This window comes from Actinoplanes sp. NPDC051411, assembly GCF_040682075.1.
GTDB lineage: Bacteria > Actinomycetota > Actinomycetes > Mycobacteriales > Micromonosporaceae > Actinoplanes.
Genome location: NZ_JBFBAD010000073.1, coordinates 1 through 52,200 on the forward strand (window position 1 = coordinate 1; position 52,200 = coordinate 52,200).

Sequence of the window (52,200 nt, forward strand, 5' to 3'; positions counted from 1 at the left end):
TCTGACGCCCGCGGGGTTTGCGGGTGGCGGAACCCAGGTGCCATGACACCGGGCCCAAAAGGCAATCGCCCGCGGAGCGAAGCGGAGCCGGCAAACACAGCCGGCCAGCACAGCCGGCCACAGCCGGCCACAGCCGGCCACAGCCGGCCAGCACAGTCAGCCAGTACAGCTGGCCGCCGCAGGAGGGCGCCGTGGCCGCGGCGCCTTCCTGCGACGGCGTCTCGAGGAGGGTCTGAAGGCTCCCGTCGCCGCGAATGGGAGCGCTCCCATAATTGACTCAAAGATCGGTCACTGTCAACACGAAGTTTCCAGGGCTTGACAGGGATATGACGGGGGCCGGACGCTCTTGGGAGCGCTCCCATGTTTACGTGCGTCAATGGAAGGTGCCGGAATGAGAAGGTCGAGCATCGGCGCGACGGTCGCCGCTGCGCTTCTGGGAGCGACGACAGCCCTTGTCGTGGCCCAGCCGAACGTGGCCACGGCGGCCGCGGCCGAGCCCTACACCTGGAAAAACGTTCGTATCGACGGCGGCGGATTCGTCCCCTCGATCGTCTTCAACCCGGGCGAGAAGAACCTCATCTACGCCCGCACCGACATCGGCGGGGCCTACCGGTGGAACGAATCGGCCCAGAGCTGGACCCCGCTGCTCGACTGGGTGGGCCAGGACAACTGGGGCTACAACGGCGTGCTGAGCATCGCCCCCGACCCGGTGCAGACCAACCGGGTCTACGCGGCCGTCGGCATGTACACCAACGACTGGGACCCCAACAACGGCGCGATCCTGCGCTCGTCCGACAAGGGCAGCACCTGGCAGATCACCAAGCTGCCGTTCAAGAACGGCGGCAACATGCCCGGCCGGGGCATGGGCGAGCGGCTCGCGGTCGACCCGCACGACGACAGCCACGTCTACTTCGCCGCCGAGGGCGGCAACGGCCTGTGGCGCAGCACCGACTACGGCGCGACCTGGGCGAAGGTCACCAACTTCCCGAACGCCGGCAACTACGTGCAGGACCCGGCCGACACCAACCACTACCTGGACCAGAACCAGGGCCTGACCTGGGTCACGTTCGGCGCGGCCAACCAGATCTACGTGGGCGTCGCCGACAAGGACAACCCGGTCTACCGGTCGCTCGACAACGGAACGACATGGCAGCGCATCGCGAACGAGCCGACCGGATTCCTCGCCCACAAGGGCGTCATCCAGGGCAATTACCTGTACATCGCGACCAGCGACACCGGTGGACCGTACGACGGCGGCGCCGGACAGGTACAAAGACTTGACCTCACCACCGGCGTCTGGACCGACATCTCGCCGACCAAGGCCGCCGACTCGCCCTACTACGGCTACTCCGGGTTGACCGTCGACACGCTGCACCCGGGCACGCTGATGGTCGCCACCCAGATCTCCTGGTGGCCCGACGCGATCTTCTTCCGGAGCACCGACTACGGCGCGACCTGGACCCGCATCTGGGACTTCACCAGCTATCCGAGCGTCTCCAAGCGCTACACCATGGACATCTCGGCCGACCCGTGGCTCGACTTCAACACCAACCCGCAGCCCCCGGAGTCGACCCCGAAGCTCGGCTGGATGAACGAGTCCCTCGCGATCGACCCGTTCAACTCCGACCGGATGCTCTACGGCACCGGAGCGACCCTCTACGGCACCACCCAGCTGACCAACTGGGACAAGAACACCACGTTCACGATCAAGCCGATGGCCAAGGGCATCGAGGAGACCGCGGTCCTCGACCTGGCCAGCCCGCCGAGCGGCGCGCCGCTGGTCAGCGCGCTCGGCGACATCAGCGGCTTCTACCACGCCAATCTGGACGCGGTGCAGCCCAGCTTCCACGACACCCCGAGCCTGACCAGCAACACCGGCCTCGACTTCGCCGAGCTGAGCCCGAGCTTCTTCGTGCGGGTCGGCAACGCGGACGCGGCCCCGCACATCGGCATCTCCAACGACGGCGGCAAGACCTGGTATCAGGGCCAGGAGCCGTCCGGGGTCACCGGCGGCGGCACGGTCGCGGTCGGCGCCGACGCCAACTCCGTCGTCTGGGCGCCGGCCGGCACCGGCGTCTACTACAGCACCACCCGGGGCAGCACCTGGTCGGCGTCGACCGGCCTCCCGGCCGGAGCGCTGGTCGAATCGGACCGGGTCAACCCCAAAACCTTCTATGCGTACGCGGCGGGCAAGTTCTACACCAGCACGGACGGCGGGGCCACCTTTGCCACTTCGGCGGCCGCCATGCCCGCGGACGGACGCGTACATCTGAAGGCCGTGCCCGGCGCGGCCGGAGAGGTCTGGCTGGCCGGAAGCACCGGTCTGCTCCGCTCGACCGACTCGGGGGCCACGTTCAGCAAGGTGTCGTCGGTGACCTCGGGCGTCAACGTCGCCTTCGGCAAGGCCGCCCCGGGCGCGAGCCACCCGGCCGTCTTCCTGGTCGGCACCGTCGGCGGGGTGACCGGCGTGTTCCGCTCCGACGACACCGGCACGTCGTGGGTGCGGATCAACGACGACGCCCACCAGTACGGCAACGCGGGCGACGCGCTGGCCGGTGACCCGCGGGTCTACGGCCGGGTCTATCTCGGCACCAACGGCCGCGGCATCCTCTACGCCGACCGCCAGGGCGGCGCCACGTTGACGCCCCCGACCGGTGACATGACCACGCATCCCACCACGCCGGCGACCACGCCTGCCACCACGCCTCCCACCACGCCCGCGACCCCGCCGACGACGAAGCCGACCACTGCGCCGCCCGGCGGCGGCTGCACGGCCACGTACGAGATCACCGGGTCGTGGGGCGGCGGCTTCCAGGGGTCGGTGACGGTCAAGAACACCGGCACGGTCGCCACCAGGTCGTGGACGGTCGGCTGGACCTTCACCGCCGGCCAGACCGTCACGCAGTCGTGGGGCGGCACCGCCACCCAGTCCGGCACCGCCGTGACGGTCAAGGACGCCGGCTACAACGCGGTCCTCGCGGCCGGCGCCACCACCACCTTCGGATTCCTCGGCAACCTGCCCTCGACCAGCAACCCCGCGCCGTCCCCGGTCACCTGCACACCCGCTACCTGACGCTCGCACGCGGATGAGCCGGAACCCGGGTGCGGGGACGCCCGGGCTCCGGCCCATCGGAAAGGAGGCCCTGGCCGGCGAGCTCCTGGCCGTCACTCGCGCGCCCACACCCGTACCGAGAAAGGCGCCGCCGTCCCCGGCGCCGAGCCGACCCTCCCTCCTTTGTTCCTGAAAGGCCGACGATGAGAATCCTGCGATACGCGGTGGCCGCGCTCCTGGCCGTCACGGCCGGGCTGCTGATCGCGCCCAATGCCGCCTCCGCGCACGGCGCCATGATGATGCCGGGCAGCCGGACCTACCTCTGCTACCTGGACGGGCACGATCCGGTGACCGGCCAGATCATCCCGCACAACGCCGCCTGCGCGGCCGCGGTCGCCAAGAGCGGCCCGACCTCGCTCTACAACTGGTTCGCCGTGCTCCGCTCGGACGGCGCCGGCCGGGTGAACGGCTTCCTGGCCGACGGCACGCTGTGCAGCGGCGGGACGGGCGGGCCGTACGACTTCACCGGCTACAACCTGGCCCGTAACGACTGGCCGGTCACCCACCTGACCTCCGGGTCGACGGTGGAGATCGACTACAACGACTGGGCGAAGCACCCGGGCACGTTCTCGCTCTACGTCACCAAGGACGGGTACGACCCGACCAAGCCGCTGGCCTGGAGCGACCTCGACCCGACGCCGTTCTCCCAGTCCACCAACCCGCCGGCCAACGGCGGGCCGGGCAGCGACACCGGGCACTACTACTGGACGGCCAAGCTGCCCTCCGGCAAGACCGGCCCGCATCTGATCTATTCGGTCTGGTCGCGCTCGGACAGCACGGAGACCTTCTACGGCTGCTCCGACGTCGTCTTCGACGGCGGCCACGGTGAGGTCACCGGCGTCGGCACCGGGGGGACCCAGACCCCGCCGCCCACCCAGCCGACGACTCCGCCGCCGACCGGGCCGACCACCGGGCCGACCACCGGTCCGACCACTCCGCCGCCCACCTCCAGCGGCTGCCTCGCCATGTATTCGATCGACAACACCTGGAGCGGCGGCTTCCAGGCGACGGTCATGGTGCACTCGACCGACACGGCGCTCAGCCACTGGACGGTCAACTGGACCTGGCCCGGCACGCAGACGCTGGCTCAGGCCTGGAACGGCACCGCGAGCAGCAGCGGCTCGCTGGTCACGGTCAAGAACGCCAGCTGGAACGGCACCGTTGCGGCCGGCGACTACACGACGTTCGGGATCCTCGGCAACGGCACCGCGCCGCCGAGCGTCAACAACCTCACCTGCAGTACTGCCTGATTTTCGTCGGGCTTTTCGAAACGGCGGCCCGTTCCGGTCACTCGAACCGGGACGGGTCGCCGGCGCCGACCCGCAACACCTCGGCTTCGCCGTCGGAAAGATCGATCACGGTGGTCGGCTCGGTTCCGCTCTCGCCGTCGATCACCGCATCGAGTACGTGGTCGAGCGTCTCCTTGATCTCCCAGCCCATGGTCATCGGCTCGTCCTCGCCCGGCAGCAGCAGGGTGCTCGACACCAGGGGCTCGCCCAGCTCGTCGAGCAGCGCCTGGGTCACGACGTGCTCGGGGATGCGCACCCCGACCGTACGTTTCCTGGGGTGCAGCAGGCGCCGGGGCACCTCCCGGGTGGCCGGCAGGATGAACGTGTAGGGCCCGGGGGTGGACGCCTTGACCGCCCGGAACGACGCGTTGTTGATCTGCACGAACTGGCCCATCTGGGCGAAGTCGCGGCACATCAGCGTGAAGTGGTGCCGGTCGTCGAGGTGGCGGATCTCGCGGATCCGGTCGAGACCGTCCTTGTTGCCGATCCGGCAGCCGAGCGCGAAACAGGAGTCGGTCGGGTAGGCGATCACGCCGTCGTCGCGCACGATGTCGATGACCTGCCGGATCGCGCGGGACTGGGGATTTTCCGGATGTACGTCGAAATACTTCGCCACTCGCATCAGCTTAGGTGCCACCGGATCACGACTGGCCGTGTCCCCGCCGTTTCCGGCCGGGAAGAGTCGTCCTCGTGCGAAACGTGGCTGTGCTGCTCCCGGCGACCGTGCGTTCGTTCGAGCTGGCCGTCTTCGCCGAGGTCTTCGGCCGACCGCCCACGATCGACTACGCGGTGGCCTCGGAGCACCCGGGCGTGCCCGTGCCGGCCCCCGGAGGCCTGGCCGTCACGCCCGCCGCGGGCCTGGAGCGCCTGGCCGTCGCCGACCTGATCGCCCTGGTGCCGCCAGCCGGCGCGGTCCGCGAGGTGAGCCCGGCCGTCAGCGAGGCACTGCACGCGGCGGTCGCCCGGGGCGCCCGGGTGGTCGCGGTCTGCTCGGCCGCCTTCACCCTCGCCGCGACGGGTCTGCTCGACGGCCGCACGATCGCCGTCCACTCCTCCTGTGCCGGCCGGTTGACCGACTGGTTTCCGGCGGTCCGGGCCGACACCTCGGTCCTCTACCGCGACGACGACCCGTTCTTCACCTCGGCGGGCTCCGGCGCCGCCCTCGACCTGTGCCTGCATGTGCTGGCCAAGGACCACGGCGCCGCGGCGGCGGCCGAGGTCGGCCGCGGCATGCTGGTCGCCCCGCATCGGATGCCCTGGTTGAGGACGCGCTCGGACGCCGGCATCGGCCGGCTCCTCGAGTGGGCGATCGGCAACCTGCACGAGGACCTGTCGATCGACGTGATGGCCCGGCAGGCCCTGCTCTCGCGCCGCTCGCTGGCCCGGCGCTTCCGCGAGGCGACCGGCACCACGCCGTACGCCTGGGTGCTCGAGCAGCGGGTGCGGCTCGCCCAGCAGCTGCTGGAACGCGACCCGGACCTGGGCGTCGAGGACGCGGCGGCCCGCGCCGGCTTCAGCTCGGCGGCGTTGCTCCGTCAGCACTTCCAGCGCCGGTTCGGCTGTTCCCCGACCGAATACCGCGCTCGGTTCGCGCCGTCATCGCGCTGACGACCGCGGCCATGTCGGCCTTGCCGAGCCCGAGCCCCTCGGTCTCGGCGAACAACTCCTGACAGACGTCGAGCAGGGGAGAAGCGATGCCCCGTTCGCGGGCCGCCGCCGTGATCAGCCGGTTGTTGTAGTGCACGTCGGCGATCGCCGCCTGAGCCGGGAAGTCCCGGTCGACGAGCATGTCCGCCTTGCCCCGCGAGACGAAGCTGGCCATCGGCCCGGCGTCGAGCACGTCGCGCAGCAGGGCCGGGTCGAGCCCGTACCCCTCGGCGAAGTGGAACGACTCGGCCAGCCCGGCGACCATGCTGATCAGGAACGTGTTGACGGCCAGCTTCATCAGCAGCGCGTTGGGCACCGGTCCGCAGTCCACGGCCTGGCGGACCATGGGGGCGATGAGTGTCCTTATGCGCGCGGCCTCCTCGCCGGCCACCATGGCGACCAGTTGCGCGTTCTCGGCCGGCACCCGGCTGCCCGAGACCGGCGCCTCGACGTAGCTGCCGCCGGCTTCCTTGACCGCCCGTTCGAGCCCGGCCGAGTATTCGGGCGAGGTCGTGCCCATGGGCACGATCGTGTGGCCGTTGACGAGGCGCTCGAACTCCGCGGTGCGGCGACCGAGCACCTCGTCGATGACGTCGCCGTTGGCCAGCATCATCAGGACGGTCCCGGCCTTGTCGAAGACCTCGGCCACGCTGCGGGCCTGTTCCGCCCCATCGAGTGGCACACCCGACCGCGTCCATGACACCAGGCTGACACCGGCCCTGAGTAGGTTCGTTGCCATCGGCCGACCCATGACTCCGAGCCCCAGAAACCCCACACTCATGACCGAAAGATTATGGCTCCGCCTTCGCCGGGGCCGCAGCAATCGTGCGCCGGATCCGCGCCAATCATTCCGGTTCCCCGTCCTCCGATTCCTGGCCGTCCTCCTCGTCCGACAAGGGGACATAGACCACGCTGAGCCGGCCGGTCCACCGAGCGTGGATCCGGCCGCCCGGGCCGGCGACCGTCACGCCGTGGGTGCGGTCGGGGTCGGTCGCGGCCGGCGGGGGGAACGCGCGGTGGAGCCACTCGACGAAGGTGCCGTCCACGTCTCTGGAGCCGAGCACCAGGCTGAGGGCGTCCATGATCCCGCCGACATAGTGCTCGGGCTCGTCGTCGGGCAGCAGCACCGACAGCGCCGTCTCCATCACCAGGCGGGCGTCCGACTCCTCGCTCGCGCCGTGGGGCACCTGCGTGAGGTCGCCGATCCGCCGCCAGAAGGGAATGAGCGCATAGACCAGCTCCCGGGCGTCGATCGCGGTCTGGGCGAAGGCCGACTTGCGCAGCGACCGGCCGGTGTCGCTCTCGGCCGGCATGACGGCGTCGCGGGCCGCGCGCTCGACCGGATCGGAGGGCTGCGGCCGGTCCTCGAACGGCCACGGGAGCGAGCGGATGACACTGACCGGCGAACCGTCCTCGACCCGGATCAGCAGGCGGGCCGGCCGGTCGTCGAGCTCCCACCCGACCCGGAAGGCCTTCCACATCCGCCGGCCGTCCTCGTAGTCGAGCTGGCCCATCCAGAGCAGAGCCTGTCGCCGCCAGTTCACGACGACCGGCTCGCCGACCAGCTCGACGACGTCGACCGGGCCGTCGGAGAGCAGCACGGCCAGGCTGACCAGGTTGGCCGAGAACGCCGCCTGCCGGGTGGCAAGCGTTCGGCGGACCGGCTCGTAATCGGCGAGCGACCAGGTCGGCTGGGGATAGCCGGCGTCCGGGAGGAGCTGGAGGACCAGGTCGCGGCAGGCCGCCCGCACCGCGGGGGGAAGCTGGGCGATCATCGCCTGGCCGAACTCCCAGAGCGGCGCCCGGCGGGTGATCGAGACGAACGAGGTCAGGGCGTGGAAATAGCCCGCGTCGAGCGCGCCCCGGGTGCGGCCCTTCCGGAACGCGTTCTCCTCGGCCAGCTCGACCAGGGCGGCGACGATCTGTCTCGCGCCCAGGAACTCGCCGAAGGTGGCGTGCAGAAACTCGTAGCTGCGCTCGACGACGCCGGTGCCGGTCGTCGCCTGGGAGTCGTGGACGAAGAAGAACCGGCCGACCAGCATCTGGGCCGGAGTGAGCGGGCGCCCGCCCGACGAGGCGGTGCGGTCCGGGGCGGTCAGCAGGAGCGGCAGGTCGGCGTCCAGCTCGGCGTCGGTGACGACGTCGCGGCCGCGGTTGTGCATGGCGATCGCCACCGCGGAGAGGCGCCGCCACTCCGACTCGACCGCGGCCGCCCGCTGCTCGGCCGACTGCCGGGTGTCGAACTTGGCGACCTGCCGCTCGAAGAAGTCGGCGAAGAGGCGCTCGTAGAGCTCGGTGCGGCCCAGCCCGCCGCCGAGCGACTGCAGGTGGTTGGCCTGGCCGTCGTAGAGCGCCAGCAGCAGCAGGAGCAGCGGCTGCTCGGCCAGCTCGCGGTGCGCCAGCACGGACTCGAGCGCGAGGGGGCGGAGGCCACGTTCGGTGAACCGCGCGGCGTTGCTCCGGTTCCAGATCGAGAGCCAGTGGCCGATCTGCTCGTCGGAGAACGGTTCGAGCCGGACGACCGCGGTGTTCCGGGGGAAGCGGGCCCGGTCGGCGACCACGGTCCGGCTGGTCACCAGCATCGCGAGCGGGCGGCCGAGTTCCTGTTCGCGCTCCTGGAACCGGCTGAGCTGCTCCAGATAGTCGGCCCAGTTCTGCCCGGTCGCCTGGAGCAACTCGTCGAAACCGTCCATCATCACCACCGGCAGCGCGGTCCCGGCCCGGCGGACCAGTTCCGGCCACGTGACCTGTTCGCCCAGTTCGGCATAGATCGCCTCCTCGATCTGGGACTGCACCGGGGCGTCCGAGCGCACGTTGCGGAGCTCGACGCGTACGGGAAGGAAGTCGGCCTCGGTGAGCCGGGCCGCCAGACGGCGGGTGAGCACCGATTTGCCCGATCCGGGCTGGCCCAGCACGACCAGCGGGCGATCGGTCGCCTCCGGGCTGGTCAGGTGGGCGAGGGCGAAGGCCTGGACGTCCGGCACGGCCGCCGTCGGATGGTCCTGCCACCAGCGCTCGGTGGACGGCACGTCGTCCGGCCCCGCCGTCGCGACCAGCCCGCTCGGCTCGATGTAGCCCTTGGCCAGGGTCGGCAGCACCAGCCCGGCCGGGGTGTCGGCCGCCTTGAGGATCGGCTGGTCGAGGCGAGCCCGATAGAGCTGGGTCAGCCCGGACCGTGCCGCGTCGGCCGCCGACCGCAGGCCCCGCACCGCGTCGAGGACATCGCCGACCAGCAGCCGGGTGGCCTCCGACGACGTCATGTCGGACCAGAGCCGGAACTCGGGGATCTCGGCCGCCAGCCTCCGGTAGGCCGCGGTGTAGTGCCGGACCGCCGCGCCGGCCAGGTCGGCGGCGTCCCGGTAGGCCTTGACCGCCCCGAACGCCCGCAGCCCGCCCAGAAACTCGAACGTCGCGTTGCCCAGCTCCAGATAGAAGTGGGTGAGCGGCTTGTGGAACTGCTCGAACGGCTGGCGCGGCGAGGGCGCCGGGGCGGGCCGCTCGATCAGCACCGTCACCATCTCGGCGAACGACGACACCGGCCAGGCGTGCGCGGTCACCGCGACCTGCTCGGCGGCGGTCATCCGGGCGTCCTCGAGGCTGAAGCCGCGCGCGCCCAGCCACTCGTCGAGGGCGTCGAAGAAGGCGACCAGCACGATCACGCTGTGCGCGGCCAGCAGCTTGTCGGTGCGGTCGAACCGGCCCAGCCCCTCGACCCGGTCGCGCCACAGCCGGACGGCGCCCTGGCCCCAGACGACCATCTGGTCGCGGAGGGCGAAGAGGTCGACGGCGCTCGCGGTGCCGGCCGCCAGGCCGGCGGCCCCCACGCCGGCGGCCTGTCCCAGAGCGCCCACGAGCGGCGAGTCACCGTCGAGCAGCTTCACGGCGTCGGCAAAGGACAGTCCCCGGGATCGCATGACCCATCGTTCTACACGATCAGGTCGCCCAGGCCGACCAGGTGGAGGAGGCGGCCCAGGTGGCGGGTGGGCTGAGCGAGGCGGAGTCGCCGGCCGCCCCGGTGCAGGCGCTCGGCGGCGGCCGCGAGGGCGCGCAGACCGGCCGCGTCGATGAAGGTGAGTTCGCTAAGGTCGACGACGAGGTCGCGATCGGTGTCGATCCCACGTTCGAGGGCCTGCTCGAAGGCAGCCATCGTCGCCAGGTCGACCTCGCCGCGCGGATGCAGTGTCGTCATACCGGAAGAGCGCGGAACGGCAGTGAACTGTTACACCTGAACTTTTCCCCTCCTGAAACGACTAACCAGTTATGCAGACGCAATCCGTGACCGAGGCCATCGAGGCCGACACCATGTACGAGTACGGCCGGTGCGCGCCCACGGACGTGCTGGGTGTCGGCCTGGCCCGGATCGGCGGCGGGGTCGCCGTGTCGATGCGTAACGACCCGACCCGCTACTGGAGCAAGGCGCTGGGCTTCACCGCGCCGGTCACGGCCGACCTGATCGACGAGGTGCTCGACTTCTATCGCAAGGAGGGCAACCCGCACGCCGTCCTGCAGATCGCACCCGACCGGCTGCCCGCCGACTGGGACGAGATCTGCGCGGCCCGCGGCATCCGGGCCGGGTCGGAGTGGGTCAAGCTGGCGGCCGCGGTCCGCGACCTGCCGGTCGCCGCCGACGGCCCGTTGCGGGTCGCCCGGGTCACCGAGCAGGACGCCGAGCAGTGGGCCAGGGTCGTGACCACCGCCTTCGGCATGACCCAGGCCGGCCTGCCGGAGATGCTGGCGGCCACCGTGGGCAACCCGCGCTTCCATCCGTACGCCGTCTGGGCCGGCGACAGCATCGTCGCCGGCGCCAACCTGTTCATCGCCGGCGCCGTCGCCTCGCTGAACGCGGCCGCGACGGCGCCCGAGTTCCGGGGGCGCGGCGCCCAGACCGCCCTGATCCACGCCCGGATCGAGGCGGCGCGGGCGGCCGGCTGCCGGCTCGTGGTCAGCGAGACCGGCAAGCCCGCCCCGGGCGAGGGCAACCGCTCGCTCAACAACATGCGGCGGGCCGGCCTCCAGCCGTGCTACCCGCGGCGCAACTGGATCTGGTCCGGTCAGGAACGGTAGCGCCCGTCGAACCGCTCGCCCCGGCCGGTCTCGGTGAAGCTGAGCCCGACCGGCGAGCCGTCCTCGACGATCCAGTGCAGGGCGTAGGTCGCGCGGTACGCGGGCGGCCAGAACGACGAGAACTTGCCGTCCTCGATCACCGACCACTCGCCCTCGCTGGGGCGGCCGCCCTCGACGTACGTCGTCCGGCCGTCGGCGGTGAAGACCTGGGTCGCGCCGTCGCCGAAGACCAGGGTTCCGGCCGTCAGCGCCGCCGGCATGTCGGCGGCGGCGACCGGTTCTCCGTCGTTGTGGGGCCGGGTCATCACGTGTCCTTCCGTAGTTTCGAATACTTCACCGTCTGCGTCCCCGACCCGGCCGATTCTTACGGCGGGTCACCTGACTCCTCCCATCAGCCGGCTCAGGGGGCGGCTGATGGCGAGGAGGATCAGGCCCAGCACGACGGCGATCGCGCCCAGAACGCCGAAGTAGGCGACCTCATGGTCCTCGCTGTAGTAGGTCGCCAGGGTGCCCGACATCGCCGTGCCCAGGGCGACCGAAAGGAAGAACAGGGCGACCATCTGGGTCTGGAAGGCCTGCGGCGCCAACTTGGTCGACAGCGACAGGCCGACCGGGGAGAGCAGCAGCTCGGCGATCGTGAAGACCAGGATGATGCCGGTCAGGCCGAGCAGCGGCACCCCGCCCGGGCCGGTCCCCGAAAACGGCAGGAACAGCAGGAACGCCACGCCCATCACGATCGTGCCGGCGGCGAACTTCACCGGGGTCGTGGGCTGCCGGGGGCCGAGCCGCGACCAGAGGGCGGCGAACACCCCGGACAGGATGATGATGAAGACCGGGTTGATCGACTGCACCCAGGAGACCGGCATCGTCCAGCCGAACAGGTCACGGTCGAGCCGCTTGTCCGAATAGACCGTGACAACGGTGAATTGCTGCTGGTAGAGCGACCAGAAGGCGGCGCTGGCGATGAACATCGGGATGAACGCGTAGACCCGCTTGCGCTCCACCGCGTCGATCCGCCGCGAAGTCAGGATGACCGCGAAATAGGCGACAGCGGCGACGATGCTGAGAACGACCACGATCGTCGACAGGTGAGCGGCCGGGATCAGCCCGGCCAACGCCAGACCGGCGACGACGACCACGACCACGGCCGCGCCGAGCGCGACCGGAAGGCGCCGGTTCGGGGGCAGCGGATTCGCGACCTCCGTCGCCTTCCCGGAGAGGGCCCGCCGCCCGATCGAATACTGGACGAGACCGATCGCCATCCCGAGCGCGGCCAGCCCGAACCCCCAGTGGAACCCGGCATCCTTCTGCAACAGCCCGGTCAGCAGCGGCCCGACCAGCGCACCCAGGTTGATGCCGAGGTAGAAGAGCGAGAACCCGGCGTCCCGCCGGTCGTCACCCGGCTCGTAGAGCGTGCCCACGATCGCCGTCGCGGTCGCCTTCACCCCGCCGCTGCCCAGCGCGATCAGGATCAACCCGGTCGCCACGCCGCCCAGCCCGGGAATCAGCGCCAGACCCAGATGCCCGCACATGACCAGGATCGCGCTGCCGAACAGCACCCGCTCGGGCCCGAACAGCCGGTCGGCCAGCCACGCCCCGACCACGGTGGCCAGATAGACCGACCCGCCGTACGCCCCGACGATGCTGGTCGCGGTGTCCTGATCGATGCCGAGCCCGCCGCGCGACGTCTCGTAATACAGGTAGATCAGCAGAATGCCCTGCATGCCGTAGAAAGAAAACCGTTCCCACAGCTCCACGCCGAAGAGATTGGCCAGAACCCGGGGCTGCCCGAAGAATGTCCGCTCGCTCATGAAGCGTCACTACCCATTCACACCCGCCGCGCACCGGGCGATGCGCCGCCCCGGGCCGGCCACCGACTTCACGGCCCCCTTCGGCACGCCGGTTGCGGTCGGCGTGCCGCGTGGTCTCGGCTTCAGACGACGTGATGGTCGGGAACGCCCCCAGCTCGCCGCGCATCCGCTGGTCGCCCGGCCGACGCCAACGTCGTGGCCACCGCCCGCCGCACCACGACGACTACATCGTCGGGGCGCGCCCTGCGTCTTGGCCGCCGAGCGCCGTCACTTCGGCGGTGGCGCCGGGTGCTGTCGTTTCGGCGGGGACGCCGGGTGCTGTCGCTTCGGCGGTGGGGTCGGGTGCTGTCGCTTCGGCGGTGGCGCCGCGTGCTGCCGCCACCCGCAGCTGCAGCACCACGCCGTCGCCCCGCTTCGGCGGGGGCGCCGCCACGCGCCGCTACCTCGACGGCGCCACCGCCCCGGCTCCTGGAGCAGATCGGCCGCTGGGCCGACGCCGAGACCGGCCTGCGGCACCGGCTCGGCCCCCGGCCCCCGATGCCGGTCCCGGCCAGCGGCCGACCAGGACGACATCGTCACCGCGATCTCCCACGAGGGCCGAACGCCGCTGACCGCGGCGCGCGGCCACATCGACGTGATGGCCGAGACACTCGAGGCGATCGCGCCCGAGCTCGCGCGCTCGCGGTCGCGGAACCGAGGTCGGCGGCCGCGGTCGCCGCAACGCCGACTGGCTCTGCCGCACTCTCGACATGCTGCTGTGGGCGGCCGAGCAGCAGCGGCACCGGCCGACCGGCGAACGCGGGCTTCCCGATCCCGCCGGGCTGGTTGGCGCGGCCGCCGCGGGTGAGGATCGCCTACGCCTCGTCGCGCCGGCCGCCCGGTGCCGGCAACGGCCGACCCGCGCCTGCTCCTGATCGCGGATCTTCTTCTGGGGCCGCCGCGCCCGCCGAGTCGGCCGGCGTGACCCGCGGCGCTAGCGCTCGGTCAGCTCGCCCACCACATGCTCGGCGATCGCCAGTGACGAGGTGGCGGCGGGGGAGGGGGCGTTGCGGACCGCGGTCACCGGGCCGCGGTGGTGGATGCGGAAGTCGTCGACCAGGGAGCCGTCGGCGTCGACCGCCTGCGCCCGGACGCCCGCCCCGCCGCGTTCGACGTCGGCGACCTGGAGCTCGGGCACGTAGGACTGGGCGGCCGCGACGAACGCCCGCTTGGACGCGCTGCCGTAGAGCTCTTTGATGCCCGTACGCCAATGGCGGCGCGCCATGCGCCGGAAGCCGGACCACATCATGGTCTGCCAAAGGTCGCCGGCGGCGATGTTTCCCCAGGTGTAGCCCTCGCGGGCGAGCGCAAGCACCGCGTTGGGGCCGACCTCGACCGAACCGTCGACCCGGCGTGTCAGGTGCACGCCGAGGAACGGGTAGCGCGGGTCGGGAACCGGGTAGATCAGGCCGCGGACGAGGTCGGTGCGCTCCGGTTTGATCTTGTAGTATTCGCCGCGGAACGGCACGATCGCCGGGCCGGGGGTGTCGCCGGCCAGCTTGCTGACCCGGTCGGACTGCAGCCCGGCGCAGATGACGACCCGGTCGAAGCCGAATTCGCCGGCGGTGGTGGTCACCCGGGCGCCCTGGAGGCCGGTGACCTCGGCACCGAAGACGATCTCGCCGCCGGCCTGCCGGACGTCGTCGGCGTAGGCGTTGGCGACCGCCACGAAGTCGACGATCGCGGTGTGCGGCGAGTGCAGGGCCGCGACCCCGCGGGCGTGCGGCTCGATCTCGGTGATCTCGTCTTTCGGCACCCGGCGGAGGCCGGGGACCTCGTTGAGCCGGGAGCGCCGCTCGATCTCGTCGAGGCCGGGCACCTCGCTCTCGTCGCGGGCCACCACCAGCTTGCCGACCGCGTCGTAGGGCAGGCCGCGCTTGGCGCAGTATTCCTCGAGCAGCGTCATGCCGCGCCGGCACAGCCTCGCCTTGAGCGAGCCCGGCTGGTAATAGAGCCCGGCGTGCACGACGCCGCTGTTGTGCCCGGTCTGGTGGGCGGCGACGTGGTCCTCCTTGTCGAGGACCGTGACCGGATAGCCGAGTTCGGTCAGGCGGCGGGCGATCGCCAGACCGACGATCCCGGCCCCGACGACACCGAAGCGTGGCGGATTCGCAGACATCGGGACCAGACTAGTGATGCCTGGGTGCTCTTGGGGTAGGGAGAACGGTTGTGGAAACAGAGTTGTTCATCGGCGGTAAGTGGGTCCCCGCCTCTTCCGGTAAGCGTTTCGACGTGCTGGACCCGGCCACCGGCGACGTCATCGCGACGGTCGCCGACGGCGACGAATCGGACGCGATCGCCTCGGTGGACGCGGCGGCTGCGGCGGGTGCCGCCTGGGCGGCGACGGCTCCCCGCGTACGCGGTGAGGTACTCCGCAAAGCCTGGGAGCTGATGACCGAGCGGGCCGACGAGCTGGCCAAACTGGTCAGCCTGGAGAACGGCAAGGCGCTGGTCGACGCCAAGGGTGAGGTGGCGTACGCGGCGGAGTTCTTCCGTTGGTTCGCCGAGGAGGCCGTGCGGATCGACGGCCTGGTCAAGAACGCGCCGTCGGGGGCCAACCGCATCCTGGTCGTCCATCAGCCGGTCGGCGTCTGCGTGCTGGTCACGCCGTGGAACTTCCCGGCCGCGATGGCCACCCGCAAGATCGGCCCGGCGCTGGCCGCCGGCTGCACCGTGGTGCTCAAGCCGGCCAGCGACACCCCGCTGACCGCGCTCGCCATGGCCGGCATCCTGGCCGAGGCCGGCGTCCCCGAGGGCGTCGTCAACGTGCTGCCGTCGCGCAGCTCGGGCAAGGTCGTCTCGGCCATGCTGAAGGACCCCCGGGTCCGCAAGATCTCGTTCACCGGCTCGACCGAGGTGGGCCGCATCCTGCTCGCCCAGGCCGCCGAGAACGTCGTCAACACGTCGATGGAGCTGGGCGGCAACGCGCCGTTCCTGGTCTTCGCCGACGCCGACCTCGACGCCGCGATCGAGGGCGCCATGATCGCCAAGATGCGCAACGGCGGCGAGGCGTGCACCGCGGCCAACCGGTTCTACGTCGAGGAGCCGGTGGCCGCCGAATTCTCCCGTCGGCTCTCGGAACGGATGTCGGCCCTGGTCGTCGGCCCCGGCACCGAGGAGAAGACCCAGGTCGGGCCGCTGGTCAACGAGGAGACGGTCGCTAAGGTCGACGGCCTGGTGCGCGGCGCGCTCGACGAGGGCGCGTCGGCGACGATCGGCGGGTCGCGGCCGTCCGGCCAGGGCTTCTACTATCCGCCGACCGTCCTGACCGGGGTCGCGCCGGGCTCGGCCATCCTCCGCGAGGAGATCTTCGGCCCGGTCGCCCCGATCGTCACCTTCACCGACGAGGCGGACGCCGTGCGCATGGCCAACGACACCGAGTTCGGCCTGGTGGCCTACCTCTACACCGCCGACCTCGCCCGCGGCCTGCGGGTGGGCGAGGCGCTCGAGGCCGGCATGGTCGGCCTCAACCGGGGCCTGGTCAGCGACCCGGCGGCCCCGTTCGGCGGCGTCAAGCAGAGCGGCATCGGCCGCGAGGGCGGCCACGAGGGCCTGCTGGAATACCTGGAGTCGAAGTACATCGCAGTAAATTGGTAATAATCGGACAGGACGGCGGCGGCAGCCAGCCGCACCCGCAATCCACACGTTCCGCATCTGGGAGGCCCGGCCGACGGTCGGGCCTCTCTGGTCGGCCGTTACCGGCAGCTGATCCAGCAGGTGCGGCACGCGCTGCGGCTCGGGCTGCTCCCGGGGTGGCCCTGGCCGCGATGGCCCTGGCCGCGATGGCCCTGGCCGCGATGGCCCTGGCCGCGATGGCCCTGGCCGGGCCGACCACGCCGGTCACCCTGACCCGGGCGCGGCCCGGCGAGGCGGTCGATCACCTGATGACTCACAGCGGCGGCGACATGGAGGTCCACGGCGCGGACCCGGAGGCGCCGGGCTGGGTGATCCGCGACGACAGCCTGACTCCTTCGGGCAAGGTCTTCACCGGTCCGACCGACCGGAATGCCTGCGGCCCGAACGCCGACCGGACGGCTTGCCCCCGATGGCTTGATTCGCAGCATCTGACGCAGCGGCGATCGTACATTCCGGACAATCAGGTCTCGACCCTGCAATGGCGGGAATTGGAGGTATTAGCCGCTATATCTCTGGCGCTGGCGGCCTTTTGTGGCTGGTGGATCTGCCGGCGGGTGAATTAGCGGGCAGGCGGAAGCGGCGCGCGGTGGGCCGACCGGCCCCTGCGCGTTGCGTAGTCGGAGGATGCTTACGGACGGGAAATGAACTATTTTTCTTCCTCGTGCCGTACCCCTTGTCGGGTGCCTCGCGCTTTGGTCGATACTAGTGCGGCCTGTCGGCGCCCCCCACAGGTAGCGATCCACCCGGAAGGACTGCTCCCCAATGCGCAAGAGACTGTTGACCTTCGCGGCGGTCGGTCTGCTGGCGACGGCAACCATGACTGCGTGTGACAGTTCCGATGACCAGACCACCACCGCCGCCACGACCAGCAACACGACGGTCGGCAAAGGTGACGGCAAGGCCCGGGTCGGCGTCATCCTCCCCGACACGGTCAGTGCCCAGCGCTGGGGCTCCGCCGACCCGAAGTACCTGCAGGCTTCCTTCAAGGCCGCCAACGTCCCGGTCGAGATCGAGAACGCCCAGGGCAACCCGGCCGACTTCGTCAAGATCGCCCAAAACATGATCGACAGCGGCGTCAAGGTGCTGATCATCGCGAGCATCGACTCGGTCAGTGGCAAGGCGGCCCTCGACATCGCCCACGCCAAGAAGATCCCGACGATCGACTATGACCGGCTGACGCTCAACGGCGGCGCCGACTACTACGTCACCTTCGACGCCGGCCTGGTCGGCAACTACCAGGCGTACGCGCTGACCAAGTGCCTCCGGGACAAGGGTAAGAACAACGCGGTCATCGCCGAGGTCAACGGCTCGCCGACCGACAACAACGCCACGCTGTTCAAGGCCGGCTACGACGAGATCCTCAACAAGGCGTACGACGAGGGCACGCTGGTCAAGGGCCCGGACCAGTCGGTCACCGACTGGAAGCCCGAGATCGCCGCCACCGTCTTCGCCCAGATGCTGAGCCAGCGGCCCGACATCGGCGGCGTGCTGTCGGCCAACGACGGCATGGCCGGCGCGGTGATCAGCGTGCTGAAGAAGAAGGGCCTCGCCGGCAAGATCCCGGTCACCGGGCAGGACGCCTCGGTCGCCGGCCTGCAGGCGGTCCTCACCGGCGACCAGTGCATGACGGTCTACAAGCCGATCAAGCCGGAAGCCCAGGCCGCCGCCAACATGGCCGTCGACCTCTTCAAGGGTCAGAAGCCGCTCACCAAGGACAAGACCAAGGACCCGGAGTCGGGCGCCTACGTGCCGACCACGCTGGAGTCGCCGCAGTCGATCACGATCGACAACGTCGACGACGTGATCAAGGACGGCTTCGCCACCGTCAAGGAGATCTGCACCCCGGCCTACCAGGACGTCTGCCGCGAGCACAAACTGATCAAGTAACGGAACAGGTTTCTGGAGAGCGAGGGCCGGTGGAACCGGCCCTCGCTTTTGCGTGACCAGGCCGTGTCGGGTGTGGGACGTGGGACCGGATCCTTGTCAAAGCCCAGGTGTTCGACGACGGGCAGCCCGTCGAACGGATCATCAGCGTGGGCTCCAGCGGCGTGCGGGCCCACCAGCACGCCGCCGGAGCCGGCAAAAAGGGGGATCTGCCGGCGGTATCGCCGTGGCTGCGCAGGACGGTGAAGCGTTGGGCCGCTCCCGAAGCGGGCTGAGCACCACAATCCGTTTGGCGGTCGGCGGGCGCGGCCGGCCGCTCTCGGTGCTGCTTACCGCAGGCCGGGCCGGCGCCAACCCGCAGCTGTTTGCCCTGCTGGACGCGATCGCGCGGTCCGCGACGGCAGACCGGGCCGACCGCGGGAGAGGCCGGACATGCTGTTCGCCGCAAGGCCTACGCCCACGACTGGACCCGGCGCGGGCTACGCGAACGCGGGATCGCGCACACCAGCGCTGAACGAGCCGACCAGATTGGCCGCCGGGCGGCGAAAGGCGGCTCGGGCGGGCGACCGCCGGACTTCGACGGCGGGATCCACCGGCACACAAACGTCGTGGAACGCCGGTTCAAACGGCAGCCCTCTACCCGGCATCGCTACTGCTCATCGCCGCTCTGATCAAGGCTCCGATGATCGGCAGGTAACGGCCGGCGTTGTGCGGCGTGGCGGTGATCGATAGAAGGTGGAGGTCTGCGGTAGGCGGTTTACGACAGACTCGCCGACCGCCTCGAAGCCACCCGTCGCCATCATCAAGCAATGGCGCCCTGGGCCAGGAGCTCCTTCACCCGGGGGAGGACCTGCGTGGCGTACAGCTCGATGGTCGTCATCATGCGCTCGTGAGGCAGTGTGCCGGCCGAGTACTTGAGGTCGAAACGCTGGATGCCGAGCGCCTTCACGGTCGCGGCGATCTTCTGGGCGACGGTCTCCGGCGAGCCGGCGTGCCAGGCGCCGACCTTGATGTCGTTGACGAAGCGGTCGTGGGCGAGCGGCGGCCACCCCCGCTCCCGCCCGATGCGGTTGAGCATGTTGCGCGCGTGCGGCCAGAGCACGTCGATCGCCTCCTCGTCGGTCTCGGCGACGAAGCCCGGGCAGTGCACGGCGACCGGCAGATCTTCCGGCTGGTCGAACTCCTTGAGCGCGCGCCGGTAAAGGTCGACGTAGGGCGCGAACCGGGCCGGCTCGCCGCCGATGATCGCCAGGGTGAGCGGGAAGCCGTACTGCGCGGCCCGGACCACCGATTCGGGGCTGCCGCCGACGCCGATCCAGGTGCGGATGTGGCCGGACTCGGTCTTCGGATAGACCTGCTGGTCGGTCAGCGGCGGCCGGACCGTGCCCGACCACGTCACCGGGCCCTCGGTGAGCAGGTGCGACATGAGGTCGGCCTTCTCGCTGAACAGCTTGTCGTAGTCGGTGAGGTCGAAGCCGAACAGCGGGAACGACTCGGTGAACGAGCCCCGACCGAGGATGATCTCGGCCCGCCCGTTCGAGACCGCGTCGAGGGTGGCGAACCGCTCGAAGACGCGGACCGGGTCGTCCGAGCTGAGGACCGTGACCGCGGTGCCCAGCCGGATCCGCGAGGTGCGGGCGGCGATCGCGCCGAGCACGATCTCGGGCGACGAGACCGCGAAGTCGTCACGATGGTGCTCGCCGAGACCGAACGCGTCGACGCCGAGCCGGTCGGCCAGCACGGCCTGCTCCACGACGTTACGGATCACCTGGGCGTACGGAAGCTTTTTGCCGTCGGAACCGACGGTGACGTCGCCGAACGTATCGAGACCGAATTCCACAGAACCGATCCTAGGGGCCAATTCTACCGGCGGCCTTTCAGCCGCCGGCCGAGCTCCCGTGCGATCTCCTTCTGAGCGTCACGCTCGGCCATGACCTGGCGTTTGTCGTACGAGCGGAGGCCGCGCGCGAGGCCCAGCTCGACCTTGGCCCAGCCGTTGTTGAAATACATCGACAGTGGCACCAGGGTCAGGCCCTTGCCGTCGTCGAGCTGGTGCAGGATCTTGGCGATCTCCAGCCGGTGGAGCAGCAGCTTGCGGGTGCGCCGGGGCACGTGGTTGGTCCAGCTGCCGTAGCCGTACTCCGCGATGTGCAGACCGTAGAGCAGGATCTCGCCCTCGTGCTCCTGGGCGAACGCGTCGACCAGCGACGCCCGGCCCTCGCGCAGCGACTTCACCTCGGTGCCGGCCAGCACGAGGCCGGCCTCCCACGTCTTGAGGATCGCGTAGTCGTGCCGCGCCTTCTTGTTGGAGGCGATGAGTTTCCGGCCCTGTTCCTTCACCACGCTGAAGAACCCTAGGGCACCGGGCGGCGCATCGAGTAGGTGACGCTGCTCAGACGATGCGGTTCGTCCTTGACGTGGACGACGGCCCGGTCGTACGCCTGCCAGCCGGCGGCCCCGGCCCGGTTGAGGTGCTGCAGGTCGTCGAAACGCTCGTCGGTTCCCCAGCGCAGGATGCCGCCCGGGTGATGGAAGGTGGCGGTCCAGTCCATGAACCGGTCGGTGCCGAGTGTCCCCGCCGCGCGGTAGTCCAGCCGCGCGTACTCCCAGTTGGTCACCGTTCGATTATGCCGGGTCGATCTTCGCCTCGCTGTCCGAACCTCCGGTTCGCATTGTTCGCATGCCCGACACAACGGCGTGACACCGACCCTGAGATAACCCTGAGCTCGGGGTATTCAGGGTTGGGCAGCTTTGACGCTCCGGAATACGCTCCGCGCGAATGGACTGTCTCGGGGGGAGACCAAGATGGCTACGGGTGGGATGGCGCGGCTGGTCAGCGGCCGCCGGTCCAAATGGATAGTGCTGGCACTGTGGATCGTCGTGCTGGCGGTGGCGGCACCGATGGCCGGCAAGCTGAGCGGCGTCGAGAAGAACGACAACTCGGCCTGGCTGCCCGGCAACGCCGAGGCGACCAAGGTGTCCGAGCTGCAGAAGCAGTTCCAGCCGGACGACATCGCGCCGGCGCTCATCGTCTACGAGCGCGACGGCGGCATCACCGCGGCCGACCAGGCCAAGGCGGCCGCCGACGCCCAGGCGTTCGCCGGCGTCCCGGGCCTCGCCGGGCAGGTGTCCGGTCCGGCGCCGAGCAAGGACAAAGCGGCCCTGGAGACGCTCGTCCCGATCAAGGTGGACAGCGCCGGCTGGGACAAGATCGTCGACAGCACCGACGCGATCAAGAAGATCACCGGCACCGGCTCGGCCGGACTCAGGGTCTATCTGACTGGCCCGGCCGGCAGCGCCGCCGACTCGGCGAACGCGTTCGACGGCATCGACGGCACCCTGCTCTACACCACGCTCATCGTGGTGGCGCTGATCCTTCTGATCACCTATCGCAGCCCGATCCTCTGGCTGCTGCCCATCATGTCGGCCGGTGTCGCGCTGACCGGCGCGCAGTCCCTCATCTACCTGCTCGCCAAGCACGCCGGCCTGGTGGTCAACGCGCAGAGCGCGGGCATCCTGACCGTCCTCGTCTTCGGCGCCGGCACCGACTACGCGTTGCTGCTGGTCGCCCGCTACCGGGAAGAACTGCGCCGGCACGAGGACCGGCACGAGGCCATGCAGTTCGCCCTGCACCGGGCCGGGCCGGCGATCATCGCCTCGGCGGCGACGGTGGCCGTCGGCATGTCGATCCTGACCCTGGCCGAGGTCAACTCGACCAGCGGACTCGGCCCGGTCGCCGCGCTCGGCATCGTGGTCGGCCTGCTCGTCATGATGACCCTGCTGCCCGCCCTGCTGGTCATCTGCGGCCGCTGGCTCTTCTGGCCGGTGCGGCCGAAGTTCGGCACCCCCGAGCCGACCGCGACCGGCCTCTGGGCCCGGCTCGGCGGCCGGATCGCCCGGCGCCCGCGCACGGTCTGGGTCTCCACCGCGGTTGTCCTCGGCGCGATGGCGCTCGGGTTGCTCCAGCTCAACGCCAACGGCCTCAAGTCCGGCGACACCTTCACCACCAAGCAGCCGGCCGAGATCGGACTGGAGGCGATGGCCCGGCACTTCCCGGCCGGCCAGGGCCAGCCGGTCGCCGTCATCGCCGCCGCGGGCAGCGCCGACCAGGTGCGCCAGGCGCTGGCCGGCACCCCCGGCATCACCTCGGTCGCCGATCCGGTGGTCAGGAACGGGCTGGTCGAGCTGGACGGCACGCTCCAGGCGGCCCCCGACAGCGACGCCGCGCAGGCCGTGGTCAAACAGGTGCGTACGGCGGTGCACGCGATTCCCGGCGCCGACGCCCGGGTCGGCGGCATGACCGCGATGACGATCGACATCAACGACGCCAACCGGCACGACAACCAACTGGTCATCCCGTTGGTGCTGCTGGTCGTGCTGGTCATCCTCGGCCTGCTGCTGCGCTCCGTCGTGGCGCCGCTGCTGCTCATGGTCACGGTGGTGCTGTCGTTCGCGGCCGCCCTCGGGGTGAGCGCGCTGGTCTTCCGGCACCTGTTCCACTTCGGCGGCGAGGACACGTCGTTCCCGCTCTACGTCTTCGTCTTCCTGGTCGCACTCGGCATCGACTACAACATCTTCCTGATGACCCGGGTGCGCGAGGAGTCGCAGAAGCACGGCACCCGGCGGGGCGCGCTCACCGGCCTGGCGGCGACCGGCGGCGTGATCACCTCGGCCGGCATCGTGCTGGCGGGAACGTTCTCGGCGCTCGGCAGCCTGCCGCTGGTCGCGTTCGCCGAGATCGGCTTCGCGGTCGCGTTCGGCGTGCTGCTCGACACCCTGATCGTACGGTCGGTGCTGGTCACCGCCCTCACCCTGGACATCGGCCGGGCGATGTGGTGGCCGAGCAGGCTGGCCCGGGTGCGCGACGAGGAAGAGTCCGCGGAGGTGACCGCGCCGCCGGAAGCGGTGCCCGCCCGATGACTGGCGTTGTCAGCATCTGAACGCAAGCTGTCCTCTGGCCTGGCGCCCCCGCAGAGTCGGGGAAAGATTCCCCAACGGCGAGGGAGCCAGGCCATGAAGGCCGTACGCGTGCACTCCTACGGAAAACGCCCGTCCGTCGACGAGATCCCCGATCCCCGGCTGACCGGGCCGCTCGACGTCCTGGTGCAGGTCGGCGCGGCCGGGCTGTGCCGCACCGACCTGCACATCGTCGAGGGCCAGTGGGCCGACAAGTCCGGGGTGCAGCTCCCGTACGTGATCGGCCACGAGAACGCGGGCTGGGTCCGCGAGGTCGGCAGCGCGGTCACCAACGTGGCGCCGGGCGACGCGGTGATCCTGCACCCGCTGGTCACCTGCGGGCTCTGCCGGCCGTGCCGGGCCGGCGACGACGTGCACTGCGAGAACTCGAAGTTCCCCGGCATCGACACCGACGGCGGCATGGCCGAATACCTGGTCACCAACGCGCGCGCGGTGGTCAAGCTGGCCGACGGGCTGGAGCCGGCGGCGGTCGCGGCCCTCGCCGACGCGGGCTTGACCGCTTACCACGCCGTACGCAAAGCGGTGCCTCTGCTCTATCCGGGCACGACCTGTGTGGTGATCGGTGCGGGCGGCCTCGGCCACATCGGCGTGCAGTGCCTGCTCGCCATGACCGCCACGCGGGTGGTCGTCGTCGACCCCTCGCCGGGGGCCCGCGAACTCGCCACCTCGCTCGGCGCCCACGAGGTGTTCGCCGACACCTCCGAGCTGCACGACAGCGCGCACGTGGTGCTCGACTTCGTCGGCGAGCAGGGTGCCGAGAAGGAGGGCCTGGCGGTCACGCGGCGGGCCGGCAGCTACTTCGTGATCGGCTACGGCGGCTCGATCGACATCCCGACCATCGACCTGATCTCGACCGAGCGCAACATCATCGGCAACCTGGTCGGCTCGTACAACGACCTGGCCGAACTGATGACGCTCGCCGCCCAGGGCAGCGTGAAGCTGCACACCAAAACCTATCCACTGGCCGCCGTGAACGAAGCCATGGACGACCTCGAAGCCGGACGCCTGCAGGGACGCGGAATCCTGGTTCCCTGATGTACAGCAAGGACGGTGTCGACTACTACATCATCGACGGTCACACCCACTTCTGGGACGGTTCGCCGGCCAATCAGATCAACCGCTACGGCGAGGGATTCATCAAGTGCTTCCACGACTACCACTCGAATCTCTCGCCGGACGAATACAAGTGGTCACTCCCGGAATTCGAGCGCTACTCCGAGGAGAAGATGATTCACGACCTGTTCGAGATCGGATATGACGACCTGGCCATTCTCCAGTCGACATATCTGACCGACTGGTTCGTGAACGGCTTCAACACGACCGAGCAGAACGGTTCGCTCGCCGAACGGAATCCCGGCCTCTTCATCGTCAACGGTCGCTTCGACCCGCGCGACGGCGAAGCCGGGCTGGAGAAGCTGGAACGGTTGCACGAGCGGTGGCGGCTGCCCGGGGTCAAGCTCTACACCGCCGAGTGGAAGGGGGATTCGAAGGGCTGGAAACTGAGCGATCCGTGGGCCTACCGCTATCTCGAGAAATGCCTGTCCCTGGGCATCCGGAACATCCACGTGCACAAGGGCCCGACGGTCTACCCGATGAACCGGGACGCCTTCGACGTGGCCGACGTGGACGACGCGGCGACGGCCTTCCCCGACCTGCGCTTCATCGTCGAGCACGTCGGGCTGCCCCGGCTGGAGGACTTCTGCTGGATCGCCACGCAGGAGCCCAACGTCTACGGCGGACTCGCGGTGGCCATGCCGTTCCTGCACAGCCGGCCGCGCTATTTCGCGCAGATCATCGGCGAACTTCTCTACTGGATCGGCGAGGACCGGATCCTCTTCGGCAGCGACTATGCGATCTGGCAGCCGAAATGGATGGTCGAGAAATTCGTCGACTTCCAGATCCCCGACGACATGCAGGGGGAATACGGTGTCCTCACCCCCGACGCGAAGAGGAAGATCCTCGGTCTCAACGCGGCCGGCCTCTACGACATCAAGGTTCCGGCGTGACCCTTCTCTCGGCGGTGACGGCGGCCCTGGGCTCGGTGCGGGATCCCGAACTCGACCGCCCGCTCACCGACCTCGGTTTCGTTTCCCGGATCACCATCAAAACCCCTTCCGGAGTACGCGTCGAGCTCCGCCTGCCCACCTATTTCTGCGCCCCGAACTTCGCCTGGCTCATGGTCGCCGACGCCCGTGACGCCGTGGCGGCGGTTCCCGGCGCGGGGCCGGTCGAGGTGGTTCTGCTGGACCACTTCGTCTCGGCCGAGATCAACGAGGGGGTCGCGGCGGCGTCGTCGTTCGCGGACGCCTTCGCGTCGGACGATGTCGACTCGTCGCTGGCGTCGTTGCGGACGACGTTCGAGCGGAAGGCACATCTGGCCGCCTCCGAACGCCTGTCCCGCTCGCTGCTCGCAGCGGGAGTGCCGGCCGCGTCGTTGCCGGCGCTGTCGTTGGCCGCGGCATCATCGTCGTCACCGGCGGACGCGGCGGCGGTCTCGCAGCGCCGGGAAAGGCTCGGCATCGAGTCGTCGTGGGCCTTCTGCGACGACCGGGGCGACCCGTTCGACGCCGGGCGGCTGCCGCGGTGGCTGCGGTTCGCCCGCACGGTGAGGGTCAGCATCGAGGGCAATGCGGGCTTCTGCCGGGGCCTGCTCGAAACGAGATATCGGACTGTCGTCCCGGACCGGCCCTAGATCAGACGGCCGTTGCGGGCGGCCGTGTTCAGCGCGACCGCCCGGGTGGCTCGCACGGCCCCCAGCCGTACCGCCCGCTCGACCGACCATCGGTCGGCTCGCAGCCGGGCGGTCGGCATCGAGATCGCCACCGCGCCGACGAACCGGCCGGCGGCGTCGGTGACCGGGGCGGCCAGGCAGGTCAGGCCGGCCTGGAACTCGTCGACCTCGATCGCGAGCCCGGTCCCGCGCACCTGGGTGAGCTGGCGGTCGAGCATTGTCCGGTCGGTGACCGTGGCCGGGGTGACCGCCGGGGTGCCGGTGTGGTCCAGCACGATCTCCAGGTCGTCCTGGCCCAGCGTGGCGAGCATCAGCTTGCCGAAGGCGGTGGCGTGTGGGGCCTGATGGAAACCGACGTCGAGGGGGCGGATGCGGGGATGCTCGGGGCACTCGGCCACGTGCGCGACGATCATGTCGGTGTCGCGCAGCGCCGCGTAGTAGGCGGCGGCGCGGGCCTGCTGGTGCAGCACGCCCGCGACCCGTTCCACCTCGGCCGGCACGGCGATCTGGCGGCGGAGCCCGCGCGCCAGATCGTCCACGCGGTGGCCCAGCGCGTACGCCCGCTGGTCGCCCAGATGGACCAGATAACCTCCGGTAACCAAGGTCGTGAGCAGGTGATATGTCGTCGGGAGGGTGAGGCCGAGCGCCTTCGCGACGTCCCGCGCCGCCACCGGGCCGGGAGCGGCGGCGATATGGTCGAGGACCCGCATCGCCCGCTCGACGGACTGCAGAAGTCCCGTTCCCTTGCCGGCCATGACCCCACCCTCCGTCCGCCAAGGTCGGAAACGGAAGCCCACTGACTGATCGCGCGAAAGGTGAGCCAAGATGATCTTCATTACCGCCAAGTTCACGGTCAAGCCCGAGTACGCCGACGACTGGGCCCGCATCAGCGGCCCGTTCACCGAGGCGACCCGCGCCGAAGCGGGCTGCAAGTGGTTCGACTGGTCGCGCAGCCTCGACGACCCCACCGTGTACGTGCTCGTCGAGGCCTTCCGCGACGGTGAGGCGGGCGGCGCCCACGTCGGCTCGGCCCACTTCAAGCAGGCCCAGCAGGATCTTCCGCAATACCTGGTCGCCACCCCGAAGATCATCAGTCAGACCGTCGACCAGGACGACTGGTCCGAGCTGGGCGAGCTGGCGGTCCGGTAACGCGTACGGCCGGTAACGCGTACGGAAGGTGCGGCCGTCGCCGGACGGCCGCACCCGATCGGCGGGGTTTTCAAGGCGTGAAGGACTCGATGCACTTCATGAGCTCGGCCGCCGCCTCCGCCTCGGAGAGCTGGCCCGCGTCGGTCGCGACCTCCAGCATCTCGAGCCGGCTGCGGACGGCCTGCGCCTTGGCGATGCTCTCGTCCAGGTGGTGCGACTTCATGAGTTGCGTGGCGACGGTCGCGGTCAGCGAGCAGACCGCGGCGGCGGCGCACAGCAGTTGCCAGGCCGGTGAGGACAGTCCCAGCGTGGTGGTCAGCCATTCGGCCAGTGGTTTCCCGCCCAGCGCGGGCGCCGCGGTCATCGCCGCCGCGAGTGCGCCGGTGATCAGGGCGAGACGGAGCAGGCGGTCGCGGCGCGCCACCACGGCCGAGAGGTACGCCTCGACCGCCTGGCGTTTGCGCCCGATCGACAGGTAGAGAGTGCCGTCGTGAACTTCGGTGATGGTCATGACTTTTCCGATCCGGCCCGTCCCGTGACGAGTTTGGCTGCTCGGCGTCCCAGGCGGGCGCCATCGATCATGGACTTCCGGAAATGCAGGCCGGCCCGGACGCGGGCGCCGCTGACCTCGTGCCCGGGCTCGGTCAGGCGGCGATAGGTGCGTGTGGTGCCGGTGACCGTGCTGGTCATCGTCAACGGCACCCGGGTGGTGCCGAAATGCGCGGCCAGCGCGGTGGTGACGGCGGTGGTCAAGCTGGCGTGGGCCGACGGATATTCGGGGTGGTTGACCACGAGCAGCGATCTCCACGTCGGATCCGCGGTCGTGGCCGGATTGCCGTCGGTGCCGGCGCGGCCGATCGCGTGCACCGGCCGCCAGAAGAGGAAGTGGTATTTGGCGTCGAAGCAGCCGATCAGGGCGTCGGCGGCCGCGATCTGGACGACACCGAGCATCCGGGCGGCGGCTTCGGTGCCGAGACCGCGGTCCGCGGCCAGCCCGCGGAGGGTGCGGCTCCACTGCGTGTACGGGTTCTCGGCCCAGAACTGCACCGTCTCGGTCTGAGCGGCGCTGCGCCGGGTGGAGTCGATCCGCCCGTACTCGTCGGTCTCCCGCCAGTCCGCGGTGTAGGCGGCGCTGGTCAGCCCGTTCGGTCCGGCCGGGCGGAACTGGCGGGGCGAGGCCATGAGCAGCGGCCGCACGCCGACCAGCTTGACGTCGACCGGGGTGGCCGGCGTGCCGTCCGGGTTGCTGACGACCGGTTCGAAGACGCCCGGCCCCGGCGCCGGCTGCGCCCACGGCACGACGGCGTCGAACCCGTCGTCCGCCCGTCGCCGCAGGATCTCCTCGGCGACGGCGCGGCCGGTGGCGAGGCCACGGCGTACCTCCCGCGTGCCGGGCAGAAGAGCCCGATAGCTTTCGTATGCTTCGGCCAGGACGGTCGCCTGCGCCGGCAGGCGGCCGGCCAGCACCGTGTACGCGGCGGCCGCCACCGCCGCATCGACGTCACCGCCCCGGGCGCTCGGTAAATCTCCCAACAGCGGCCGGAATCGCCTGCCGGCCGCCGCCCCGGCGTCGTGGATCGCGCCGTTGACGATGCCGCCGAACACTCCCGCGCTGCCCGGCGGCCGGCCCGGGGCGATGACCGTCTCGGCGATCCCGCTGAAGTACAGCGCGGCGTTCGGCGGGCGCCCCCCGCTCGACCGGACCGGTGCCGGAAGTACCGCCGCGGCGGCCGTCGCGACCAGTAGATCTCTGCGCTTCATGGTCCTCACTGCCCTTCGAAGAGGTGGACACTCCCAGGAAGTGTTCGACCGATCTCGAAATAGGGGAAGTACGGATTCCGGACCGCCCTCGGTCGGGGGACACTCGCGGCCATGAAGACCTACGGTCAGTACTGCCCGGTGGCCAAGGCGGCCGAAATCCTCGGCGACCGGTGGACTCTGCTCATCGTGCGCGACCTGCTCTTCGGCCCGGTCGGCTTCAACGAGCTGGCGCGCGGCCTGCCCGGCATCTCGCGGAGCGTCCTCAGTGACCGCCTCCGCCATCTGGAACGGCTCGGCCTGACCGAATGGGCCGGCACCGGCTATCAGCTGACCGGACCCGGCCGGCACCTGACCCCGGTGGTCAGGGTGCTCGGTGACTGGGCCGCCCGGTGGATCCTCGAGGACCCCAGCCAGGCCGAACTCGACCCCGACCTGCTCATCCTCTGGATCAGCCGGCACGTCGCCGTGGACGCGCTGCCGCCCCGCAAGGCGGTGGTCGACTTCCGCCTCTCCGGCCCGCGGCCCGGCCGCCTGTGGCTGGTCGTCGAACCGGCCGGCGCCTCGATCTGCCACGCCGACCCCGGCCTCGACCCGGCCACCTACGTCCACGTCGTAGGCGAGGTGGCCGCGCTCTACCGCGTCTACATGGGCCGCCACGACCTCGCCGAGGAGCTCGCCACCGGCGGCCTCGTCCTGGCCGGTGATCCGGAGCTGGTGCGGGCGTTCCCGACCTGGTTCACGTGGAGCAACTTCTCGCCGACCGTCCGGGAGGCGCGCGCCGCCGCTTAGGGCCGGTGGAGCCCCTCGGTGTCGTGTTCGTGGCGGCGGTCCGGGCCGTGGCCGGGCTGGTGCCGCTCGCCACCGTGCTCGTCGGCCGGGCGCGGCCGCCGCACCTGATCGCCGACTCGGCCCGGCAGCCGCGGGAGGCCCGCGGCCGCCCAGCCGCGCCGGCGTCGGGCGGTCAGGAGATGGCGGCCGAGACGGACGGGAACCAGCGGGCGGCGATCTTCTGGTTGCCGGCGTCGTTGGGGTGAACGCCGTCGTAGGTGTCGGTGTCGTCGTCGAAGCCGGTCCACTGGTCGACGACCGTGATCGGGGAGGCGGCGGTGGTCAGGGACTTCGCCCAGGCCGGGATCGCCGCGTTGAAGGCGATGACGCGCTGGCCGCAGTCGGCGCAGTTGCTCGGCTTCATCGGCAGGATCTGGGCGACCAGGATCTTCATGCGGGGGTTCGAGGCCCGCATCTGGCCGACCAGCGTGGTGAAGGCGGCCAGGATCGTGTCGGGGGAGAGGTTGCTCCACACGTCGTTGGTGCCGAAGTGCATCATCACGACGTCCGGGTGGGTGGCGGCGAGCCAGTCGACGAGCAGGTTCTGGTTGGCGACGTTGGTCGCGAGGTAGCCGCCGTGGCCCTCGTTCTCGCCGTCGTACGGGAAGCCACAACCCTGCGGCGGCAGCGTTCCGACGAAGTCGACGCGGGCGGCCGGCAGCATCTGCCACAGCAGCGCCCGCCAGCAGCCCGGCGACCCGGTGATCGAGTCGCCCAGCGCCATGATCTTGACAGGAGCGCCGGCGGGCGGCGCCGATGTCGGGGGAGTGGTCGGAGGCGTGGTCGGAGAGGTGGTCGGAGAGGTGGTCGGAGAGGTGGTCGGAGAGGTAGTGGGCGGAGTGACTGCGCCGGTGCACGCCGTACCGTTGAAGCGGAAGACCGCCGGAGCCGCACCGGACCCGGATCCGTTGAATCCGAAGGAGGCCGTCGCCCCGGTGGCGACGGCGCCGTTCCAGTCGGCGTTGCGCACCGTGACCGTCGCCCCGGCCTGGGTGACCACGCCGTTCCAGAGTTGGCTGACGGTCTGGCCGGACGGGAAGTCGAAGGTCAGCGACCACGACGGCACGGGATCGCCGAGGTTGGTGACCCCGACCGAGGCGCCGAAGCCGCCCGGCCACGAGCTGGTGACCTGATAGGCGATCCGGCAGCCGGTGGCGGCGTGCGCGGGGGTGGCCACGGTCAGGCCGAGGACGCCGAGGGTGAGCGCGGTCAGCGCCATGAGGACTCGTCTCACGGGGAACCCTTCTCGAGGTTGGGAGCGCTCCCATAATGATGTCCTTGAATATAGGCGAGTCACTCCGTGGATCGACACAACTGGAAGGGAATTGGCAGGTCTCCTAAGGTGGGGGTGCGGCCGAACGCACGAAGGGGTGACCCCGATGCTCGAGGTGCTGACTACCGACGACGGCGACCTGGTGATCTGCCCGCACGGCGAGATGGACCCGGATGATTCGGGCGAGCTGAGGCACATGCTGGTGCACGCGGTGCGCCGGATCCGGCCGCCACGTCTGATCCTCGACCTGGGTGACGTCCCGACGCTCGACTCGATCAATGTCGGCACGGTCGCCGCGGCCTGCGAGATGGGCGACGATCACGCGGTCACGGTCTTGGTGCAGAACCCGTCGGCCCGGCTGGCCGGGCAGCTCGCGGCCGCCGGAGTTCCGCGTCAACGCGTACGCGGTGGGGACCAATGAATCGCGATGCTGTCGGCGTGCGCTGACGACGGGCCGGGGGTGTCGGTGGCGGTCGGGACGCGGGCGCGGATCGTGTTGCGGCATGCCGAGGGCCGGGGGGTCACGGCCGACGGTGGATCTGTGGCCGGTCCGGGATGCTGCTGACGGCGCGGCGGCTCAGCTCGCCGCGAGGACGTGTTTAACCCGTCCAGATCGACGCCGGCGGCGAGGTGCGCGTCGCGGACCTTCACGACCAGCGCATCCAAGTACATGATCGGGGATCGTCATCATCCCGCCCGCAAACCACGAGATGATCATCTCGTCGAGGCCGCCGGTGCGGCGGGCTCCTTTCGGGAGCTGCTGTGGGCCTGCTTGAACCCCGCACAAGACGCACAACGGCTACTAACCGGCTTGCTCGACGTCGCTCGTACGTCCGCTACTCGAAGGTCCGGACTTCGCGCGGCGATGGCCAATCCGGTGGTCAATCGTCGCCGACTACCACCACACTGCCAGGACGGTACTCGGCCATGATCGCTGATCTGCGAGGCTGCGACCAGGATGAACGAAGGTCATCTTCCCGTCATTCCCCCTGGTTCCCCGACGGTGACCCGCCTATCTGGCACGGATCTGGCATGCGATCGGGTCAGCGCGCTCCCATAAGGCCGGCGACTCCCCGAATAACCATGAACATCATCCTGAAGCAAAACTTGATCAGCATGAAAGTGATCGACATGATTCCGCTGATCAGTTGGAAGACAAGACCCATGACGCGAAGCCTCACGGTCGGACTCCGTCTACGCCATCCGGACATTGGGCCTTCGGATCTGCCCGACTCGTCAGCGACGAAGGCTATGTGGACAGTCACGCCTGCCTGTCGGATGACCTCTTCCGTGTCAAGGAACGATCATGGGGCTCTATCAGCCCGGCCAGCTGCCGCGATCAGGCAAGAGGGTCGGTCAACGTTCGCGACCGTCCACGGCCGTAGCGCGTGGTTGTCACCCAGTTAGACACCCACCGCGCCCGCTGGACGCGAGATCGTCCCGAGCTTATGGCGAGTCAAGCTCTCTACTGTACGTTGCTAATTGATCGCTGACAGTAGGATGCTTGCATGGTGACGGAACTGGCGACTGGCTTCTTCGCCCTTGGCGGAGTAGCGCTGACTGCCTTGCTTGCGGAAATCCGCGCTAGACGCGAGACGAGAGTTAAAGAGCATATTGAGCTAACGGCACTTAAGCGGAAAACATACAGTACTGCCATTCAACAAGTTGAAATTGTTGCCAGCAAGTTCGCTCAATGGATCGACTGCATACCTGAAGAGGATGCGACGGCGGAGCGGGCGTTCTGGGATGCGTTGACGATCGCATACCAGCTATCCAACGAGATCCGCATTCTCGGAGCCACTCAAGAGCCGGCGGACGCTATGAAACGCATGCTTACGGTGTACCGCAAAGCTATGGCGGGTGAAATCAAAGTACTCCCAAAACCCAAGGAATTGAGGGCGGCAATGGTCGACGAATTCCGTAACGACCTCGGACTTGCAGGGCCGGTCGCGTCTCGGCCTCCGTTGGCCGCACCGAAGATCACGCCACACCCTTCCGAAAGCACCGGAACGTCGACTCCTTGACCCCAGGCAACTTATGATCTTGAATGATCTTGGTCAACATGTCGGCGACCTGCAGACATCGGTCCCCAAACGTCCACAGACGTCCGCCGTGATCACGGGCGATTGTCACTCAGTTAGTCACTGACCCTCATGCCCGATGATCAGGAGCCGTATCTCGTCGCGCTTGGATACGTATCGCCTCGATGATGTCTTGCAGGGTCTTGAGTTCTCCTTCAAGCTGGCCACCTACATCGCGCCTCGCACGAAGCTCCTCCGGCGTGGACTCGGGAAGCGAGACAAAGAGCTTATAGCTCCGAAGCGCTGCCTGAAATGCATCAGGCCATTGAGATAGCGCGTGCCGAAACTCTGGGGTGGCGGCTAACTCTGAGAGCGCATCGAGCCGGCCCTGCTCTCGTTCATCCACGAAGTCGTGATTGAAGGGCCGACGGTCATTGATGGACCGTCTGAGCTCGTCTCTGCTTCGAGCTAGCCAAGACAAGATCTCAAGGTACGCTTCGCGACGTCTTCCTTGTTCTGCAAGATCCGCATCACGTCTGGCCCGACGACTGTCTAGCAGGAACGTGGTCAACAGCGTCGTTGCGGCACCTACAAGCGCACCGATCAGGGCGACCGTTGGAGTTGTCCACCACGGACCTTGACTCACGGCGGAGGCGGCAATTGGCATGTCGACAGACTACAGAGCCAAGAACGACCCCTCGCTTGTAAGTCCTGTGCGACCTGTCCGGCTTCGTCTCCACGAGTCCGTGATCTCGGATTCCCGTCTCGCACCACTGCGGCCGTGATCATCCGGGCCGGTTGCTGTCACGGTTGCTGTCAGCAAAGACAATCTTTCAGGTACTCCCGGACCACCTGGTACTGCCCTGGCGATACCTCTAGCGTTTTTTGATCCGAGTCGGTTCACTGGTGGCTATGGCGGATTGGCTACCTATTGCTGGCACCTTACTTGGTGCAATCGTCGGTTCAACATCGACTCTTTTAGCGCAGCGCTTGGCCTTCAAGCGAGACCGCACGGCCAAGATGACCGACCTAAGGCGAGAGGCCATCACGTGCTTCCTATCGGAATCGCACAAGCACTACAGAGAACTATTCGCACTTCATCAAGAGAATTCGGATGCCAGTTCTCGAGAAACTGCAAACAAGCGAGTGTCTCCGGTTGAGGCGCAAGTAGCCCTCGATAACGTGAGGTTCTTGATCGCCGGGGAGCCAACAGAGAAAGCTGAGAGGTTGTGGCTTCACCTGCGGCAAGCGGCATTTGCGCGAGGCGATGCGAAGTTCCGAAATGAATGGCGCCGAGAATACTGGCGAAATCGGAAAGTGCTGGTCTCATCCGTCCGCATTCTTCTCGGCTCTTAGGCGCGCGTCCTGCATCCTTTTTGCCCTATCGGCTAATCCTATAAGGTAAGAGCTTCTTTCAGCAATAAATCTACCTAAGCCCTTTCTTCTTTCCAGGCGATTAAATCTAGCAAGGAACGGCATAGCTATTGCCAACATGCAGGCAAGAGCAACGATTGTTGCGCGAGAAATAACCTGACTAATAGCCCACTCCCCAAGCGCCCAGTTGAGCAACCAGAGAAAAACGATAAATACTGACAAAGAAGGTCCCGCGATAATCGCTCGACGGGTCTCATCATCAAGATTTTCTCGCAACCAGAGCCGGATCGACCTCCTATCGCGGGGGGTAGCCTGTAGGCGTTGGCCTACGCAACGGAGTCTCTTGAGCCGAGGGATAGAGCCTTCTACCTGATCCAAATAAACAAACGGATCATGCATGACTTTCTCCACTTGACTTAAATATGTCAGTACTTTCCGGTCTGGATCATCAACACGCAAAGGATTAAGTGCCATAATGCATCCTAGATAGATGACCAGGGCCACCCCGCCAACAATAATGTACACCCCAGTCGATATATCGCTTCCGCCGGTTGCGATGTTAACGCCAACTCCACTAACAATGCCGATCAAAGCCGAGGCTAGCGGCAGAGTCACAAGAGAGCGCAAGTCCGTGGGCGGAACCGAACGATATGCATTGATAAGATCTAGACGACGGCGAATCAGTACGGCCTCGACAAGCTCCTTTACAAAAACGAGGAGCAGCATCGCCAGAGCGAGATTTCCCAATAATCCCAGTACTTCCAGGACGAAACGCAAAGGCTGAAGTCCCACAACAAGCAAGGTAGCGACCCAGGGCAAGCTAGCCCGACCGCTCGATTCGTTGGTTGATCCAAAAGCCTTACTATCAAGGTCTTCGATGCGGGACCATGTTCACACTGCGACGTCAAGCCAGTCTTGACAGCAGCGCGCGCCGAGTCGGTGACGGGTACGGCGGCGTGCGCACATTGCGGGCAGGCCGTCAGGGCTGACCGCTACCCCTGATCGCAAAGGGTCGCAGAGGCTCCGCTGCTCAAGGGCGTCCGCGCAAGCGCCCTTGACGGCGGAGGGGCGGCCCGGACACACGGCGCGCCACCGCGAACGGAACCGACGACCGCAACCCGCGCCACGGTCCGGCGCGGCAGTTCGGCCGCGTCGACTAGGCCCTCCCGGTCAGCAGCCGGCCAAATCCATCCCCCACCCCAAACCCCGCTACTCCTGTCGTCGCCGCGGCCCGGCCTCCGCTCTCTTGCGCGCCAGCCGACGGGCTGCTTGCGTGTCTCGGGCCAGAGCGCCAGCGGCGGCACGGGCACGCGCCCTGGCGGCGGCGTGAGCGGCCCGTTTCGGGCCGCCTTGAAGACGTACAGAAAGTTTGAACAGGTACCGGTGGCTGACCTGTTTGACTCCGCTTGATGCGTTACACCGTGGCTTCACTTGATGCGTGACACTCCGCCGAATGCTGGTGGACTTGACCATGACAGAGCAGCGGTATCGGGCCGTGCTCGAAGTGGAGGCCGGGGTGCCGGTGACCGAGGTGGCCGAGCGGTTCGGGGTGTCCCGGCAAGCGGTGCACCGCTGGATCAGCTGGTATCGCGATGAGGGCCTGGACGGGCTGCAGGATCGTTCGCATCGGCCTAATGCTCATCCGGCGCAGACCAGCCCTGAGGTGGAGGCTGCGATCTGCGAGCTGCGCCGGACTCATCCTCGGTGGGCTCAGCGGCGGATTGAGTTCGAGCTGGGCCGTAACGGCTGACCCGGGCCGATCCCGTCGGCCAGCACGATCTATCGGGTAATGGTCCGCCATGGCTTGGTCTCTGCCGCCCGCGCCGTCGACGCAGGCAGGACTACCGGCGCCGGCAGCGAGAGGTGCCGATGGAGTTGTGGCAGCTCGACATCGTCGACGGCATCCGGCTGGCCGACGGCTCAGAAACCAAGATTGTCACCGGGGTCGACGACCACTCCCGGTACTGCGTCATTGCCACCGTGGTCCGCCGAGCCACCGGCCGGGCCGTGTGTGCCGCGTTCGCGGACGCGCTGGGCGCGTACGGGATTCCGGACGAGGTCCTCACCGACAACGGCAAGCAGTTCACCGGCCGGTTCACCAAGCCCCGCCCGGCCGAGGTCATGTTCGAGCGGATCTGCCGGGAGAACGGCATCGTCGCCCGCAACACCAAACCACGGTCGCCGACCACGACCGGGAAGGTGGAGCGGTTCATCAGACGCTGCAACGCGAGTTGCTCGACCACGTGCAGGTGTAGCCGGACCTGCCGGCCGCCCAAGCCGCGATCGACGCGTTCCGGCACGATTACAACACCAACAGGCCGCACCAGTCGCTGAACATGGCGTTCCCGGCCGACCGGTTCATCCCCCGCATCGCCGGCGAAGTGGTCCCGCTGCGGCTACCCGCCGTGCCGCCAGCAGCCGCCCCGGCACGTCTGCCGGTACTCGTTTCCAGGGCTGCTCGGGAATCATCACCTGATGACGTTGACCCGATCGATCTGGCCGTGGAGTTCACCCGGGTGGTGCCCTCGTCGGGGAATCTGACCGTGGGTGGCCAGCAGTTCTGGCTCGGGCCGGACCGCGCCGGTGGCAGGGTCACGTTCTGGGCCGAGACCACCGTGGTGCACCTGCTGGTCAACGGGGTTCGGCTCAAGACTGTGCCGTCCCGGCTCACCACCACGCAACTGCGACGGCTGCTGGGCGACGGCGGCCGCCCCGCCGGTCCGCCACCCCTGCGCACCGACGACACCCGGCCGGGCATGGCCGTCGAGGTCGACCGGACCGTCAACGCCGTGGGCGCCGTCGACCTGGCCGGACGGCAACATCCGGTCGGCTACCACTTCGCCGGCCGCCGCGTCACCGTGCGCCTCGACCACGGCCTGCTCCAACTCGTCCAGGACGGCGTTCTGCTGCGCAGCCTGCCCAACCCGCTCACCTCGGACGACCTGGCCCGCCTCCGCGACGCCCGGCCCGCCAGCCCGCCGCCCCGAACCCCTGCCGACCCGGTGCGGGTGGAACGGCGGATCAGCGTCCGCGGTGCTCTGACCGTCGCCGGGCAACGCATCCAGGTCGGCATGGTCCACGCCGGGCGCACCGTCACCGTCGAGACTGCCGACACCACCTGGCGGGTCTACCACGGCGACGAACTGCTCACCGAAGTCGCTCGCACTACTCCCAAGGCCATCGCTAGGTTCAAGGTCCGCAAGCCCGAACCACCACGGCGGAGACCGGGCCGCCTCGACAACTAGGACCCGAGGCGCACATGGCCAAGTATCGATGGCGAACGAGACTACGGGTCATCCTGCCGTTCTGGTGCATGGCACTGGTCCCGAAAGGCAGGCAGGACTGCGGTGAGCACGAGTGGTACCGCTCCAACGAAATGCGCTACCGCTGTTACCACTGCACCGCCGTCACGAGCCACCCGCCAACCACGCGCTAACCGGCCAGCACGCGGCAACTCCGACCGCAGGACTAACATCGCCCAGACGAGATCGTCTAGCCGGAGCTGTCACGGATCACCTCACCCGGATCCGTAACGGATCAACTGGAGCCAGACATCCCGGCGGCCGACATTGGCGGAGCCCGACATCGTCGGCGGCGGACATCGTCGATGGCCGACACTCGGCGGCCGGCCCGCCGCACCTGGGCTACTGACGGAGCCTTCTCCACGGGGCCGCGTCGCTATGGTCCGTCAGCGCATGACTCGGAACCGCGAGGACGCGACCGTGGTCCCGGTGGAGATGACGACCTGAGCCATCCGAGTGATCTGGCACAGGTCTGGCAGAAAGAAAACGCCCGGACCTGCGGTCCGGGCGTTTTGCATGAGTGGACCAGCCGGGGCTCGAACGAACCGGCCCGATCGCGGGGCACCGCCAGATCGACGCCGCCGACCTCGGTCGCGACCGTCTTCGGGCTGTGACCGTTGCGCGAGTTCGGGCTGCCCCGCCCGGCCGGATCGCCTTTCTCATAGCCCGGATGCCCGCTCGACTCGGCCGCCGAGCCCCGCTCCAGGACCGTCTTGACCAACACCGGCAGCACCCCGGCGTCGACACGGCCCATCAGGTCATCCAGGAGACCGGCCGAGATCATGTCGTTGACCGTCTGCCGCGCCGGTGACAACTCGTCGCCGGCCGACCGCCGCGCGAGCAGGTTCCCGCAGATGTCCGGTCACAGGTCCTGGCGCTGACCCGCACGAGGCCGCCGGTCATCGTCCGGACCATCCGGGACTACATCGCCTCCTGGAACACCGGCCCGCGACCGTTCCCATGGACCCCGGGCATCGACGAGATCCTCGCCAGGGGTGCGCGGGCCGACCGTCGACTGAGGACACCGCGTTCGCCCGTGCGGGTTAGGCCGCGCGGTCATCTCCGTGTGCCCGATGGTCCGTGGCAGTCCGGTTTCCGAGCCGGAAGGGTTGCCGGTGGCGGGACGCCGACCCCCGCCGGTCCGGTGCGGGTCGGCGGGGTGTGACGGCCTCGCCGGCCGGTGCGGGGCTGACGACGACCCTGGAGCTGCCTGATGAACCGGGAACAGGCGATCGACCATGTTCTGGTCAACCGGCGGCAGCGCGCGGAGGAGCTGGGGGCGCTCGACGAGACCGTGCTCGAGCTGCGCGACGCCCTGGCCGGTCTGGAGGCCGCCCAGTCGGAGCTGCGGGCCCGCGCCGACGACGAGACCGCCGTGCCGCTCGGGCAGATCGCGGGCGCGACCGCGGAGCTGCTGCGGCGGATCGAGACCACCCGGGTCGGCATCGGGCGTACGGTGGCGCGCTTCCGCCGCCCCTATCTGACCGTCGGCGCGGTGGGGCGCAGTGGCCAGGGCAAGAGCCGCTTCCTGCAGGGCCTGACCGGCCTGACCGACCAGGAGATCCCGGCCGCCCGGGGCGGATTCATGACCGGCGTGCCGAGCATGATCCGGCACCGGCCCGGTCCGGGGGCGGCCGAGGTCGAGCTGCACGACGAGCGGTCCTTCCTGGACGACGTCATCGCGCCGTACTACGCGGGGCTCGGCCTGGGCGCGCCGCCGGCGACGGTGGACGCGTTCGGGCGGGCGCCGCTGCCGGCCCTGCCCGACGGCTCCGACAACCGGGTGGTCCACGCGTACGAGCACCTGCGCAGCTATCACCAGCACCTGGACGCCTATGTCGGGCTGCTGCGGAGCCCGGCCCGGGTGGTGCCGATCCAGCCGGCCGAGATCCTGAGCTACGTGGCCCAGCACGACCCGGCCGGCGCGGCCATCCACAACTTCCGGGCCGTACGCCGGGTGCGGATCACCGCCGAGTTCCCGCAGCACGACCTGGGCCGTCTCGCGGTGATCGACCTGCCCGGCCTCGGGGACACCAACCTGCACGACGAGCTGGTGCTGCGGAACGCGCTCGACGGCGAGGTCGACACCGTGCTGTTCGTCCGGCGCCCGGACGCCATCCGGGAGGGCGTGTACGACTACGACGTCGCGCTCTACGACGTCGCCCGCAGCGCGCTGCCCGAGCTGCCCCTCGACCGCTGGTCGTTCTTCCTGCTCAACCGGGTCCGGGGCGAGCACGAGGACAACGAGGGCGGGATCAGGGAGTTCACCGCCGCGCTGGGCCGCTCGCACCTGAGGGTGATCGACACCGTGGTGGCCGACTGCACGGACGCCGGAGAGGTCGCGGCGGCGTTCGAGGTCGTCGCCAACCAGTCCGTGCGGAGCATCGACCAGCTCGACCGGGCGCTGCTGGAGCGTCGTCGGCAGGACGTCGCCGCGGTGCGGGCCGAGGCGGCCGTGCTGGTCGCCGAGGCACGGAAGATCACCAGCCGGGCGGTGCCGAGCGGGGCCTGGTTCCCGCGCTTCCAGGAGCTGTTCACCCAGATCTACAAATACCTGGCCCGCGCGCTCGACGAGCTGGTCGAGGAGCTGCGCGAGCGTACGACCGAGAGCGACCGCAGTCTGGAGCGGGAGATCAACGCCGCGATCGAGCATGCCCGGGCCTCGGTCTCCGTCCCGGAGATCGACGAGATCAAGACCCGGCGGGCGGTCGAGGGCGGTTTCGCGGCGGCGCTGAGCAAGCTCGCCGACGAGATGCGCACTCAGGTGTCGCTGCGGTTCCTCGAGCTCGACCGGACGCTGCGCGACGTGGTGACGGCGATGCACGACGACGTGGCCGAGGTGCTGATCGACGCGGGCGGCCTGGGCGTGCTCGGCCCGGAGAAGGGCCGCGACTTCCTGCTCCGGCTCGCCGAGCGGATCCCGCAGGACGGCAGCGCCGGGGAGATCCAGCTGGCGCTGGCGTTCCTCACCGATTTCCGGCTCAGCTACCGCGGCATGATTCAGCACCGGGTGCGCCGGGCGCTGGAGAAGCTCACTCCGGACACCTTCGGCGCGCCGGCCGGCGGCGTCACCGAGGTCCGCTATCTGCTCGAGGAACTGCTGAGCGAGACCCTGTACGACATCCAGACCGAACTGTCCAAGATGGTCTACGAGCCGAGCGAGGCGGTGTTCGCGGTCGCCGAGGAGTTCCGGGACCGGGTGCTGCGCTCGGAGACCGCGCAGAACGAGTGGCGCACCACCTACGAGTCGCTGCGCAGCGAGGTCTGCTCCGACGAGTTCACGGCGCTGGCCGAGAACACGGCCCTGCTCACCCGGTGGAACACCGCGGTGCGGCGGGTCGCCGACGCCACCGGCGACAAGGAAGACGCCACCGGCGACAGGGAAGACGCCACCGGCAACCAGGGAACGGTGATCTGAGTGTTCATCCGGGACGAGACCCTGGGCCGGGTCATGGACATCACCATGCTCGGGCCCCGCGGGGTGGGCAAGACGTCGCTGCTGGTCTCGCTCTACGACCAGTTCCAGGGGGTGGCCGGCAGCGGCGGGCTGGTGATGACCGCCTCCGACGCGACGACGCGAGCCGAGTTGCAGAGCTACCGGGAGAGCCTGCGCCGCTTCGCCATGGGCGTCACCCGCGACCCGGGCATCGGCGGCAACGCCCGGGTCCGCAGCCATCTGTTCGGACTGGGCACCGCCGGCCGCGCCAAGCCGCAGATGACGCTGCGGTTCACCGACATCCCGGGTGGTCTGCTCACGCAGACGACGCCGGACGCCGAGACGGCCATCCTCGACCGGGCGCTCAAGGACAGCGGGGTCATCTTCCTCGCCGTCGACAGCCCGTCGCTGATGGAGCGCAACGGCCAGTACAACGAGGAGACCAACAAGCCCGAGCTGGTGACCGACTTCGTACGGGACGCCCTGGCCATCGGCGGGAACCGGCTGGTCGTCCTGGTCCCGCTCAAGTGCGAGAAGTACGTGGCGTCGGCCGGCGGCACACGCGAGCTGGCCGCGGCGGTGCGGGAGAGCTACCAGCAGCTGATCAAGACGGTCGGGCAGGCCCTGATGCCGAGCGCGGCCGTGCTGACTGTGGTGCAGACGGTCGGATCGATGCGGTTCTCCCGCTTCGAACCCGATGCCGACAACGCCGGTCAGACCCGTGAGGTGTTCCGGCTGTCCCGGCTCGGCGCGCGGTATTCGCCTCAGGACACCGACCAGCCGCTGCGCTGGATGCTGCGCTTCGCGGTGAACGCGTACAAGAATCGCGGCAAGACGGTGGGCGAGCGGATCGGCGACTGGTGGACCGATGCCGACGTCCCGCTCAACCAGGCGCTGCGGACGTTCGGGGCGGACTGCAAGCTGGAGGACGGCTTCGAGGTCCTGGTCAACCACGCCTATCTGGGGCTGCCGTCATGACCGGCGGCCCGCAGTGGTTCCTGCAGACCGCCGGCGTGGGCAAGGACGAGGACTACCGGTGGCTGCCGCTGCGCGCCGGTGACGACGCGGCGGTGCCGCAGACCGTCGTCTACCAGCCGCTGGGCCGTCATCTCGTGGCCGAACTGGTCTCCGAGCAGACGCCGACGATCATGCTGTGGCGCCGCGGGGACCGGTCCTTCGTGTTCTACGCCGACGGCATGCTCCATCCGGACGCCCCGCCCCGGGGCGACTATCAGGGCCGGGCCATCCGGGCCGGCCTGATGGGCATCGCACCGGCCGACATCGACCCGGCGCCGCTGCTCGACGCGGCCGTGGCGGCCCTCGCCGACGACCTGGTCGCCTCGCTCCCGGTGCGCTGGGTGGCGTCGTCGCCGGTGGTGGGTGCGGGCGCCGACCGGTGGTCGCCGGTGCGGCCGCGGGTGACCGCCGGGAGCACCGGGCTGCCGGCCGATCCCGGGGCGAGCCACGGCCTGCCCTGGGACCGGCGGGCGGCGGTGGCCCGCGAGCTCGCCGAGCTGCCGGAACCGGGCCTGCGCTCGTTTCCCGCCGACCGCGTCCTGCTGATCGCCACCCGGTTGCTGAGCGCCGCCCAGCTGGCCGAGCTGCGGCCGTGGCGCGCCCTCAGCCCGGGCCTGAGCCATCCGCGCGAGTTCAAGGAGGACAAAAGGCGACGCCACCGTGTCTTCTCCGTCCTTGCGGTCGCGCTGGTCGGTGCCGGGGTTCTCGCCGTCGCCGCCGTCATCCTCTGGGCCGTCCACCGGGGCGCCGTCCCCGCACCGGCCGGCGGAGGCGGAAGCAGCGCCCCCGTTCCCAGCGCCTCACACTCCCGGCACTGACCTCTACGACGAGCCGGGCTGGTGGCCGCTGCTCGGCGGTCTCTGGCGGGAGCTCGGCTTCGGCGCCGCGCCCGGCTGGGACGAGCAGGACGACGCCCTCATCCTGGAGACGGTCGCCGGCCTGCTCGGTCTACCGGTTCCGCCGGCCACCGAGCCGCCCGGGTCGGCCCGGGCCCGGCTGGCCGGCCTTCGCCGCACGTCGCCCGGCGGCGACCCCGGCACGCTCTTCGTGGCGACCGCCCGGTGGACGCCCGATCTGACGGCGGCGCTGGCGACGACCGTGGACGGGTTGCCGTGGCGGATCTGGGCCTGGCCGGCCGAGACGACCGAGATCGGTGTCGTCCGGTCGCTGCGGCAGGATCTCACGGGGCGCCGGGTCGTGCTCGCCACCGGACGCCGCATGATGCTGCCGGCCAACCTCGCCGAGCGGCTCGGCGACGCCCGGTTCCTCGACGTCGTGGAACCCCTGCCGCGGGGGTCGGGCCCGCCGTCCGGCGGCGGCCTGGAGGTGTACGAGTCGCCGGCTCCCGGAGGGCTGCGGCACATCTGGTCCCACGAGCCGGCGGACGCGGCCGTGGACCGTCACAAGCCCGGCGACCTGGCCGGCTGGTCGCTGCTCGCCACCGACGACCAGTCACTCGGCGCGACCGAACTGGCCGGCGGATTTCGGGGACTGCGGGCGGCGTACCGGGAACTGAGCGCGAGCGTCGGCACCCGGCCGGAGTGGCGGACGGCCTCGGCGGCGATGCCGCCGGGGCTGCTGCTGGGATGGCTCGCTCTGGTGCTGCGCCGGGTCGTCGAGGCGCGGACCGGCCGCCCGTGGGAGGCCGTGCGCACCGACCTGCGACGCGACGGCACGGGCGCCCAGCGCAAGGTCTTCGAGGCCTGCCGGGTGGCCGGTCAGCGCGAGTGCCGGTCCCCCGGCGAGGCGGGTGATCACCTAGGATGCCCGCCATGCGGGGAGGCAGGGTACGGGGCACGCTGCCGTTGCGAGCGATGCTGAACGGCGAGCTGCTCGACACGGCCGTCGTGCTGTTTCGGGAGCGGGCGCTGCCGCTGCTCCTGCTCGCCCTGCCCTTGCAGGCGCTCGAGCAGGTCGCCGCCTGGTACGCCGGAGCACCCTTCCTCGACGAGTTCGCGAACTTCACCGTCTGGTGGCGGGTGATCGCCACCGTTCTGGCCTGCGACGCCGTGATCGTCCTGCTGCTCGGGGCATACACCGGTGCTGCCGCCGTGCCCGCCCTGCTAGGCGACCGGGTGACCCACCGGGCGCTGGTCAAGCGGATGCGCCCGCTGCCTCTGCTGGTCACGGCGATCGTCCCGGCCCTGGTCGCGTGGCCCGCGGCGTATTTCGGGCTGGCCGGCCTGATCGTGGTCTTCGGCCTGTTCGGCCTGGCCGGCGCCGCCCTCGTGATCGACCGGGCCGGGTTCCCGTTCGGGGCGCTCGGCCGCTCGGCGATGCTGGTGACCCGGTCCGGCTCGCGCGGCGTCCGGATGCGGATCGTCGGCGTCGTGATCTGGCTCGGGATCCGGGTCGCCCTCGCGATCGGCCCGATCCTGTTTCTCTGGCAGTTCGGCCTGGTCGCCGACGGCTATCTCGGCGACTGGCCGGTGCTGATGATGTGGGGCCTGGCCGGCACGGTCTCCTGCGCGGCGCTCGCCTGTCTGGACGCCGTCGTGCTGATCGACACCCGGATCCGCACCGAGGGCCTCGATGTCGCGGTGCGCCGCGCGCTGGCCAACGGCACCGACCCGGCCGCGGTCTTCGCGCACACGCGCCCGGCCGACATCGCGCCGATGCGGCTCTCGGCGCCGACGGCGTTGCCGCCCTGGCCGCAGGCCCTGGTGCGGCCGTCGGTGCCGGCCGGGCTGAGCCGCCAGGCCCAGCTGCAGTGGATGCAGGCCCAGGCCCAGGCCGAATACCGGGCCCACCGCCCGGGCGAGGGGCGTGAGTCGTGACCCGCGACTACGACGAGTTCCTCGCCGGCGTGTTCGACCACCTCAGTCCGTCCGTGGTCGCGTTGATCCTGCTCGCGGCGGCCATCGGCATCGGTCTGCTCTGGTACACGTTCCCGGCCTGGCTCAGGATCCACTTTCCCCGGATCCGCCGGCCGCGCTTGCGGTGGCGCTGGCCCCGCTGGAAGTTCAAGCGCAAGCCCCGGAGGAAGAAGGCGAAGAAGCCGAAAGCGGCCAAGCCGGAACCGCAGGCCGCCACGCCCGAACCGGAGCCGGATCCCGAGCCGCGGCCCCAGCCGGTGACGCTGTCGCTGGCCGACCGGCTCGCGGCCGAGGGCCGCTACGCCGAGGCCATCCGGGAACGGCTGCGTGAGTCGGTCACGGCCCTGACCCGGTACGGCGTGGTGGCCCCCGCCCCGGCGTGGACCGCCCACGAGGTCGCCACCCGGGCGGGCGCCAACCATCCCGCGGTCTCGAGCCCCCTGGCCGGCGCGACCGGCATCTTCTCCGAGGTGTGGTACGGCCGCCGTCCGGCCGGCCCCGACCAGGACGCGCTGATGCGCCGGCTCACCGCCGAGGTCAAGGCAGCCCTGGAGAATCAGCGATGACGACCACCGCGACGAGGCCGTCGCCGGCACCCTCCCCGTCCACGGCGAAGCGGAAGCGCAACTGGCGCTGGCTGCGCCTCGCCGTCCCGGTCGCGGTGGTGATCGCCGTGTTCATCGCGACCGCGATCGTCCACACGCTGCAGCAGGCCGACCCGGGCGACAAAAACTACCTCGATCCGGGCAGCCCGGCCGCGATCGGCTCGTCCCGGCTGGCCGATGCCCTGCGCGGCCAGGGCATCACGGTGACCCGGGTGACGACGACCTACCAGGCGAGCTCGACGCTGTGGGCGCGGAAGGACGCCACGCTGTTCGTGACCGCGCCGGCCTACACCGACGTCGAGCACCTGACCGAGTCGAAGTGGTTCCCGCCCGGCAGCCACATCGTCCTGGTCCGGGCGGACGACAGCTTCCTCCAGCAGACGGACTGGCCCGCCTCGACGGCCGGCGAACGCTGGACGGCGTCCGCCCCGGCGCCCGGCTGCGACCTGTTCGAGGCCCGGGCCGCGGTGCACAAGCGCTACTACAAGACCAGCGCGAAGAACTGCTACCAGGGCGGCGTGGTCGAGTTCGGCGTGGGCCCGGCGACCGTCGACCTGGTCGGCGCGGCCGACCCGTTCCGCAACGACCGGCTCGACGAGCACGACAACCGGGCCTTCGCGCTGTCGCTGCTCGGCCGCAACCGGCAGGTGATCTGGCTCGACCGGCACGACCAGGACAAGTGGCCGACCTCGGACGGCCCGGTGGTCACCGACCGCCCGGCGCCGGACCGGCCGGACGACTCGACCGCCGACGACTCCCCGGAGGCCACCACCGAGACGCCGGAGCAGGGCGACGGCGGCGGCACGGCCGTCCCGCAGACCCCGGGCGACAGCGGTGGCAGCGGGCAGGACGGTCAGCAGCCCACCCACCAGCCGGACGGCGAGGCCCAGCAGGCCCGCCACGAGGCGGACACGTTCCCGCCCCAGGTGTGGGGGGTCGTGCTGCTCGTCCTGCTGGCGCTGGCGGCGTTCGCGGCCGCATCGGCCCGCCGCCTCGGCACCCCGGTCGCCGAACGGCTGCCGTCGCGGGTGCCGGCCAACGAGACGATGCTCGGCCACGCCCGGCTCTATCACCGCGGTGGCTCGCGCGGGCCGTCGCTGCGGATCCTCAAGCAGACCGCCCGCCGGCGGATCACCGAACACCTCGGCCTGCACGCGGCCGCGACCGACGAGGCGCTGGCCGACGCGAGTGGGCTGCCCGTCGAACGGTTCACCGAGGTCTTCTCGGCCAACCGCCGGCTGAGGCGCGACAGCGACCTCGTGGCGGCCACCAGGCAGTTGCAGGATCTGATGCGGGACGTCCTGAATACGTCCCCCGGGGACAACGAAGGAGACAACCAGTGACCTCCGAATCGCACGAGGCACGCCTCGCGCTGGGCCGGCTGCGCGCCGAGGTCGGCAAGGCCGTCGTCGGCCAGGACCCGGTCGTCGGCAGCGTCCTGGTGGCGCTGCTCTGCGGCGGTCACGTGCTGCTCGAAGGCGTGCCCGGCGTGGCCAAGACGCTGCTGGTGCGGGCCCTTTCGGCCGCCCTCGACCTGGAGACCAAGCGCCTGCAGTTCACGCCCGACCTGATGCCCGGCGACGTCACCGGCTCGATGATCTACGACGCCCGCAACGGCGCGTTCAACTTCCGCCAGGGCCCGGTCTTCACCAACCTGCTGCTCGCCGACGAGATCAACCGCACCCCGCCGAAGACCCAGTCCGCCCTGCTCGAGGCGATGGAGGAGCGGCAGGTCAGCGTCGACGGCGAGCCGCGCCCGCTGCCCCAGCCGTTCATGGTCATCGCGACCCAGAACCCGATCGAATACGAGGGCACCTACCCGCTGCCCGAGGCCCAGCTCGACCGGTTCCTGCTCAAGCTGTCGGTGCCGCTGCCCGAACGCGACGAGGAGTTCGGCGTGCTCCGCGCCCACCACCTCGGCTTCGACCCGCGCGACCTCAAGGCGGCCGGCGTCGGCCCGGTGGCGAGCGCCGCCGACCTCGCGGCCGGGCGGTGGGCCGTACGCCAGGTGCAGGTGGCCGACGAGGTCCTCGCGTACGTGGTCGACCTGGCCCGCGCGACCCGCATGACCCCGGCGCTAGAACTGGGCGCGTCGCCGCGAGGCACGATCGCGCTGCTCGCGGTGTCCAAGGCGTACGCGTGGCTCAACGGCCGCGACTACCTGATCCCGGACGACGTGAAGGCGTTCGTGGTGCCGACCCTGCGTCACCGCGTACGGCTGCGGGCCGACGCCGCCCTCGACGGCGTCACCGTCGAGTCCGTGCTGGCCGCCGTGCTCGCCGCCGTGCCGGCTCCGCGCTGAGCCGGCCATGATCACCAGGCGTTTCGCCGTCCTGCTGCTGTTCGGCATCCCGCTGCCGGTGCTGCTGCCCTCGCCGTGGCTCGCGGTGCTCGGGGTGGTGCTCGGCGGCGGCGTGATCGCGGCGGTCGACGCCATGATGGCCGGCGCGCTGACCGCCGCCACCCTGCACCGCGACGGCGACCGCACGATCTGGCTCGGCGACCGGGCCACGGTCACGCTCACCGTGGTCAACGACGGCGACCGCGAACTGCGGCTCGCCGTCCGCGACAGCTGGGTGCCGTCGGCCGGCGCCGGGCCGCTGCGGCACCGGGTCACCCTGGGGCCGGGGGAGAAGCGGTCCCTCGAGACGACGCTCTTTCCCGTACGCCACGGCAACCGGCCCGCCGTGCGGGTGACGCTGCGCTCGTACGGGCCGTTCGGTCTCGCCTACCGTCAGCGCTCGCGTGGATGGAACACCAGCCGTACCCCGGCCTGGAACCTGCGGGTCCTGCCGCACTTCCCGTCGCGTCGCATCCTGCCCGAGAAGCTGTCCCGGATGCGGGTGATCGACGGCTCCCAGGTGACCCGCGGCCGCGGCCAGGGCACCGAGTTCGACGCGCTGCGCTCGTACGTGCTCGGCGACGACGTCCGCTCGATCGACTGGCGGGGCACCGCCCGGGCCGGTCACGTGGTCGTGCGGACCTGGCGTCCCGAACGCGACCGCCGCGTCTACTGCGTCCTCGACACCGGCCGTACGTCGGCGGTGCGGGTCGCGGGCGTGCCCCGGCTCGACGCGGCGATCGACGCGGCGCTGCTGCTGTCGGTACTCGCGACCCGCGCCGAGGACCGGGTCGACCTGCTCGCGCTCGACGCCGAGGTGCGGGCCCGGGTCGATCACGGCGGCCAGAACCAGAAGCTGACCCGGCTCATCGACGGCATGGCGTCGCTCGAACCCGCGCTGGTCGAGACCGACTACACGCTGCTCGCGACCGAGCTGCTGCGGCGCGGCCGGAAGAAATCCCTGGTCGTCATCTTCACCGCGCTCGACGTCGCACCCATGATCGCCGGACTGCTGCCCCTGCTACCGAAGATCGCCGCCCGGCACCACGTGATCGTGGCCGGCACCCGCGACCCCGAGGTGACCCGGCTCGCCGAGCTGCCGGCCCAGTTCCGGGCGGCCGACGTGCACACGGCCGCGGCCGCCCAGCGTACGTTCGCCGAGCGGGAGCGGGTCGCCAAGGTCTTGGGCCGCTTCGGCGCGACGGTCGTCGACGCCGAGCCGGGCGAGCTGGCCTCCCGGGTCGCCGACCTCTACCTGCTGCTGAAGGCGACCGGACGCCTCTGACGGTTACTTCGCCGGCAGCGGGAACCGGAGTGACCCAGCGGTCATAAGAGGGTGTGAGCGACACGGCTGATATCGCCCGGGCCGGCGACGGCGAGCTCTGGCGGCGGGCCTGCCAGGGCGAGGCCGAATGCTTCGGCGTGCTCTTCGACCGGCACGCGGCGGCGGTCCGGGCGTTCTGCGCCCGCCGTACCGGCTCGATCGACGCCGCCGAAGACCTGGTCTCCATCGTGTTCCTGGAGGCCTGGCGCCGCCGGGCGGACGTCGAGCTGATCGACGGCAACGCGCTGCCGTGGCTGTACGGGATCGCCCGCCGGACCATGCAGCATCGCTGGCGCACCGCACGGCGGCATCGCCGGGCCCTGGAACGCCTGGCGTCCGCGCCCGCCGTCCCCGACCATGCCGACGAGGTCGCCGGCCGGCTCGACGACGAACGGCACCTGGCCCGGCTGGTGGCGGCCTTCGAACGGCTGAAGCCGCCCGACCGCGACGTACTCGTTCTCTGCGTCTGGCAGGGCCTCACCTACGCCGAGGCGGCGGTGGCGCTCGGTGTGCCGGTCGGCACGGTCCGGTCGCGCCTGTCCCGGGCCCGCTCCCGGCTCGGGGCCGCGCTCCATCCGGAATCCGGCCCGGTAGCCGCCTCGACACCGCGACAGGAGATGCCATGACCGAACTGCGATCCCGCCTCGAACCAGACCGCCACGCCGACATCCGGCGAATGCTCGTGGCCCAGGCCACCCCCGGCACCGTCGTGACCCGCAACCGCCGACTCGCGCTCGCCGGTGCGTTGGCCGCGGTGGTGGTCGCCATCGCCGCGGTCGTACTCGCCGTCTTCCCCCACCCGTCACCACCGAACTACGCCGCCTGGACCGCCGTCCCGCAGGGCGCCCCGCCGCTGACCGCACCGGACAAAGAAATCGAGCAGTGGGCGTCGAAGTGCAGCGACCTCGGCGTCGGCGGGGTAGGCGTCCAGGGGGTCCCGGCGCGCCCGAAAGCGGCGGCCCGGCGCGACGTCCTGGTCGACCGGCGCGGCGGCTTCACCTACTGCGTCGACGTCTCGATCGGCAGCGGCACGCCCGCCGACCCGCTGATCGCCCTCTCCGGCCTGAAGGCGGACGGCCGCGACGGCCTCAACAGCACGGCGGCCACCGTCTCCGACAAGCCGTTCACCCAACCGCGGGGCGGCTCCGTCCTGCTCCTCGGCGGTGACATCGAGATGCCGCCCAAGGGCGGCACCGGTGGGATCCGGGCCTTCCAGCTGTACGGGCTGAGCGGTCCCGCCGTCACCGCCGTCAACGTCGTGCTGGTGAACGGCCTGCGGGTGACCGCGACACTCCGCAACGGCGTATGGGGCGTGTGGTGGCCGAGCGACCGGGGCGCCCCCACCGGCTGCAAGCTGGAGGTGAGCACCCCCACCGGCGTGACGACGGTGGACCCGCGCACTGTCCGGCTTCCGATCGGATAGTGGTCACCGTTCGGCGCGGGCGGCCCCGGCCCACGGCTACGATCGGGGGATGCAAAGTCTTCTCGACCCATGCCTTTTCCCCGCCGACGGGGCCGCGGCATGACGGCCGACCCCCAGGCGATGTTCGTCGTCGAATACCCGTGCGACCGGTTCTGCCGCATCGAACTCGACCTGAGCGGCGAGCGCGGCCAGCTCACGCTGCAGCAGATGCGGGAAAAAGCCGAACAGCTGCACCAGCAGGCCCACGAACCAGACCAGGCCGAGGCGTCCGCCCCCCAGCCGCCCGCCGAGCCGGAATCCACGGGTCGCCCAGCAGCCACCGTCTTCTTGTCCGCCCCCGGCCGAGGCACCGACCGCCGACGCTGATCGACCACGGCTGGGTGGAGCCCGAGCACGCCTCGGAGCCGTTCAAGAAGCCCGAACCGCCTGAGGCATGGTGTGCCCGCGATTCGTGGAACACCGTCGCCAGCCAGCCGCAGCGAATCACGGCTCCGCAGGCACCGCCACAACCGCAGAAAACCGGCTCCCAGGCGCCTATACTGGCGCAACACCGTGCCTCCGCATTGTCATTAACCCCGTTGCCGATAGAGGCCCCTAATATCAATTTCAACAGTTCGCGCGGTAGGATCCAAATTCATTGCGCCGACGCTTTCCAAAGACATGGTGCTGAGCGTCCGGTAATTGTTGCGGTCTGGACCGGGGTGCATCCCGCCATCACGGCCGGGTGATCCTGAGCGATACCGGCCGGGCGGTGTTCCCCGGAGCGCGCGGTGGTCGCGGGGGTGCGGTGGTCGCGTGCGCGCGGTGCTTGCGGCCCGTGGTGCTTGCGGCCCGTGGTGCTTGCGGCCCGTGGTGCTTGCGGCCCGTGGTGCTTGCGGCCCGTGGTGCTTGCGGCCCGCGGTGCTTGCGGCCCGCCGTGCTTGCGGCCCGCGGTGCTTGCGGCGCGAGCAAGGGCAGGTGGTGCCCACGGGCGGGCTGTGCCCCCGGGTGGGCGTGATCGCGGGGCTAGCGGTGCTGGCGGGTGGGCGGTGCTCGCGGGGCTGGGCGTGCCCACGAGAGAGGCGGAGCTTGCGAGGTAGGCGGTGGTGCCCGGTCGCCGGCCGGCGCCGATGGGATCGCGCGGCCGAGCCGGCATCCCCGACCGGGCGGATGTGCCCAATCTAATCGGCGTGACCGGCCCGGTCGGCGGAGCCACCTGACCCAAGGCGTTGCCCGGTCCGGCCGCCGACAGCGGGCGGCCTGCCCGGCCTGCCCGGCCTCCCCGCCCTGCCCGCTCAGGGAGGCCTGCCCGGTCAGGCTGGCCTCCCCGGACTGGCTGGCCTGCCCCGTCTCGGAGGCCT

Annotated in this window: 42 protein-coding genes and 4 pseudogenes; 29 read left to right on the forward strand and 17 right to left on the reverse strand. The window is 70.1% G+C overall.

The window, feature by feature from the left end:
• Positions 1–391 precede the first annotated feature (391 nt).
• A complete protein-coding gene (locus tag AB0M88_RS33230; RefSeq protein ID WP_364109453.1) occupies positions 392–3,073 on the forward strand; it encodes a cellulose binding domain-containing protein in 2,682 nt (893 codons plus the stop codon).
• Positions 3,074–3,255: 182 nt separating this feature from the next.
• Positions 3,256–4,362, forward strand: coding sequence for a lytic polysaccharide monooxygenase (locus AB0M88_RS33235; RefSeq protein ID WP_364109456.1), 1,107 nt, complete (start codon positions 3,256–3,258; stop codon positions 4,360–4,362).
• A 37-nt stretch (positions 4,363–4,399) separates the two neighbouring features.
• On the opposite strand, the gene AB0M88_RS33240 is transcribed toward AB0M88_RS33235, so the two are convergent.
• The gene (locus AB0M88_RS33240; RefSeq protein ID WP_364109458.1) at positions 4,400–5,017 is read right to left on the reverse strand and encodes an L-threonylcarbamoyladenylate synthase; all 618 of its coding nucleotides are present in this window, start codon (positions 5,015–5,017) and stop codon (positions 4,400–4,402) included.
• 74 nt (positions 5,018–5,091) lie between these two features.
• Here AB0M88_RS33240 and AB0M88_RS33245 point away from each other — a divergent pair, with 74 nt between their 5' ends.
• Positions 5,092–6,009 (forward strand): helix-turn-helix domain-containing protein, encoded by a 918-nt coding sequence (locus tag AB0M88_RS33245; protein WP_364109460.1) that lies wholly within the window; start codon positions 5,092–5,094, stop codon positions 6,007–6,009.
• Here AB0M88_RS33245 and AB0M88_RS33250 read toward each other — a convergent pair.
• The 3 genes and pseudogenes from AB0M88_RS33250 to AB0M88_RS33260 form a co-directional block, all read right to left on the reverse strand.
• Positions 5,915–6,829: an NAD(P)-dependent oxidoreductase gene (locus AB0M88_RS33250; protein WP_364109462.1), complete on the reverse strand. Its 915-nt coding sequence runs from the start codon at positions 6,827–6,829 to the stop codon at positions 5,915–5,917. The genes AB0M88_RS33245 and AB0M88_RS33250 overlap by 95 nt on opposite strands.
• A gap of 64 nt (positions 6,830–6,893) precedes the next feature.
• On the reverse strand, positions 6,894–9,962 hold the full coding sequence (locus tag AB0M88_RS33255) for an NACHT domain-containing protein (protein WP_364109464.1): 3,069 nt from the start codon (positions 9,960–9,962) through the stop codon (positions 6,894–6,896).
• Between the two features lie 11 nt (positions 9,963–9,973).
• A pseudogene (locus AB0M88_RS33260) lies at positions 9,974–10,243 on the reverse strand (anti-sigma factor antagonist); the annotation flags it as partial.
• Positions 10,244–10,308: 65 nt separating this feature from the next.
• Here AB0M88_RS33260 and AB0M88_RS33265 point away from each other — a divergent pair.
• Positions 10,309–11,112 (forward strand): GNAT family N-acetyltransferase, encoded by an 804-nt coding sequence (locus AB0M88_RS33265; RefSeq protein ID WP_364109466.1) that lies wholly within the window; start codon positions 10,309–10,311, stop codon positions 11,110–11,112.
• On the opposite strand, the gene AB0M88_RS33270 is transcribed toward AB0M88_RS33265, so the two are convergent.
• From AB0M88_RS33270 to lhgO, 3 genes are all read right to left on the reverse strand, one after another.
• Positions 11,100–11,417 (reverse strand): hypothetical protein, encoded by a 318-nt coding sequence (locus tag AB0M88_RS33270; RefSeq protein WP_364109468.1) that lies wholly within the window; start codon positions 11,415–11,417, stop codon positions 11,100–11,102. The two genes, AB0M88_RS33265 and AB0M88_RS33270, sit on opposite strands and share 13 nt — an antisense overlap.
• A 69-nt stretch (positions 11,418–11,486) precedes the next feature.
• Positions 11,487–12,923: a peptide MFS transporter gene (locus tag AB0M88_RS33275; RefSeq protein WP_364109470.1), complete on the reverse strand. Its 1,437-nt coding sequence runs from the start codon at positions 12,921–12,923 to the stop codon at positions 11,487–11,489.
• Between the two features lie 973 nt (positions 12,924–13,896).
• The gene (gene lhgO / locus AB0M88_RS33280) at positions 13,897–15,081 is read right to left on the reverse strand and encodes an L-2-hydroxyglutarate oxidase (protein ID WP_364109472.1); all 1,185 of its coding nucleotides are present in this window, start codon (positions 15,079–15,081) and stop codon (positions 13,897–13,899) included.
• A gap of 50 nt (positions 15,082–15,131) precedes the next feature.
• Here lhgO and AB0M88_RS33285 point away from each other — a divergent pair, with 50 nt between their 5' ends.
• The 4 genes and pseudogenes from AB0M88_RS33285 to AB0M88_RS33300 all read left to right on the forward strand — a co-directional run.
• Positions 15,132–16,559 (forward strand): NAD-dependent succinate-semialdehyde dehydrogenase, encoded by a 1,428-nt coding sequence (locus AB0M88_RS33285; protein WP_364109474.1) that lies wholly within the window; start codon positions 15,132–15,134, stop codon positions 16,557–16,559.
• A 155-nt stretch (positions 16,560–16,714) separates the two neighbouring features.
• Positions 16,715–17,161 carry a hypothetical protein gene (locus tag AB0M88_RS33290; RefSeq protein ID WP_364109476.1) on the forward strand — a complete coding sequence of 149 codons (447 nt, stop codon included), beginning with the start codon at positions 16,715–16,717 and terminating at the stop codon, positions 17,159–17,161.
• A gap of 199 nt (positions 17,162–17,360) precedes the next feature.
• Positions 17,361–18,485 carry a substrate-binding domain-containing protein gene (locus AB0M88_RS33295; protein WP_364109478.1) on the forward strand — a complete coding sequence of 375 codons (1,125 nt, stop codon included), beginning with the start codon at positions 17,361–17,363 and terminating at the stop codon, positions 18,483–18,485.
• A gap of 74 nt (positions 18,486–18,559) precedes the next feature.
• Positions 18,560–19,179 (forward strand): annotated as a pseudogene (locus tag AB0M88_RS33300) (IS5/IS1182 family transposase); the annotation flags it as partial.
• 105 nt (positions 19,180–19,284) lie between these two features.
• Here the strand turns inward: AB0M88_RS33300 and AB0M88_RS33305 are convergent.
• From AB0M88_RS33305 to AB0M88_RS33315, 3 genes are read right to left on the reverse strand one after another with little or no spacing between them, the layout of a single operon-like run.
• Positions 19,285–20,331, reverse strand: a complete 1,047-nt coding sequence (locus tag AB0M88_RS33305) for an LLM class flavin-dependent oxidoreductase (RefSeq protein ID WP_364109539.1) — start codon at positions 20,329–20,331, stop codon at positions 19,285–19,287.
• A gap of 14 nt (positions 20,332–20,345) precedes the next feature.
• Entirely contained in the window at positions 20,346–20,825 is a 480-nt protein-coding gene (smpB, locus tag AB0M88_RS33310; RefSeq protein WP_364109480.1) for an SsrA-binding protein SmpB, read from the reverse strand.
• Positions 20,826–20,836: 11 nt separating this feature from the next.
• Positions 20,837–21,100, reverse strand: coding sequence for a hypothetical protein (locus tag AB0M88_RS33315; RefSeq protein WP_364109482.1), 264 nt, complete (start codon positions 21,098–21,100; stop codon positions 20,837–20,839).
• A gap of 202 nt (positions 21,101–21,302) precedes the next feature.
• Between AB0M88_RS33315 and AB0M88_RS33320 the strand changes: the two genes are divergently transcribed.
• The 4 genes from AB0M88_RS33320 to AB0M88_RS33335 all read left to right on the forward strand — a co-directional run bounded on the left by AB0M88_RS33320 (position 21,303) and on the right by AB0M88_RS33335 (position 26,151).
• Positions 21,303–23,402: an MMPL family transporter gene (locus AB0M88_RS33320; RefSeq protein ID WP_364109541.1), complete on the forward strand. Its 2,100-nt coding sequence runs from the start codon at positions 21,303–21,305 to the stop codon at positions 23,400–23,402.
• Positions 23,403–23,495: 93 nt separating this feature from the next.
• On the forward strand, positions 23,496–24,494 hold the full coding sequence (locus AB0M88_RS33325) for an NAD(P)-dependent alcohol dehydrogenase (protein ID WP_364109484.1): 999 nt from the start codon (positions 23,496–23,498) through the stop codon (positions 24,492–24,494).
• Complete coding sequence (locus tag AB0M88_RS33330; RefSeq protein ID WP_364109486.1) at positions 24,494–25,465, forward strand: amidohydrolase family protein; 972 nt, start codon at positions 24,494–24,496, stop codon at positions 25,463–25,465. Before AB0M88_RS33325 ends, AB0M88_RS33330 begins: the two co-directional genes overlap by 1 nt.
• Complete coding sequence (locus AB0M88_RS33335) at positions 25,462–26,151, forward strand: iron-sulfur cluster assembly protein (RefSeq protein ID WP_364109488.1); 690 nt, start codon at positions 25,462–25,464, stop codon at positions 26,149–26,151. The genes AB0M88_RS33330 and AB0M88_RS33335 overlap by 4 nt, the downstream gene beginning before the upstream one ends.
• Here the strand turns inward: AB0M88_RS33335 and AB0M88_RS33340 are convergent.
• Positions 26,148–26,945: an IclR family transcriptional regulator gene (locus tag AB0M88_RS33340; protein ID WP_364109490.1), complete on the reverse strand. Its 798-nt coding sequence runs from the start codon at positions 26,943–26,945 to the stop codon at positions 26,148–26,150. The two genes, AB0M88_RS33335 and AB0M88_RS33340, sit on opposite strands and share 4 nt — an antisense overlap.
• A gap of 70 nt (positions 26,946–27,015) precedes the next feature.
• Here AB0M88_RS33340 and AB0M88_RS33345 point away from each other — a divergent pair, with 70 nt between their 5' ends.
• Positions 27,016–27,339 carry a putative quinol monooxygenase gene (locus AB0M88_RS33345; RefSeq protein WP_364109492.1) on the forward strand — a complete coding sequence of 108 codons (324 nt, stop codon included), beginning with the start codon at positions 27,016–27,018 and terminating at the stop codon, positions 27,337–27,339.
• Between the two features lie 70 nt (positions 27,340–27,409).
• Here AB0M88_RS33345 and AB0M88_RS33350 read toward each other — a convergent pair whose 3' ends face one another.
• Together AB0M88_RS33350 and AB0M88_RS33355 are read right to left on the reverse strand one after the other, a co-directional pair.
• Positions 27,410–27,850: a hypothetical protein gene (locus AB0M88_RS33350; RefSeq protein WP_364109494.1), complete on the reverse strand. Its 441-nt coding sequence runs from the start codon at positions 27,848–27,850 to the stop codon at positions 27,410–27,412.
• Entirely contained in the window at positions 27,847–29,100 is a 1,254-nt protein-coding gene (locus AB0M88_RS33355; protein WP_364109496.1) for a vanadium-dependent haloperoxidase, read from the reverse strand. The genes AB0M88_RS33350 and AB0M88_RS33355 overlap by 4 nt, the downstream gene beginning before the upstream one ends.
• 111 nt (positions 29,101–29,211) lie before the next feature.
• Between AB0M88_RS33355 and AB0M88_RS33360 the strand changes: the two genes are divergently transcribed.
• Both AB0M88_RS33360 and AB0M88_RS33365 read left to right on the forward strand, forming a co-directional pair.
• Positions 29,212–29,889: a helix-turn-helix domain-containing protein gene (locus AB0M88_RS33360; protein ID WP_364109498.1), complete on the forward strand. Its 678-nt coding sequence runs from the start codon at positions 29,212–29,214 to the stop codon at positions 29,887–29,889.
• Between the two features lie 5 nt (positions 29,890–29,894).
• Positions 29,895–30,134 (forward strand): hypothetical protein, encoded by a 240-nt coding sequence (locus AB0M88_RS33365; RefSeq protein WP_364109501.1) that lies wholly within the window; start codon positions 29,895–29,897, stop codon positions 30,132–30,134.
• Here the strand turns inward: AB0M88_RS33365 and AB0M88_RS33370 are convergent.
• On the reverse strand, positions 30,062–31,162 hold the full coding sequence (locus AB0M88_RS33370; RefSeq protein ID WP_364109503.1) for a cellulose binding domain-containing protein: 1,101 nt from the start codon (positions 31,160–31,162) through the stop codon (positions 30,062–30,064). The two genes, AB0M88_RS33365 and AB0M88_RS33370, sit on opposite strands and share 73 nt — an antisense overlap.
• Before the next feature lie 145 nt (positions 31,163–31,307).
• Between AB0M88_RS33370 and AB0M88_RS33375 the strand changes: the two genes are divergently transcribed.
• Positions 31,308–31,622, forward strand: a complete 315-nt coding sequence (locus tag AB0M88_RS33375) for an STAS domain-containing protein (protein ID WP_364109505.1) — start codon at positions 31,308–31,310, stop codon at positions 31,620–31,622.
• Positions 31,623–32,709: 1,087 nt separating this feature from the next.
• Complete coding sequence (locus AB0M88_RS33380) at positions 32,710–33,225, forward strand: hypothetical protein (protein WP_364109507.1); 516 nt, start codon at positions 32,710–32,712, stop codon at positions 33,223–33,225.
• Positions 33,226–33,352: 127 nt separating this feature from the next.
• Here AB0M88_RS33380 and AB0M88_RS33385 read toward each other — a convergent pair whose 3' ends face one another.
• Both AB0M88_RS33385 and AB0M88_RS33390 read right to left on the reverse strand, forming a co-directional pair.
• Positions 33,353–33,889, reverse strand: coding sequence for a hypothetical protein (locus AB0M88_RS33385; protein ID WP_364109509.1), 537 nt, complete (start codon positions 33,887–33,889; stop codon positions 33,353–33,355).
• A 659-nt stretch (positions 33,890–34,548) separates the two neighbouring features.
• Positions 34,549–35,388 (reverse strand): hypothetical protein, encoded by an 840-nt coding sequence (locus AB0M88_RS33390; protein WP_364109511.1) that lies wholly within the window; start codon positions 35,386–35,388, stop codon positions 34,549–34,551.
• Between the two features lie 673 nt (positions 35,389–36,061).
• Between AB0M88_RS33390 and AB0M88_RS33395 the strand changes: the two are divergent.
• Positions 36,062–37,841: pseudogene (locus tag AB0M88_RS33395) on the forward strand (IS481 family transposase).
• Between the two features lie 580 nt (positions 37,842–38,421).
• On the opposite strand, the pseudogene AB0M88_RS33400 reads toward AB0M88_RS33395, so the two are convergent.
• Positions 38,422–38,742: pseudogene (locus AB0M88_RS33400) on the reverse strand (transposase); the annotation flags it as partial.
• 369 nt (positions 38,743–39,111) lie between these two features.
• On the opposite strand from AB0M88_RS33400, the gene AB0M88_RS33405 reads away from it, so the two are divergent.
• From AB0M88_RS33405 to AB0M88_RS33455, 11 genes are all read left to right on the forward strand, one after another.
• Positions 39,112–41,316 carry a hypothetical protein gene (locus AB0M88_RS33405; protein ID WP_364109513.1) on the forward strand — a complete coding sequence of 735 codons (2,205 nt, stop codon included), beginning with the start codon at positions 39,112–39,114 and terminating at the stop codon, positions 41,314–41,316.
• Complete coding sequence (locus AB0M88_RS33410; RefSeq protein ID WP_364109515.1) at positions 41,317–42,312, forward strand: hypothetical protein; 996 nt, start codon at positions 41,317–41,319, stop codon at positions 42,310–42,312.
• Positions 42,313–43,011: 699 nt separating this feature from the next.
• Positions 43,012–44,172 carry a hypothetical protein gene (locus tag AB0M88_RS33415; RefSeq protein WP_364109518.1) on the forward strand — a complete coding sequence of 387 codons (1,161 nt, stop codon included), beginning with the start codon at positions 43,012–43,014 and terminating at the stop codon, positions 44,170–44,172.
• Positions 44,124–45,128, forward strand: a complete 1,005-nt coding sequence (locus AB0M88_RS33420; RefSeq protein ID WP_364109520.1) for a hypothetical protein — start codon at positions 44,124–44,126, stop codon at positions 45,126–45,128. The genes AB0M88_RS33415 and AB0M88_RS33420 overlap by 49 nt, the downstream gene beginning before the upstream one ends.
• A complete protein-coding gene (locus AB0M88_RS33425; protein WP_364109522.1) occupies positions 45,125–45,733 on the forward strand; it encodes a DUF4129 domain-containing protein in 609 nt (202 codons plus the stop codon). Before AB0M88_RS33420 ends, AB0M88_RS33425 begins: the two co-directional genes overlap by 4 nt.
• The gene (locus tag AB0M88_RS33430; protein ID WP_364109524.1) at positions 45,730–47,115 is read left to right on the forward strand and encodes a DUF4350 domain-containing protein; all 1,386 of its coding nucleotides are present in this window, start codon (positions 45,730–45,732) and stop codon (positions 47,113–47,115) included. Before AB0M88_RS33425 ends, AB0M88_RS33430 begins: the two co-directional genes overlap by 4 nt.
• Positions 47,112–48,074, forward strand: a complete 963-nt coding sequence (locus tag AB0M88_RS33435; protein ID WP_364109526.1) for a MoxR family ATPase — start codon at positions 47,112–47,114, stop codon at positions 48,072–48,074. Before AB0M88_RS33430 ends, AB0M88_RS33435 begins: the two co-directional genes overlap by 4 nt.
• Positions 48,075–48,081: 7 nt before the next feature.
• Positions 48,082–49,398, forward strand: a complete 1,317-nt coding sequence (locus AB0M88_RS33440) for a DUF58 domain-containing protein (RefSeq protein ID WP_364109528.1) — start codon at positions 48,082–48,084, stop codon at positions 49,396–49,398.
• 53 nt (positions 49,399–49,451) lie between these two features.
• The gene (locus AB0M88_RS33445) at positions 49,452–50,063 is read left to right on the forward strand and encodes a sigma-70 family RNA polymerase sigma factor (RefSeq protein WP_364109530.1); all 612 of its coding nucleotides are present in this window, start codon (positions 49,452–49,454) and stop codon (positions 50,061–50,063) included.
• Positions 50,060–50,860, forward strand: coding sequence for a hypothetical protein (locus AB0M88_RS33450; protein ID WP_364109533.1), 801 nt, complete (start codon positions 50,060–50,062; stop codon positions 50,858–50,860). Before AB0M88_RS33445 ends, AB0M88_RS33450 begins: the two co-directional genes overlap by 4 nt.
• A 99-nt stretch (positions 50,861–50,959) precedes the next feature.
• Positions 50,960–51,226, forward strand: a complete 267-nt coding sequence (locus tag AB0M88_RS33455; protein ID WP_364109537.1) for a hypothetical protein — start codon at positions 50,960–50,962, stop codon at positions 51,224–51,226.
• Positions 51,227–52,200 lie beyond the last annotated feature (974 nt).

Excerpts from the sequence above, each read along its gene's own strand:
- AB0M88_RS33230 (WP_364109453.1), top strand. The coding sequence starts at position 392 with ATGAGAAGGTCGAGCATCGGCGCGACGGTCGCCGCTGCGCTTCTGGGA.
- AB0M88_RS33235 (WP_364109456.1), top strand. The coding sequence starts at position 3,256 with ATGAGAATCCTGCGATACGCGGTGGCCGCGCTCCTGGCCGTCACGGCC.
- AB0M88_RS33250 (WP_364109462.1), bottom strand. The coding sequence starts at position 6,829 with ATGAGTGTGGGGTTTCTGGGGCTCGGAGTCATGGGTCGGCCGATGGCA.
- AB0M88_RS33255 (WP_364109464.1), bottom strand. The coding sequence starts at position 9,962 with ATGCGATCCCGGGGACTGTCCTTTGCCGACGCCGTGAAGCTGCTCGAC.
- AB0M88_RS33265 (WP_364109466.1), top strand. The coding sequence starts at position 10,309 with ATGCAGACGCAATCCGTGACCGAGGCCATCGAGGCCGACACCATGTAC.
- AB0M88_RS33270 (WP_364109468.1), bottom strand. The coding sequence starts at position 11,417 with ATGACCCGGCCCCACAACGACGGAGAACCGGTCGCCGCCGCCGACATG.
- AB0M88_RS33275 (WP_364109470.1), bottom strand. The coding sequence starts at position 12,923 with ATGAGCGAGCGGACATTCTTCGGGCAGCCCCGGGTTCTGGCCAATCTC.
- lhgO (WP_364109472.1), bottom strand. The coding sequence starts at position 15,081 with ATGTCTGCGAATCCGCCACGCTTCGGTGTCGTCGGGGCCGGGATCGTC.
- AB0M88_RS33295 (WP_364109478.1), top strand. The coding sequence starts at position 17,361 with ATGCGCAAGAGACTGTTGACCTTCGCGGCGGTCGGTCTGCTGGCGACG.
- AB0M88_RS33320 (WP_364109541.1), top strand. The coding sequence starts at position 21,303 with ATGGCGCGGCTGGTCAGCGGCCGCCGGTCCAAATGGATAGTGCTGGCA.
- AB0M88_RS33325 (WP_364109484.1), top strand. The coding sequence starts at position 23,496 with ATGAAGGCCGTACGCGTGCACTCCTACGGAAAACGCCCGTCCGTCGAC.
- AB0M88_RS33330 (WP_364109486.1), top strand. The coding sequence starts at position 24,494 with ATGTACAGCAAGGACGGTGTCGACTACTACATCATCGACGGTCACACC.
- AB0M88_RS33340 (WP_364109490.1), bottom strand. The coding sequence starts at position 26,945 with ATGGCCGGCAAGGGAACGGGACTTCTGCAGTCCGTCGAGCGGGCGATG.
- AB0M88_RS33345 (WP_364109492.1), top strand. The coding sequence starts at position 27,016 with ATGATCTTCATTACCGCCAAGTTCACGGTCAAGCCCGAGTACGCCGAC.
- AB0M88_RS33350 (WP_364109494.1), bottom strand. The coding sequence starts at position 27,850 with ATGACCATCACCGAAGTTCACGACGGCACTCTCTACCTGTCGATCGGG.
- AB0M88_RS33355 (WP_364109496.1), bottom strand. The coding sequence starts at position 29,100 with ATGAAGCGCAGAGATCTACTGGTCGCGACGGCCGCCGCGGCGGTACTT.
- AB0M88_RS33360 (WP_364109498.1), top strand. The coding sequence starts at position 29,212 with ATGAAGACCTACGGTCAGTACTGCCCGGTGGCCAAGGCGGCCGAAATC.
- AB0M88_RS33375 (WP_364109505.1), top strand. The coding sequence starts at position 31,308 with ATGCTCGAGGTGCTGACTACCGACGACGGCGACCTGGTGATCTGCCCG.
- AB0M88_RS33380 (WP_364109507.1), top strand. The coding sequence starts at position 32,710 with ATGGTGACGGAACTGGCGACTGGCTTCTTCGCCCTTGGCGGAGTAGCG.
- AB0M88_RS33385 (WP_364109509.1), bottom strand. The coding sequence starts at position 33,889 with ATGCCAATTGCCGCCTCCGCCGTGAGTCAAGGTCCGTGGTGGACAACT.
- AB0M88_RS33405 (WP_364109513.1), top strand. The coding sequence starts at position 39,112 with ATGAACCGGGAACAGGCGATCGACCATGTTCTGGTCAACCGGCGGCAG.
- AB0M88_RS33420 (WP_364109520.1), top strand. The coding sequence starts at position 44,124 with ATGCGGGGAGGCAGGGTACGGGGCACGCTGCCGTTGCGAGCGATGCTG.
- AB0M88_RS33430 (WP_364109524.1), top strand. The coding sequence starts at position 45,730 with ATGACGACCACCGCGACGAGGCCGTCGCCGGCACCCTCCCCGTCCACG.
- AB0M88_RS33440 (WP_364109528.1), top strand. The coding sequence starts at position 48,082 with ATGATCACCAGGCGTTTCGCCGTCCTGCTGCTGTTCGGCATCCCGCTG.
- AB0M88_RS33450 (WP_364109533.1), top strand. The coding sequence starts at position 50,060 with ATGACCGAACTGCGATCCCGCCTCGAACCAGACCGCCACGCCGACATC.
- AB0M88_RS33455 (WP_364109537.1), top strand. The coding sequence starts at position 50,960 with ATGACGGCCGACCCCCAGGCGATGTTCGTCGTCGAATACCCGTGCGAC.